The sequence below is a fragment of the Peribacillus sp. NPDC096540 genome (assembly GCF_050278525.1).
Taxonomy (GTDB): Bacteria; Bacillota; Bacilli; order Bacillales; family DSM-1321; genus Peribacillus.
The window spans coordinates 172,652-230,322 of sequence record NZ_JBNNTG010000003.1 but is presented as its reverse complement, the minus strand read 5'-3'; the positions used below and the strand labels follow the sequence as shown (position 1 = coordinate 230,322).

The 57,671-nt window shown below is 39.4% G+C and carries 52 protein-coding genes and 1 pseudogene (2 of these 53 running past the window's edge); 5 read left to right on the top strand and 48 right to left on the bottom strand.

All coding sequences use genetic code 11. The features are described 5' to 3' along the window. From ACQKMR_RS05005 to ACQKMR_RS04955, 11 genes are all read right to left on the bottom strand, one after another. Nucleotides 1-708, bottom strand: partial view of a transporter substrate-binding domain-containing protein gene (locus ACQKMR_RS05005; protein ID WP_427696351.1) — the 5' portion only. It extends 96 nt beyond the left edge of the window; the window shows 708 of its 804 coding nt (coding positions 1-708); it begins with the start codon at nt 706-708; its stop codon lies beyond the left edge, outside the window. A 336-nt stretch (nt 709-1,044) separates the two neighbouring features. After that, entirely contained in the window at nt 1,045-1,482 is a 438-nt protein-coding gene (locus ACQKMR_RS05000) for a BrxA/BrxB family bacilliredoxin (RefSeq protein ID WP_427696289.1), read from the bottom strand. Between the two features lie 209 nt (nt 1,483-1,691). Then, nucleotides 1,692-2,819 carry a methylmalonyl Co-A mutase-associated GTPase MeaB gene (gene meaB / locus ACQKMR_RS04995; protein ID WP_427696288.1) on the bottom strand — a complete coding sequence of 376 codons (1,128 nt, stop codon included), beginning with the start codon at nt 2,817-2,819 and terminating at the stop codon, nt 1,692-1,694. Further along, nucleotides 2,819-5,011, bottom strand: a complete 2,193-nt coding sequence (scpA, locus tag ACQKMR_RS04990; RefSeq protein WP_427696287.1) for a methylmalonyl-CoA mutase — start codon at nt 5,009-5,011, stop codon at nt 2,819-2,821. The genes meaB and scpA overlap by 1 nt, the downstream gene beginning before the upstream one ends. Before the next feature lies 1 nt (nt 5,012). Continuing rightward, nucleotides 5,013-6,890: a methylmalonyl-CoA mutase family protein gene (locus tag ACQKMR_RS04985; protein WP_427696286.1), complete on the bottom strand. Its 1,878-nt coding sequence runs from the start codon at nt 6,888-6,890 to the stop codon at nt 5,013-5,015. Nucleotides 6,891-7,269: 379 nt separating this feature from the next. Further along, a complete protein-coding gene (locus ACQKMR_RS04980; protein WP_427696285.1) occupies nt 7,270-8,550 on the bottom strand; it encodes a dihydrolipoamide acetyltransferase family protein in 1,281 nt (426 codons plus the stop codon). 25 nt (nt 8,551-8,575) lie between these two features. Beyond that, nucleotides 8,576-9,559 carry an alpha-ketoacid dehydrogenase subunit beta gene (locus ACQKMR_RS04975; RefSeq protein ID WP_427696284.1) on the bottom strand — a complete coding sequence of 328 codons (984 nt, stop codon included), beginning with the start codon at nt 9,557-9,559 and terminating at the stop codon, nt 8,576-8,578. A 12-nt stretch (nt 9,560-9,571) separates the two neighbouring features. Next, entirely contained in the window at nt 9,572-10,567 is a 996-nt protein-coding gene (locus ACQKMR_RS04970; protein WP_427696283.1) for a thiamine pyrophosphate-dependent dehydrogenase E1 component subunit alpha, read from the bottom strand. 24 nt (nt 10,568-10,591) lie between these two features. Next, nucleotides 10,592-12,013, bottom strand: coding sequence for a dihydrolipoyl dehydrogenase (gene lpdA / locus ACQKMR_RS04965; protein WP_427696282.1), 1,422 nt, complete (start codon nt 12,011-12,013; stop codon nt 10,592-10,594). Nucleotides 12,014-12,142: 129 nt separating this feature from the next. Further along, complete coding sequence (gene bcd / locus ACQKMR_RS04960; RefSeq protein ID WP_427696281.1) at nt 12,143-13,240, bottom strand: branched-chain amino acid dehydrogenase; 1,098 nt, start codon at nt 13,238-13,240, stop codon at nt 12,143-12,145. Between the two features lie 361 nt (nt 13,241-13,601). Next, nucleotides 13,602-15,725 (bottom strand): sigma 54-interacting transcriptional regulator, encoded by a 2,124-nt coding sequence (locus ACQKMR_RS04955; protein WP_427696280.1) that lies wholly within the window; start codon nt 15,723-15,725, stop codon nt 13,602-13,604. 144 nt (nt 15,726-15,869) lie between these two features. Here ACQKMR_RS04955 and ACQKMR_RS04950 point away from each other — a divergent pair, with 144 nt between their 5' ends. Beyond that, complete coding sequence (locus ACQKMR_RS04950; RefSeq protein ID WP_340451337.1) at nt 15,870-16,106, top strand: DUF2627 domain-containing protein; 237 nt, start codon at nt 15,870-15,872, stop codon at nt 16,104-16,106. Nucleotides 16,107-16,153: 47 nt separating this feature from the next. On the opposite strand, the gene ACQKMR_RS04945 is transcribed toward ACQKMR_RS04950, so the two are convergent. From ACQKMR_RS04945 to ACQKMR_RS04810, 28 genes are all read right to left on the bottom strand, one after another. Further along, a complete protein-coding gene (locus ACQKMR_RS04945) occupies nt 16,154-16,882 on the bottom strand; it encodes a glycerophosphodiester phosphodiesterase (RefSeq protein WP_427696279.1) in 729 nt (242 codons plus the stop codon). A gap of 98 nt (nt 16,883-16,980) precedes the next feature. Then, nucleotides 16,981-18,558, bottom strand: coding sequence for a DUF342 domain-containing protein (locus ACQKMR_RS04940; protein WP_427696278.1), 1,578 nt, complete (start codon nt 18,556-18,558; stop codon nt 16,981-16,983). A 401-nt stretch (nt 18,559-18,959) separates the two neighbouring features. Continuing rightward, complete coding sequence (spo0A, locus tag ACQKMR_RS04935) at nt 18,960-19,751, bottom strand: sporulation transcription factor Spo0A (RefSeq protein WP_427696277.1); 792 nt, start codon at nt 19,749-19,751, stop codon at nt 18,960-18,962. A gap of 350 nt (nt 19,752-20,101) precedes the next feature. Beyond that, nucleotides 20,102-21,394 carry a SpoIVB peptidase gene (gene spoIVB, locus ACQKMR_RS04930; protein ID WP_427696276.1) on the bottom strand — a complete coding sequence of 431 codons (1,293 nt, stop codon included), beginning with the start codon at nt 21,392-21,394 and terminating at the stop codon, nt 20,102-20,104. 162 nt (nt 21,395-21,556) lie between these two features. Then, nucleotides 21,557-23,272 (bottom strand): DNA repair protein RecN, encoded by a 1,716-nt coding sequence (recN, locus tag ACQKMR_RS04925; protein ID WP_427696275.1) that lies wholly within the window; start codon nt 23,270-23,272, stop codon nt 21,557-21,559. A 22-nt stretch (nt 23,273-23,294) separates the two neighbouring features. After that, nucleotides 23,295-23,744 carry a transcriptional regulator AhrC/ArgR gene (gene ahrC, locus ACQKMR_RS04920; protein WP_053346905.1) on the bottom strand — a complete coding sequence of 150 codons (450 nt, stop codon included), beginning with the start codon at nt 23,742-23,744 and terminating at the stop codon, nt 23,295-23,297. A 363-nt stretch (nt 23,745-24,107) separates the two neighbouring features. Further along, complete coding sequence (locus ACQKMR_RS04915; RefSeq protein ID WP_427696274.1) at nt 24,108-24,935, bottom strand: TlyA family RNA methyltransferase; 828 nt, start codon at nt 24,933-24,935, stop codon at nt 24,108-24,110. Nucleotides 24,936-24,939: 4 nt separating this feature from the next. Continuing rightward, on the bottom strand, nt 24,940-26,832 hold the full coding sequence (gene dxs / locus ACQKMR_RS04910) for a 1-deoxy-D-xylulose-5-phosphate synthase (protein ID WP_427696273.1): 1,893 nt from the start codon (nt 26,830-26,832) through the stop codon (nt 24,940-24,942). Nucleotides 26,833-27,083: 251 nt separating this feature from the next. Further along, a complete protein-coding gene (locus tag ACQKMR_RS04905) occupies nt 27,084-27,977 on the bottom strand; it encodes a polyprenyl synthetase family protein (protein ID WP_427696272.1) in 894 nt (297 codons plus the stop codon). Nucleotide 27,978: 1 nt separating this feature from the next. Then, the gene (locus ACQKMR_RS04900) at nt 27,979-28,212 is read right to left on the bottom strand and encodes an exodeoxyribonuclease VII small subunit (protein WP_427696271.1); all 234 of its coding nucleotides are present in this window, start codon (nt 28,210-28,212) and stop codon (nt 27,979-27,981) included. After that, a complete protein-coding gene (xseA, locus tag ACQKMR_RS04895) occupies nt 28,209-29,561 on the bottom strand; it encodes an exodeoxyribonuclease VII large subunit (RefSeq protein ID WP_427696270.1) in 1,353 nt (450 codons plus the stop codon). Before xseA ends, ACQKMR_RS04900 begins: the two co-directional genes overlap by 4 nt. Nucleotides 29,562-29,711: 150 nt before the next feature. After that, nucleotides 29,712-30,587, bottom strand: a complete 876-nt coding sequence (folD, locus tag ACQKMR_RS04890; protein ID WP_427696269.1) for a bifunctional methylenetetrahydrofolate dehydrogenase/methenyltetrahydrofolate cyclohydrolase FolD — start codon at nt 30,585-30,587, stop codon at nt 29,712-29,714. A gap of 79 nt (nt 30,588-30,666) precedes the next feature. Next, nucleotides 30,667-31,056, bottom strand: coding sequence for a transcription antitermination factor NusB (gene nusB, locus ACQKMR_RS04885; protein ID WP_053346912.1), 390 nt, complete (start codon nt 31,054-31,056; stop codon nt 30,667-30,669). Between the two features lie 476 nt (nt 31,057-31,532). Beyond that, a complete protein-coding gene (locus tag ACQKMR_RS04880; protein WP_427696350.1) occupies nt 31,533-31,937 on the bottom strand; it encodes an Asp23/Gls24 family envelope stress response protein in 405 nt (134 codons plus the stop codon). A gap of 36 nt (nt 31,938-31,973) precedes the next feature. After that, nucleotides 31,974-33,326, bottom strand: coding sequence for an acetyl-CoA carboxylase biotin carboxylase subunit (gene accC, locus ACQKMR_RS04875; RefSeq protein ID WP_427696268.1), 1,353 nt, complete (start codon nt 33,324-33,326; stop codon nt 31,974-31,976). 14 nt (nt 33,327-33,340) lie between these two features. After that, nucleotides 33,341-33,838 carry an acetyl-CoA carboxylase biotin carboxyl carrier protein gene (gene accB / locus ACQKMR_RS04870; RefSeq protein WP_427696267.1) on the bottom strand — a complete coding sequence of 166 codons (498 nt, stop codon included), beginning with the start codon at nt 33,836-33,838 and terminating at the stop codon, nt 33,341-33,343. A 628-nt stretch (nt 33,839-34,466) separates the two neighbouring features. Then, a complete protein-coding gene (locus ACQKMR_RS04865) occupies nt 34,467-35,090 on the bottom strand; it encodes a SpoIIIAH-like family protein (protein ID WP_427696266.1) in 624 nt (207 codons plus the stop codon). A 14-nt stretch (nt 35,091-35,104) separates the two neighbouring features. Continuing rightward, nucleotides 35,105-35,773, bottom strand: a complete 669-nt coding sequence (gene spoIIIAG, locus ACQKMR_RS04860; protein WP_427696265.1) for a stage III sporulation protein AG — start codon at nt 35,771-35,773, stop codon at nt 35,105-35,107. 7 nt (nt 35,774-35,780) lie between these two features. Beyond that, on the bottom strand, nt 35,781-36,389 hold the full coding sequence (spoIIIAF, locus tag ACQKMR_RS04855) for a stage III sporulation protein AF (RefSeq protein ID WP_427696264.1): 609 nt from the start codon (nt 36,387-36,389) through the stop codon (nt 35,781-35,783). Between the two features lie 16 nt (nt 36,390-36,405). After that, nucleotides 36,406-37,614, bottom strand: coding sequence for a stage III sporulation protein AE (gene spoIIIAE, locus ACQKMR_RS04850; RefSeq protein WP_427696263.1), 1,209 nt, complete (start codon nt 37,612-37,614; stop codon nt 36,406-36,408). 33 nt (nt 37,615-37,647) lie between these two features. Then, nucleotides 37,648-38,037, bottom strand: coding sequence for a stage III sporulation protein AD (gene spoIIIAD / locus ACQKMR_RS04845; RefSeq protein WP_098176754.1), 390 nt, complete (start codon nt 38,035-38,037; stop codon nt 37,648-37,650). Nucleotides 38,038-38,050: 13 nt separating this feature from the next. Continuing rightward, complete coding sequence (spoIIIAC, locus tag ACQKMR_RS04840) at nt 38,051-38,254, bottom strand: stage III sporulation protein AC (RefSeq protein WP_034308319.1); 204 nt, start codon at nt 38,252-38,254, stop codon at nt 38,051-38,053. A 21-nt stretch (nt 38,255-38,275) separates the two neighbouring features. Further along, entirely contained in the window at nt 38,276-38,791 is a 516-nt protein-coding gene (spoIIIAB, locus tag ACQKMR_RS04835) for a stage III sporulation protein SpoIIIAB (protein ID WP_427696262.1), read from the bottom strand. Further along, nucleotides 38,784-39,716, bottom strand: a complete 933-nt coding sequence (gene spoIIIAA / locus ACQKMR_RS04830) for a stage III sporulation protein AA (RefSeq protein WP_427696261.1) — start codon at nt 39,714-39,716, stop codon at nt 38,784-38,786. Before spoIIIAA ends, spoIIIAB begins: the two co-directional genes overlap by 8 nt. A 208-nt stretch (nt 39,717-39,924) precedes the next feature. Next, complete coding sequence (gene efp, locus ACQKMR_RS04825) at nt 39,925-40,482, bottom strand: elongation factor P (protein WP_034308328.1); 558 nt, start codon at nt 40,480-40,482, stop codon at nt 39,925-39,927. A 26-nt stretch (nt 40,483-40,508) separates the two neighbouring features. Beyond that, nucleotides 40,509-41,570, bottom strand: coding sequence for a M24 family metallopeptidase (locus ACQKMR_RS04820; protein WP_427696260.1), 1,062 nt, complete (start codon nt 41,568-41,570; stop codon nt 40,509-40,511). After that, a complete protein-coding gene (aroQ, locus tag ACQKMR_RS04815) occupies nt 41,571-42,017 on the bottom strand; it encodes a type II 3-dehydroquinate dehydratase (protein ID WP_427696259.1) in 447 nt (148 codons plus the stop codon). Between the two features lie 93 nt (nt 42,018-42,110). Continuing rightward, the gene (locus tag ACQKMR_RS04810) at nt 42,111-42,623 is read right to left on the bottom strand and encodes a YqhR family membrane protein (RefSeq protein WP_427696258.1); all 513 of its coding nucleotides are present in this window, start codon (nt 42,621-42,623) and stop codon (nt 42,111-42,113) included. A 355-nt stretch (nt 42,624-42,978) separates the two neighbouring features. Between ACQKMR_RS04810 and ACQKMR_RS04805 the strand changes: the two genes are divergently transcribed. Next, on the top strand, nt 42,979-43,929 hold the full coding sequence (locus ACQKMR_RS04805) for a DUF1385 domain-containing protein (protein ID WP_427696257.1): 951 nt from the start codon (nt 42,979-42,981) through the stop codon (nt 43,927-43,929). A gap of 137 nt (nt 43,930-44,066) precedes the next feature. After that, complete coding sequence (locus ACQKMR_RS04800) at nt 44,067-44,441, top strand: SA1362 family protein (RefSeq protein ID WP_427696256.1); 375 nt, start codon at nt 44,067-44,069, stop codon at nt 44,439-44,441. Between the two features lie 119 nt (nt 44,442-44,560). Here the strand turns inward: ACQKMR_RS04800 and ACQKMR_RS04795 are convergent. From ACQKMR_RS04795 to splB, 3 genes and pseudogenes are all read right to left on the bottom strand, one after another. Then, nucleotides 44,561-45,920: pseudogene (locus ACQKMR_RS04795) on the bottom strand (IS1182 family transposase). A gap of 315 nt (nt 45,921-46,235) precedes the next feature. Next, entirely contained in the window at nt 46,236-47,117 is an 882-nt protein-coding gene (locus ACQKMR_RS04790) for a patatin-like phospholipase family protein (protein ID WP_427696255.1), read from the bottom strand. 84 nt (nt 47,118-47,201) lie between these two features. After that, nucleotides 47,202-48,227 (bottom strand): spore photoproduct lyase, encoded by a 1,026-nt coding sequence (splB, locus tag ACQKMR_RS04785; RefSeq protein WP_427696254.1) that lies wholly within the window; start codon nt 48,225-48,227, stop codon nt 47,202-47,204. Between the two features lie 137 nt (nt 48,228-48,364). Between splB and ACQKMR_RS04780 the strand changes: the two genes are divergently transcribed. Next, nucleotides 48,365-48,550: a hypothetical protein gene (locus tag ACQKMR_RS04780; protein ID WP_427696253.1), complete on the top strand. Its 186-nt coding sequence runs from the start codon at nt 48,365-48,367 to the stop codon at nt 48,548-48,550. 31 nt (nt 48,551-48,581) lie between these two features. Here ACQKMR_RS04780 and ACQKMR_RS04775 read toward each other — a convergent pair whose 3' ends face one another. From ACQKMR_RS04775 to ACQKMR_RS04765, 3 genes are all read right to left on the bottom strand, one after another. Continuing rightward, the gene (locus tag ACQKMR_RS04775) at nt 48,582-49,832 is read right to left on the bottom strand and encodes an MFS transporter (protein ID WP_427696252.1); all 1,251 of its coding nucleotides are present in this window, start codon (nt 49,830-49,832) and stop codon (nt 48,582-48,584) included. Between the two features lie 213 nt (nt 49,833-50,045). Further along, a complete protein-coding gene (locus ACQKMR_RS04770) occupies nt 50,046-52,616 on the bottom strand; it encodes a vitamin B12-dependent ribonucleotide reductase (RefSeq protein ID WP_427696251.1) in 2,571 nt (856 codons plus the stop codon). Between the two features lie 385 nt (nt 52,617-53,001). Further along, on the bottom strand, nt 53,002-53,838 hold the full coding sequence (locus ACQKMR_RS04765; RefSeq protein ID WP_427696250.1) for a lipoate--protein ligase family protein: 837 nt from the start codon (nt 53,836-53,838) through the stop codon (nt 53,002-53,004). 217 nt (nt 53,839-54,055) lie between these two features. Here ACQKMR_RS04765 and ACQKMR_RS04760 point away from each other — a divergent pair, with 217 nt between their 5' ends. Beyond that, complete coding sequence (locus ACQKMR_RS04760; RefSeq protein ID WP_427696249.1) at nt 54,056-54,439, top strand: rhodanese-like domain-containing protein; 384 nt, start codon at nt 54,056-54,058, stop codon at nt 54,437-54,439. Between the two features lie 177 nt (nt 54,440-54,616). Here ACQKMR_RS04760 and gcvPB read toward each other — a convergent pair whose 3' ends face one another. The 3 genes in view from gcvPB to gcvT are tightly spaced (at most 18 nt apart) and all read right to left on the bottom strand, a layout consistent with a single transcriptional unit that may run on beyond the window. Next, nucleotides 54,617-56,074 (bottom strand): aminomethyl-transferring glycine dehydrogenase subunit GcvPB, encoded by a 1,458-nt coding sequence (gene gcvPB, locus ACQKMR_RS04755; protein ID WP_427696248.1) that lies wholly within the window; start codon nt 56,072-56,074, stop codon nt 54,617-54,619. Then, on the bottom strand, nt 56,067-57,413 hold the full coding sequence (gene gcvPA / locus ACQKMR_RS04750; RefSeq protein WP_427696247.1) for an aminomethyl-transferring glycine dehydrogenase subunit GcvPA: 1,347 nt from the start codon (nt 57,411-57,413) through the stop codon (nt 56,067-56,069). The genes gcvPB and gcvPA overlap by 8 nt, the downstream gene beginning before the upstream one ends. An 18-nt stretch (nt 57,414-57,431) precedes the next feature. Then, nucleotides 57,432-57,671: the 3' portion of a glycine cleavage system aminomethyltransferase GcvT gene (gcvT, locus tag ACQKMR_RS04745; RefSeq protein WP_427696246.1), read on the bottom strand. The gene runs 867 nt beyond the window's last position; the window shows 240 of its 1,107 coding nt (coding positions 868-1,107); its start codon lies off the right edge, out of view — the gene reads right to left on this strand; its stop codon occupies nt 57,432-57,434.

Here is a 57,671-nt window from a genome sequence, read left to right as displayed (position 1 = left end):
TAATTGGCTCCCTTTTTGGAAAGCAATTGCTGAACCGGCATCCTCTTCACCAGACTCAATCACATAGCCCACTAAATCCTTATTATCTTTTAAATAGCCCTTAGCCACAGTATCTTCCATTATTACTGCATCAAAACGTCCTGAAACCATTTCTTGAACAACTTCTGGAATCCTATTTCTTTTTTCAACTTTCATCCCGATATCTTTACTTTTATTCAGGTCAGTTGCCAATGTCTCTTGGATGGACGCAAGCTGTACGCCTACCGTTTTCCCTTTTAAATCTTCAACGGTTTTAATCTTACTGTCTTCTGTCGTTATAATCATGTTTTTAGCTGTATAGTAAATATCACTAAAATCGACTGATTGCTCACGTTTAGGTGTCGGAGTCATTCCAGAGATAACAAAGTCGACTGATTTATTTTCTAGTGCCGGTACAAGGCTATTAAAGTCAATATCCTTCACTTTAACCTCATAACCTAATTTTTTACCGATGGCCTTAGCGATATCAATGTCAAATCCTTTAATTTCATCGCTTTTCGATGTTTCAACATATTCAAAAGGTGGATAATCCGCAGAGGTTCCCATTACTAGAACTTTTTTGTCTTCATTGTCAGCTGTTTTAGTATCTTCTTTCTCTGATGTTCCGCATGCTGCTAAAATACCTACTAATAAAACAGAAGTAAGCAACAATGCTAACTGCTTTTTCAACTTCATTATTATTCCTCCAAAATGATATTTTCAATTCTCTTGGTATTAAATTTAGTTTTTGTTAAATTATTAAGTAATTTGAATAACTAATATTCATACACTATTATGTATTTTAACACACCCTAATAATTATTCAATAACGTTAATAATAGATTCATTTTTTAGAATATTCTAATAATAATCTTTATATTTCATACACTCCCTCCACGTGGAGTATATCGGTTTGCCTTATCTATCTTCTTTCCTAAATGCTCCTTAATTATGTAGAATCATGAATAAAAAAACCCGCCAAATTAGCGGGTTTCATTCTGGCAATTCAGCTTACTAAAAAGTAACTTAAACTTCTTCGCAATATTGATCAAAGTAATCTTGCAATTTTTCGACAACAGACATTGGATGATGACCTTCGATTTCATGACGTTCTATCATCGTAATGATTTTTCCATCCTTAAGTAGAGCAAATGATGGTGAAGACGGTGGATAACCTTCGAAATAATCACGGGCCTTTTCCGTTGCTTCTTTATCTTGACCAGCAAAAACAGTTACGAGCTGATCAGGGCGTTTATCATTATGAATGGCATGAGCTGCAGCCGGTCTAGCAATCCCTCCTGCACAACCACAAACAGAGTTGACCATAACAAGAGTCGTTCCTTTTTGTGCAAAAACTTCTTCTACTTCCTCAGGGGTAGTCAGTTCTCTATATCCAGCAGTCTTAATCTCATCGCGAGCTTGTTTGACTACGTCGTTCATTAAAAAATTGAAATCCATATTCATAGTATGTGCTCCTTCCAAGTTTTCTCTTCAATCCTATCATAACAATTGACTCGTCTTGATTCAATATATTTACCTGCTAAAACAACAGAAGCAAGAACTAACATGTTAAAAAAAGAAGCGGGACTCATATAGTTAACAATAAGATAATTTCTCTTTCTACAAAAGGATGGGGCATTATGCATTGCATTCATGCCCCATCCTTTTCTTTTTTAATTTGACTTAAAAGTATCCGTAAAAGATTGAAAAGCTTGCTGAACAGCAGTGGTAACCGTTTTATTCCCAGACATCACTTGGTTTTCGAGCACAGGAAGCAGACCTTTAACGGTTTCATTTTTATAGAACATCGTTTTGAGTTGGTGATCAATTAATGAATATAGCCATTCTTTAGCTTGCATCCTTCTCCGCTCTTGAAAAACACCTGACTCCTTCGTAGTATCAGAAAACTCTTGTAACACATCCCAAAGCTCGGGAATCCCTTTACCGGTTACAGCAGAACAAGTGTATGCTTTTCCTGCCCATCCTTTGGTTGCAGGCTGAAGAAAATGCAAGATTCGACTGTATTCCGACTTTGTCCTAATCGCAAGCGGAATGTTCTCACCATCCGCTTTATTGACCACAATTCCATCTACAAGTTCCATAATCCCTTTTTTCATGCCCTGTAATTCATCCCCGGCACCTGTAAGGACAAGCAACATGAAAAAGTCGACCATGCTTCGAACAATTGCTTCACTTTGACCAACACCTACTGTTTCTATCAATATGACATCAAATCCGGCCGCCTCACAAAGCAACATCGTTTCCCTCGTTTTGCGGTGAACCCCGCCCAAGGTTCCTTCCGATGGGGAAGGCCTGATGAAGGCACGAGGATTTCGTGCAAGCTCCTCCATCCTCGTCTTATCCCCAAGGATACTTCCTCCATTGATTGAGGAACTCGGATCGACAGCCAGGACTGCAACCATATAACCCCTATCACATAAATAGGTCCCAAACGTCTCAATAAATGTACTCTTTCCGGCACCCGGTACGCCAGATATCCCGATGCGAAGCGAGTTCCCTGTATGAGGCAAAATAGAATGCAATAATTCTTGTGCCAAATCAAAGTGGTGGGGGGCATTACTTTCTACCAGTGTAATCCCTTTAGCAAGCTTTGCTCTTTCGCCATTTATGATACCTTCTTTAAGTTCAGGAATCGAAATTTTTACATTGTGCTTTTTGACGAATTTATTTTTTGAAGCTTTATTATGGCTGGCTGCTAATTCTACACCTGGCTTTAATGAAGAAGCAAAACCTTCCTGATTGTTGAGATCGACCCATTCCGGCTTCTTGTCTTCACTCATTACTGGGCCACTTCCTCATATCCGAGGCGATGATATATTTCCTGAAGCACTTTTTTCGCTGCCTGAGGTATGACAGTACCAGGTCCAAAAATGGCAGTAGCACCATTTTGCATTAAATAATCATAATCCTGCGCAGGAATAACACCGCCGACGATGACAATAATATCTTCACGACCTAATTTTTTTAATTCTGACATCAGCTGTGGCAACAATGTTTTATGGCCGGCAGCAAGCGAACTCATACCGACTACATGAACATCATTTTCAACAGCTTGAAGCGCAGTTTCTTCTGGCGTTTGGAATAGCGGTCCAATATCGACATCATAGCCTAAATCAGCAAAACCTGTTCCGACTACTTTCGCTCCACGGTCATGTCCGTCCTGACCCATTTTAGCCATCAGCAACCGTGGTCGTCTTCCTTCATTTTCAAGAAATTCTTCTGTCATTTGGACGACTTCCTCAATCTCTGCTTCTTTGGAATAAGCAGAGCTATATACACCACTGATAGAACGGATTGTTGCTTTGTGACGTCCAGCCACGTCTTCGATAGCATCAGAAATTTCACCTAGCGAAGCCCGTACGCGGGTAGCCTGCACAGCTAATTCAAGCATGTTGCCTTCACCTGTTCTAGCAGCCAGAGTTAACGCTTGAAGAGCTTCATCGACCTTAGCCTGATCACGGTTCGCTTTTAACTCACTTAATCGCTTAAGCTGACTTTCGCGAACTGCCGTATTATCAATTTCCAGTATTTCAATCGGATCTTCTTTTTTCAGACGATATTTATTGACGCCAACGATAGTTTCATCTTGAGAGTCAATTTTAGCCTGACGTTTCGCTGCCGCTTCTTCGATTCTCATTTTTGGAAGACCAGTTTCAATTGCCTTTGCCATCCCTCCAAGTCCTTCGATTTCTTCAATGTGAGCCCAAGCCCGTTCAATTAATTCATTAGTGAGCGATTCAACGTAATATGAACCCGCCCATGGATCGATAACCTTTGTAATTCCTGTTTCCTCCTGCAGGTAAAGCTGTGTATTACGGGCAATACGAGCCGAGAAATCAGTTGGCAATGCAATCGCCTCATCTAATGCGTTCGTATGCAGGGATTGTGTATGACCTAGTGCGGCCGCATGTGCTTCAATCAAGGTCCGTGCTACATTGTTAAACGGATCCTGCTCAGAAAGGCTCCATCCTGAAGTTTGAGAATGGGTTCTCAATGCCATTGCTTTTTTATTTTTCGGTTCAAATTGTTTCATTAGTTTTGACCAAATAAAACGACCCGCCCTCATTTTCGCTACTTCCATGAAGTAGTTCATTCCTACAGCCCAGAAGAATGAAAGGCGTGGTGCAAATTTATCGATATCGATACCGGCTTTCATTCCTGTACGTGCATACTCAAGTCCATCAGCCAACGTATAGGCGAGCTCGATGTCCGCCGGCGCACCTGCTTCTTGCAAATGATAACCGGATATGGAGATAGAGTTGAATTTAGGCATATATTTGGATGTATACTCAAAAATATCAGCTATGATTTTCATCGACATCTCTGGTGGATAGATATACGTATTCCGAACCATATATTCCTTTAAAATGTCATTTTGAATCGTACCTGAAAGTTTATCCTGTGTAACCCCTTGCTCTTCAGCTGTCACAATATAAAAAGCCAGAATAGGTAATACCGCACCATTCATCGTCATCGATACTGACATTTGATCAAGCGGAATTCCGTCAAACAAGATTTTCATATCAAGAATGGAGTCAATTGCAACTCCCGCTTTTCCGACATCACCGACAACACGCGGATGGTCCGAGTCATAGCCGCGGTGAGTAGCTAAATCGAAGGCAACTGAGAGACCCTTTTGCCCCATCGCTAGATTACGTCGGTAAAACGCATTGGATTCCTCAGCAGTCGAAAAACCCGCATACTGCCGGACGGTCCAAGGGCGATTAACGTACATGGAAGGATATGGTCCTCTCGTGAACGGAGCAATACCTGGCACACTTTCCATATGCTCCAACTTGTAATTATCTTCTTTGACATAAAGCGGTTTAACCGTTATTTGTTCATTTGTTTCAAACAAAAGGTCGTCAATATTTTGTTCAACAGCTTTTTCGGCTTCTTTTCTCCATGCTTCAACCGTTCCTTTTATCTCAGCCTTAGCAGGATTTATGGTAGAAAAATTCGGTTTTTTCATTTTAGTTCACCCCTAGCGCTTGCAGTAATTCTATCAAAATTGCTACAGCATTCGTTTTAACATGGATAAATTCTTTAACTCCGGCTTCACTTAGTGCGATTTCCAATACTTCCGTCTGCTTACCGGCTATATAAAGATTAATTTCAGGGAACTGCTTTTTAATTTCTTGGATTGTGGATTTTGCTAATTCCGAGTAGTCATTATCACTGCCACAAACACAATATATGGGAAGATTTGTTGATGCTACGTAATCGACTGCATCTTGGATTGTTTGACAGCCTGCACTTTCTACAGTTTCAATGCCTCCTGCTGCAACCAGCCCCTTAACAAAATCAGCACGAGGTTTGTAGGATTTAAGTTCTTTTAAATTAATTAATCCGATTTTTGGAGCTTCTCCACTACTTTGTTTATAAGTTTCACTCCGTAATCTTAACTGTTCGAACTCGACAGAAATGCGCTCCAACGTAATTGGCGTAATATCTACTGGCTTCTCAACAACCATATATGACACCTGTTTTTCCTGTGTTGGAGTTTTGATCTTATCTGCGGGATTCGGATATACATTCGTTCCGATAATACTTTCTTTTCTTAACGCAGCATTTTGAACTCTTCCTTGGTAAACTTCAACTAAATCTGCCTGTAAGGTGCCGTGCTTAATCGCTTCAAAGATTCCACCAGCTGTATCGATTTCAAGGAACTTCACCCAAGCTTTTTCAGCCAATTCATCCGTCAATTGCTCTACATACCAAGAACCGCCTGCAGGATCAACCACTGTCGTAATATTCGTTTCTTCTTTTAATATCAGGTGTGTATTTCGTGCGATTCTTTCTGAAAAATCATCAGATTCCCCGGATGCATGATTAAATGGATGAATTTGCAAATATTGAATTCCTCCAATCGCAGCAGCAAAAGCTTGATTGGTGGTACGAAGAATGTTGACGTGCTGATCATAAAGGGTTTCTGTCAATTCAGACGTAACAGCGTGTATTACCATTTTAAAATGATCTGGAGCTGTATTAAAGGCTTCAGCAAGACCAGCCCAAAGTCTCCTAGCCGCTCGCAGCTTTGCAATTGACATAAAGTAATTGGAGTCCACTGCAAAGGAAAATACGATTTTTTCTGTAATCTCAGATAGAGAAAGCCCTTGTTTTTGACCTTCCAATACATATTGGACAGCTACAGCCAATCCGTAAGCAATCTCTTGAACAGCATTGGCCCCGCCGTTATGGAATACAGCCGTATTAACCAGAACTGTCTTTAAATTTGGTCCCACTTTTTGATAATCTTGAACTGTTTTTATCCAGTCTGCAAAATATTGGTCTGTATCTTCTGGAAGCTGACCACCAATAAGCCATTCTGCAATTGGATCCTCTGCCAGCACACCTTTCAACTGGGCTTTTTGCAGATCCGCAACAGCTTTGATTTGTGGAAATAATTCTTTTTGTTTCCCCTTAAGGTCAATGAATACTGGGAGGTCCTTTAACGGGATATTATTAAACAATTTTTCAATCCTTGCCCCCTCAGCAAGTAAACCAGCCGGGTATGCGACGACATTTTGACCGCGCTTAAATGCCGCTTGCATCTTTTCATTTGCCTCATCTGCTGTGATACCGCTTACAGGCTGAACGACAAGCCAAGGTTGTTCATTATAACCTGTCGGAGTAATTCCTCGAGTAAATGGAAAAAATCCCGGCAATTCTGCTGTTATTGCTGATAAATCCTCCTTTTCTGTATAGAGCGGATTTAAAGTAATACCCTCATATGTATGTGTTTTTAATTTTTCAACACTTCTACCTTTTAAACTGACTTCTGTAGCTTCTTTCCATTCTTCTAGCGAAGGTTTAGGAAAGGTTATGTTTTTTACATCTTTCAGTTCCATCTGTAATCGCTTTCTTATCGTTTACTAACCTAATCGTTCTATCCCTTAATAACGGAGACCGAACGCTCAGTCAGTCACATAAGAAAACCGCCCTCCCATCAATTAATCTGAATTATAATAACATTCTATCATAATTTTCTTGCAATTTAAGCTAATATAAATTAGCAAAGTCTGTTGTATAGAAAAGTCTGTACCATCTCTTTAAATTAAAGTACAGTTAGCTGTGTATTAGAACAGCTCTCTATAAAATAATAAGCAATAATAAAAATTTTGTCGATGTTTTTCTAAATTCAAATAAAATTTTATTAATAAACAGGTAATGAAGCACAGAAAAAAAGGAAGAAACCTTCTAGGCTCTCCTCCTTCTTTTCCCCTTATTCTAGTATATGGATGTATTGTCTTCGCTAATCTTTTCGATGATTTCTTTAACCCTTGCAAGGAATCGACCGCATACCAGTCCGTCCAATACACGATGGTCTAGTGACAAACAAAGATTCACCATGTCACGGACCGCAATCATGTCGTTAATAATCACCGGCCGTTTTACTATTGTTTCGACTTGAAGAATAGCTGCCTGTGGATAATTAATAATTCCCATGGATTGGACGGAACCGAATGAACCAGTGTTATTTACAGTGAACGTACCTCCTTGCATATCCTCCGATTTTAATTTACCTGCCTTCACTTTAGCTGCAAGTTCTTTTATCTCCCTAGCAATACCTTTAATTGATTTTTCATCTGCATTTTTTATGACAGGTACAAATAAGGCATCTTCTGTAGCAACGGCTATTGAAATATTGATTTCTTTCTTTTGAATAATTTTATCTCCTGCCCACATCGAGTTGATTTCCGGATATTCCGTAAGCGCTTGAGCAACCGCTTTTACAAAGAATGCAAAGTAAGTTAAGTTGTAGCCTTCTTTTTGTTTAAAATCAGTTTTAAGTGAATCACGTAGCTTTACCATGTTGCTTGCGTCAACTTCCACCATCGTCCAAGCATGAGGAATTTCATGCTTACTTTTTAACATATTGGAAGCAATCGCTTTCCTCACCCCAGTTACGGGTATTTCCCTGTCACCAGTCGCAGTCGGAATTATGCTTTCTGTATTAGCTCGATTAGTGACTGGAGAGCTAGTCTCTTCGGGAACGGAATCAGGAATTGCTGAAGGAGCATTCGCTTTAGGAAGAGTACCAGAATCAAGAAGTTTCAGTAAATCTTTACGGGTGATCCGTCCCTCACTCCCAGTACCTTTTACTTGGGAAAGGTCGATTCCATGTTCCTGAGAGAGTTTTAATACAGCTGGTGAAAAGCGGGTTTTCCCTGATACTTCACTAGATGTCTGAACATCCCTTGTTTCAGATGAATCATTTTTCTCACTAAATGACTCTGCTTGATCTTCCGTTTTTTCTGCATTTGCCGTTTCAACTTCTATCGAGCAAATAACTTCTCCAACTGCCAACGTTTGATTTTCGTCTGCTTTCAATTCCTTAATGATACCGGTAAAGGAAGAAGGAACCTCAGCATTTACTTTATCTGTCATCACTTCAGCAAGCGGGTCATATTTAGTGACACGATCCCCTGGCTTAACAAGCCATTTACTGATAGTTCCCTCTGTGACACTTTCACCTAGTTGAGGCATTTTCATTAGTTCCATAGCCATGATTTGTTCCTCCTTCTATCAGTCATTAAAACTCAGCCAGTTCTCTCATCGCTTTTTCCACTTTATCCGGATTCACCATAAAATGTTTTTCCATCGTAGGAGCATATGGCATGGCAGGGATATCAGGACCGGCTAACCGTTTAATCGGAGCATCCAAATCAAATAGGCAATGTTCGGCAATGATGGCTGCGACCTCACTCATAATGCTTCCTTCTTTATTATCCTCTGTAACCAGTAAGACTTTCCCCGTTCTAGAAGCCGCTTCAATGATAGCTTCCTTATCTAATGGGTACACGGTTCGCAAGTCCAGAATATGAGCAGAAATACCATCTGCAGCTAATTTTTCTGCTGCCTGGAGTGCAAAATGCACACAAAGACCATAGGATATGACCGTGATGTCTTCCCCTTCTCTTTTCACATCAGCCTTGCCGATTGGAAGTACATAATCTTCAGTTGGTACCTCACCTTTAATCAAGCGATAAGCGCGTTTATGTTCAAAGAAAAGCACTGGATCTTCATCTCGAATGGCTGCTTTAAGCAACCCTTTTACATCATAAGGTGTGGAGGGCATGACAATTTTCAAGCCCGGTTGATTTGCAAAGAGGGCTTCAACAGATTGCGAATGATAAAGGGCTCCATGAATACCTCCCCCATAAGGTGCACGTATGACCATAGGACAGCTCCAATCATTATTAGAACGGTATCTAATTTTGGCCGCTTCTGAGACAATTTGGTTTACAGCCGGCATGATAAAATCAGCAAATTGCATTTCAGCTATCGGGCGAAGACCATACATAGCGGCTCCAATTCCAACTCCTGCAATTGCTGATTCAGCTAGGGGAGTATCAATAACTCTGGCTTCACCAAATTGGTCGTATAATCCATTAGTAGCTTTGAAGACCCCACCTTTTTTCCCTACATCCTCTCCCAGTACAAACACACGAGAATCTCTTTCCATCTCTTCCCTCATTGCCATTGTAACGGCATCTATATAAGAAATCACTGGCATTCTATTACCCCCTTACTTTTGTGCATACACATGATTCATAGCACTTTCAGCCTTCGGATATGGAGCATTTTCGGCATAGTCAGTTGCTTCGTTGACTATTATCATTACTTCATCATTCATTTGTTTTTCAAGCGCATCATCCATAATTCCTGTTTCTTTTAAATACGCTCCAAAGGTCTTGATGGAATCCTTTGTCTTCGCTTCTGCCACTTCGTCCGCAGTTCGATAGCTTCTGTCATCATCATCACTTGAATGAGGGGTGAGCCTGTATGAAACGGTTTCTACAAGTGTAGGGCCTTCTCCCCTTCGTGCACGGTCAGCCGCTTCTTTCACCGCTGCATACACTTCCAATGGATCATTGCCATCCACCGTTATTCCAGGCATCCCATAGCCAATCGCCCTGTCGGAAACATTTTCACACGATAGCTGTTTCTCAATAGGAACTGAAATCGCATATTTATTATTTTCACACATGAAAATGACCGGTAGCTTGTGCACACCTGCAAAGTTGGCCCCTTCATGAAAATCGCCCTGATTGGATGAACCCTCTCCAAATGTGACGAATGTAACTAAATCCTTCCCTTCCATCTTCCCGGCAAGGGCAATTCCTACCGCATGGGGAACCTGTGTCGTTACAGGGGAAGACCCAGTGACAATCCGGTTTTTCTTTTGGCCAAAATGACCCGGCATTTGCCGTCCACCGGAATTTGGATCTTCCTCTTTTGCAAATCCTGAAAGCATCAAGTCCTTTGCGGTCATTCCAAATGTCAGAACCACTCCAACATCTCGGTAATAAGGTAATACATAGTCCCTTTGGCGATCCAGTGCAAACGCAGCCCCAACCTGAGCTGCTTCCTGTCCCTGACAAGAAATTACAAAGGGGATTTTCCCTGAACGGTTCAACAGCCACATCCGTTCATCAATCCTACGGGACAAAAGCATTGTCCGGTACATATCTAAAACTGTTTCCTCATTTAAGCCTAATTGTTCATGACGTTTTTCTACCATCATAAAACCTCCTGACCTTATTCTTTATGAATGAATGGCAAGTCCATCGACTGCTAGCGCTGCCTCGCCGATTGCTTCAGAAAGACTTGGATGTGGATGAATCGTTTTTGCTACTTCCCAAGGTGTCGCATCTAGTACTTTTGCAAGACCTGCTTCAGAAATCATATCGGTTACATGTGGTCCAATCATATGAACGCCTAAGATATCATTCGTTTTTTTGTCTGCAATGATTTTGACAAAACCATCTGCCTCCCCGAAAACGAGGGCCTTACCCACTGCCCTGAACGGAAACTTTCCGGTTTTAAGGTCATAGCCTTCCTTTTTTGCCTGTTCTTCTGTCAAACCAACACTTGCAGCTTCGGGACTTGAATATACACATTTTGAAATAAGCGAATAATCTATACGCTCAGGTTTATTGCCTGTCATATGTTCAACAGCTGTGACCCCTTCATGGGAAGCAACATGAGCCAGCTGCAAACCGCCGATACAATCACCGATAGCATAGATATGTGTTTCTTTCGTTTGATAAAAATCATTGGTTACAATAAAACCATTTTCTTTAACAATTTCTGTATTTTCAAGGCCGATTCCTTCAACATTTGCCGATCTGCCTACGGAAACCAGCATTTTTTCAGCTGTGAATTCCTCGATGGTTTCTTTTATTTCAGCAGAAATAGATACTGAATGCTCTATTTTCAGCGTTTCCGATAATACCTTAGCCCCTGTAACAAACTTGACGCCTTTTTTCGTTAGAAGACGAAGCATTTCATTTGAAATCTCATGGTCCTCAGTCGGGATGATTCTATCTGCATATTCCAGAACCGTTACTTCCACACCAAAATCATTCAGCATCGAGGCCCATTCAATACCGATCACACCCCCGCCTACAATAATAATTGATTTTGGCAAGCTCTCTAGCTTTAGTGCTTCATCAGACGTAAGTACAAATTCTCCATCAATAGGTAAACCGGGTAATGTCTTCGGGCGTGAACCGGTAGCAATGATGATATTCTGAGGGATAAGCATTTCATTTTCACTGCCATTATTCATTTCTACGGAAATCGTTCCGGGCATCGGTGAAAATATAGATGGACCAAGTATACGCCCTAAGCCTTCATAAACCGTTATCTTCCCTTGTTTCATTAAGTGTTGAACCCCTCTATAAAGTTGATCAACAATTTTATTTTTTCTGTCCTGCACCTTAAGGAAATCTACATTTACATCCCCGGTGACAATACCGAATTCCTCACTTTTTACTGCAGTCTGATACACTTCTGCACTTCTTAAAAGCGCTTTTGAAGGGATACAGCCTTTATGTAGACACGTCCCGCCGAGCTTGCCTTTCTCCACGACAGCCGTTTTCAAACCTAATTGAGCAGCCCTTATTGCTGCTACATACCCGCCTGTTCCTCCGCCTAGGATAACAAGGTCAAATTCTTCAGCCAAAACCACTCCTCCTCACTATTAAACAGTTGTTACCGTTTTTACTTGCCCTATGTTTATTACGTTATCAATGTTGAAAATTCCTGTGTTTATCAAAAAAAACACAGGAATCTATATCTTTTACAACTTAAATCATCTTCGTCCATTTAAGATATGCTTTTCATTTTGTAGGAATTGACTCCGTGAATTCCGCATACGTTCAATGCGCTCCTCTGCCATTCGATCAGCTGCTTTATAGGTTGGGATATTATCACGTTTTGCAATCTCAATGACTCGTTCAATAGTATCATAAACCGTTTCCACTTTCTTAAGGGCTCTTTCCCGGTTATACCCTAAAAGCTCATCAGCCACATTTATGACTCCACCTGCATTAATTACATAATCAGGAGCATATACAATTCCTTTTTCATGAATTTGGTCACCATGAACAGGTTCTTTTAACTGATTATTAGCTGCACCTGCAATGACCTTAGCTTTGATTTGATTAATCGTTTGATCGTTAATAACAGCACCTAATGCACATGGTGCATAAATATCACATTGAACACCATAAATTTCATCAGGATTTACGGCAGTTGCACCAAAGGATTGGACTGCTCGGGCTACACTCTCTTTATTAATATCCGTAACGATCAGCTTAGCGCCCTCCTCATGAAGGTGACGGCATAAGTTATAAGCTACATTCCCGACACCTTGGACTGCAACCACCTTGCCTTCTAGAGAATCAGTGCCAAAGGCTTCTTTTGCCGCAGCCTTCATACCACGGTATACTCCGTAAGCAGTAACAGGCGACGGGTTACCTGAGGAACCAAATGCAGGGGAAATACCTGTGACAAAATCTGTTTCCTCATGAATGAGATCCATATCTTCAACCGTTGTTCCAACATCTTCAGCTGTTATATAACGACCATTCAATCCTTGAATATACCTGCCAAATGCACGGAACATTTCTTCATTTTTATCCTTGCGTGGATCTCCAATGATGACCGTTTTTCCTCCGCCTAAATTTAAACCGGCGGCTGCGTTCTTGTAAGTCATCCCTTTTGAAAGCCTTAAAGCATCTTCTATGGCTTCTTCTTCTGAAGCATACGTCCACATCCGCGTGCCTCCAAGAGCAGGCCCTAAAGTCGTATCATGAATAGCAATAATCGCCTTTAAACCCGATTGTTTATCCTGACAGAAAAGAAGTTGTTCGTAATCATATTTTTCAAGATATTTAAAAATTTCCATAAAAGAATCCTCCCTAGATGTTTTTAATAAGTGACAGATAAGAGAGGCTGACAATTACTCCTCATTCTTACTGGGCTACTTCGTTCATGTAAATAATATCGCCTAATTTCATGATATTTTCCCCTTTGGAGAATGGTTCCCCGAAGGAAATCCATGTACTATTAAATATGCAAATTACATGCCAATAAAAGGTATCTTATTAACTAAAAAAGAATAATTCCGGTTAATAAGCGGCCAATAAACACCTTTATATAGTTAATAAATATTTCATGTTAGAAGTCGAACCCATTTACATTAGAATATTTTCTTAAACCATACGCAAATTATTTCACACAATGCAATTATTTGCACGCGAATAACTTCACAGTTCTAACTTTTCCATCTTGTAATATAAATTTCTTACTGAAATTCCAAGGGCCCTAGCTGTAAGTGTTTTATTTCCCTTGTTAGTAGATATCGCTTGCTGAATAATTTCGGCTTCATACTGATTTATTATTTCCGAGAGCGGTTTACCCGATACGTAGGCAGAAGGTTTTGTCACGACTTTATCCTGTTTAAATGGAATCGCCTCGATAAAATCCGGAATATGCTGTATATCTATGATTGTCTCATTCAATTTCATGAAGATAATCGCTCGCCCTAAAATATTTTCCAGCTCTCTTACGTTGCCTGGCCAATTATAGAGTTGCATTTTATTGATGGCTGCTTCGGTAATCCCTTCAATACTCCGTCCGTATTCTTGATTGATTTTATGAATTAAATGCTCCGCTAATTCTCGCATATCTTCTTTTCGCTTCCGTAACGGGGCAATGAAAATAGGCATGCGATTTAACCGGAAATATAGGTCTTCCCGGAATAATCCTTTACTAATGGCTTGTTCAAGGTTAATATTGGTAGCAGCTATTACCCGGACATTGATTGGAATAGGCTTTGTTCCACCAACTCTGATGATTTCTTGTTCCTGCAATACTCGAAGTAATTTTGCCTGAATGTTAGCTGGTAATTCACCAATTTCATCCAAAAATATACTTCCTTGATTTGCCTCTTCAAAATAACCGATTTTACCGCCTCTTATCGCACCGGTAAAGGCTCCTTCCTCATAACCAAACAGTTCACTTTCAAGTAATGATTCAGAAATTGCCGCACAGTTTACACGGACAAATTTATTAAATTTCCTATCGCTTGCATTATGGATAGCATGGGCAAACAACTCCTTGCCTGTCCCAGATTCCCCTCTCAACAAAACAGTCGCCGGGGTTCTTGCAGATAATTTTGCCTGTTCAACCGGAAGCTTCATTTCTTCAGAAGTTCCAATTATATCATCAAATGAGTATTTGGCCTGCAAAGTCCTAATAATTTGACGCGCTCGATTCAATTCGTGAGTTAAAGCTTGAATTTCTGAAACATCATGTATAACCCCAACGCTCCCTTTTAGATGTCCGTCTACAATAATCGGAGCAACATTAACAATTACTTCCTTATGCTTTGGACCAACACGCATGTTGACACCACGAACCGGCTTTTTTGTTTGAAGCACCTTCATATGCATACTTTCACCTTCATAAATATCAATAGAAGCCGGCTTTCCAAGCACCTGATTCTTTGTTAAGCCAGTAATTCTTGTATAAGCCGGATTGATCAAAAGCCCCCTTCCTTGATCATCAACGACTGTTATAGCTTCGTCACTTGAGTGAATAATCGCTTCAAGCATCGTCTGAATCTCTTTTAAATCAGTAATCTGTTCAGCTAATTGTACCGCTTCCGTTTTATCCTTAAACAAAGAAAATGCCCCTATAATTTCTTTCTCTGCATTCATTAAAGGGATTCTTGTCGTAATGAAATCCATCCCATTCTCGAGGGTGATCCGTCGATTTTCTTCCCTCTGTTTAGTTTCCATCACCCTCAGTAATCCACTTGTAGGGATGATATCTTTAATATGCTTACCAATCACTGATTCACGCTTTGTATTCGATACACGTTCCGCGCTATCGTTAAACATAATGACATATCCATTGTGATCGATCACTATCATTCCATCACTGGTTGTATTAAGTATTAAGTCCATTTTTGCTGAAGCATGCTCCAATTTATTTATTAGACGATTTTTCTCTTCGAATAGGTTGGTAAGTATATGGGCGACAATTCCTGGGATGAGTATCGTTTGATCATCCATATCTTTTTTTATCTTATTAAAGACAGACGGATTTCCAGTTGTATCGATAATAATGTCTAAGCCTTTATCTAGCGCACTGCTCCAATTTGATACCGTAGAAATCCCTCGTTCTTTTGCCGCAAGTATTCCTTCAGCAGCTTCGTTCGTATCTGCCATACAAACAATTGAGAATTCTTCGATTTCCGAAAGGAGCTTCAACACCGTTGTCCCCCCTACTCCTCCTCCTACTATCATGACTTTTTGCATTTTCATTCCCCCTTTTTGTTTTGCTATTTTTTTCTCAATTTTTATTATCTCTGCAATTTTTTTCATACTCTATACCGCATTTTACCATATTAGTATCAACTATAAATAGTCCTCACCTTCCAGGCTTTTTCTAAGTTCCCGAAACTTGACAAATTTCTTATATCCTTTATCATTTTTTAAAGACGGAATTTTCGGAAGGGATTTGACTGCATGAAACGTTTAATCGCTTTTTTAATTCTTTTTATTCCTGGTGCCTTTGCTGCCTATGGTATAAAAATAATGCGGGACATGGTCTTTGGTATTTTACAGCCCCCTTACCCAGTCCTTTGGCTACAATTTTTAATTGGGTTGATTATCACAATTGGTGGGATAGCATTTATAGCAGGATTTGTTCTTCATCGGGATCGGAAACAAAATAAGGTCCAAAGCAGGTTTAATAAATTCTAAAACGTAAAAGAAGGTGCCATGAATCATGGACACCTTCTTTCTTACTTCTATTCACATTCCTCTCTGACTCGGTACGCTATCTCCGGAAAATCGGTAATGATGGCACTGCATCTCAAGCAGTATAATCGTTTCATATCTGATTCTTTATTAATGGTATATGGTCGTACAGGAACACCCGCCCTCAACGACGATGTAATGATGGTATCAGGGGCAACTCTGATATTTGGATGAATTCCGCTTCCTCCTATTGCCTGGGCATAAATCCACGGCATAAACAGACCATCTCGGTAAAGGGGTGCCGTTTCTATTTCAGGTGCCAGTTGATGACAATTAACTAAACTATAATGATTAAAAGAAGAAATGATTATCCTCTCTTCCATTTCGTAGCAACGAATGAGTCTAATGACTTTCTCTTCTAACCCTGGATATAGAAAGAGGGTATTTTTCAATTCAATAATGCAATAAAGCAGATTATTCTTTAGCCATACCAATAATTCTTCAAGCGTAGGAATTCTCTCATTACCCATTTTCCCTTTATAATTTTTGGACGCATTAAAAGTTTTTAACTCCATTAAAGTCCGGTCCTTCACAAACCCAGAGCCATTCGTTGTTCGATTAAGCTTTTCATCGTGAATAATGACTACTTCACCATCTTTCGAGAGTTGAACATCCGTTTCAATACCGTCCGCCCCAACACGGGCAGCTTCTTTGAAAGCCAACATCGTATTTTCCGGATGGGTTCCTGCTGATCCTCGATGAGCAAAGATTAAGGTCATAATGAAATCTGCCCCTCTCCATAAAATTGTTATCCCTACCAATTTTATGAAAAGAAACGGAAAATTATTTTATTTTCACTGCGGTTATTTAATAGAAACTAATCGAGATGCAGATAATTATTTTCTGCATAAAAGGTTCCTTTTGTAAGATCATTTAATTTTTTTTCCAAACTTTTAATTTGTAAGCAAGTATCAGGGAAGGCCATTTGACCAATGGTAATTTCCCCGTCTCCTTTTGATTCGAGTGTATCCATTAATGACTTTCGTTTTTCATCTAATTGAAAAATCTCGGCCGTCAAGTTTTCAAATTGGCTTCTTATTTGTTCATATTGATAATTTTGTGCTAAATTCAATTGACCTACAAACATATCATATACTTCCAGCTTTTCCTTTACTAATTCGAGGTTTTGAATTTTGGATTTATATAGAAGTAGCGTTTTATTCAATTCCTCTTTTAAGATTTCGCGGTTAAATCCCTGTACATTAATTATCGTTTTACGTTCCATTCGATTACCAATGACAGCCGCTCTCACTTTTCCATGTGCTTCAATTACCCCGCCGATTAACTTTCCTTTTTTTTCATCTGTGAAGATATTTTTTGCTTTCAGGAAACTTCCCAATGAATAAGAACCAATATGTATATTTTCACCCGCATTTAAATGACATTCATTGGCATGCTTTACAAAGATGTTTCTTCCAGCAGAAATTTTCGACACACCCTTACCAAAAATTCCGCCTTTAATGAAAACATCACCCTCTTTTGACTTGATTTCTTTAACTTTACTTACCCCAAGCTCACTTAGTATAGAAATATCCTTCGTTGCTATTACCGAAAAATTATCAATAATCGTCCCTTTTACAGTCACATTTCCATCAAATTCGATATTCCCTGTTTCAATACCTACATCACCCTCAATGACTAGGTGATCACCAACAGCAATCTTTCCCCCTCTAAATTCCACTACTCCATTAATTAATGCTCTCAGAATTATTTTTCCATTTTCTTCAATAGCAGCAACTGTTTTTCGATCATATAGTAGTTTCTTATTCTTTCCTTTATCAGCCAGTACAAATTCTCCAGTTATGTTCCTTCCCATCTTACCAGGTGTTGGCGGGACTATTTCCCCTAACCAATCACCACTTTTTACTTCATCGAGAAAACTCATATCATAATAATCGACTTTTCCATCTTCTCGAACGGCAGGTTTTCTTTCCGATCGTTCGTAATAGGTAACCACTGCATCCTTGCCATGGACTGGTTCAGTTCCCTTAGCGATAACTATTGAATCTTTAATTCTAAGCCCATTTTGCATTAGATGCATTAAAATCCCTTCTGAAATATTTTCCGTTTGAAGCTCCTTTAAAATATTGCTCATAATAACAGAATAATTCTCTTTCAGATACTCTTTAGAACAATTAATTTTGACACTAGCTAACATTTTATCTTCAGCTATATCCAACTCTATGGTCGGTTTTTGTTTTCCAATTTGAATTTTCGCTCCGCTTGCTTGTGTAAGGGCAACCTTTAAGTCCTTAAAATTCTCCAGTTGGATTTGTGGGAATTTCATTAAAATAGGATTTAAAAGCAGAATGGAAAAACCCTTTTGAAAAACAGTCATATAAATCATTCCATTTTCCATTCCTAATACAAAATACTCATTTTCTTCATAAATCATATAATTCCCCCTTATAAATATAATTATATATACCTATAATTATAATCTAAAAATTGAGAGAAAAAATAAAAACATACATATTTCACTAACTAATAATTTAGATAGTAATTGAAATAACAAAATGCTACTGTCTCTAATCACTTCCGATAACAAACCCAAACAAAAACGCCTTTTATTTATTGGATTCTTCCTGTAAAATCCAATAAATAAAAGGCGCTTAATTTTTGTAATCGGCAGCGTTAAAAATAATGAAGTTGCTGATTAGAAAAAATCACAAAGCAACTTCTTCATGTCTGCTTATCATCCAGACGGGGAATTCCTATATATATTTAGCGGCTCTAGCCTTTACATTGTCAATTGTTAAATAAAAATCTCAACAATCGGTTCTCCCCCTACCCCTGTCAAGAAGCTTTATGTTCAAGACGAAGCTTATCAGCAACCATTGCAATGAACTCGGAATTCGTAGGTTTTGCCTTAGTCATGCTGACGGTATAACCGAATAAAGATGAAATTGATTCAATATTCCCCCGGCTCCAGGCCACTTCAATCGCATGTCGGATGGCACGTTCAACACGGCTGGCGGTTGTATTGTATTTTTTTGCAATGTCCGGATATAGAACCTTTGTAATCGATCCTAATAGTTCAATATCGTTATACACCATTGAAATGGCTTCCCTTAAATATAAATAGCCCTTAATATGCGCAGGTACACCAATTTCGTGAATAATGCTAGTGATGCTAGCATCCAGGTTTTTCGGCTTTGATTCACTTTGAGGACGATAACTAAACTGACTATGATTTTTCAATACAGCCTGTCCTTTGCCGCTCACCTGACGAATATGATTGGCCAGATTCTCCATATCAAATGGCTTTAGAATAAAATAAGACGCTCCCAAATCAACAGCTTTTTTCGTAACATCTTCTTGACCAAATGCAGTAAGCATAATTACATTAGGCATTGAACCCCGTTTTACTTCACGAAGTTTTTCAAGCACACCTAACCCATCTAAATGAGGCATGATAATATCGAGAATCAAAATATCCGGATCTACGTTTTCTAACATACCCAGACAATCTTGACCGTTATGTGCAACCCCAATTACTTCCATGTCTTCCTGTGCTGAAATGTATTCTTCCAGAAGGCCAACAAGTTCTCTATTATCGTCTACAACGCACACCTTAATTTTTTTCACGCTTGATTTCCTCCTCAACTACAATTGGTCTTTTTTTCTATATGACTAAATTCTATTGTAATTGAACTTTTCGACAATGGAAACTAAATTCCTTTTATTTTTGAAAAAATATAAGGAATTCAATATTATTCTCCGGATATCTCTTGTTTTCGACTTCGTTTGCTATTCGAATAAACAGATTGTCGAAAAATCTTCATTTTGTTATCATTTTATCACATCAACTCAAAAAAACCTCAATTTTTGAAGAAATCATTTTAAGTCATGATTATTTTCCTTATAAAATGAAGATAGAATGGTCCAATATGGCCCATTTAATTAAAAAGGGGCATCCAAAAGGATACCCAGACTCTTCAGCTTGCCTTTTCATAATTATCTTTGTCGTATATATTGATACCGGCTTCGTTTAACATCCATTCGATATGGACTCCATACCCACTTGTAGGATCATTAACGAATACATGGGTAACTGCACCGATTAATTTCCCATTTTGTATGATAGGACTGCCGCTCATACCTTGAACGATCCCACCCGTTTTTTGAAGCAATTCTTTATCTGTCACTTTTAAAACCATTCCTTTAATTGCAGGGAACTTTTGTGGAATGGAACTGACTATTTCCACATCAAATTCCTCTACTTTAGAACCATCCACTACAGTAAGGATTTTTGCTGGTCCTTCCTTTACTTCGTGGGAAAGGGTTATTGGGAGAGCCTTGTCCCTAATTCCATTTTTGAAATCTTGATTTAACTTCCCGAAAATCCCAAAGGGACTATTGCGATTAATATTTCCTATTTTTTCTTTGTTAGAAGAAAACCGTGCTAATTTTTCTCCCGGGTCACCATTGCTTCCTTTTTCGATGGACGTAACCGTCGATTGAACAATCTGCCCATTCTCTACAACAATCGGCTTTTTTGTATCCATATCCGAGATGACATGCCCCAGTGCTCCATATTTTTTCGAATCTGGGTGATAAAAAGTCATCGTCCCAATTCCAGCCGCTGAATCGCGAATATATAGGCCCAATTTGTAAGTTCCTTCATTCTTATCCTTTAGAGGCAAGAGTATACTATGAAGCACTTTATTATCGCGGTTGATAACAAGATTTAACGCTTCTCCCTTTTCACCTGCCTGCTGAACAAAAGGGGTTACATCCCCCATCTTCTTTATCGTCTGACCATTGATTTCTGTTATAATATCACCGATTTCAATTTTCGCTTTTTCTCCTGGTGATTTCTTTCCCTGCTCAGTATCAATTAGATGATGACCTACAACGAGCACCCCGAGAGTATTAAGCTTTACTCCAATAGATTGGCCTCCGGGCATAACTTTAAAGTCTTTTAACACCCTAATATCGACCTTTTTAGCAGGCAAACCTGCTACATCAAGTAATACCTCATTCGTACCTGGTTTCTCAGCACCAAGCGTGATTGAAGCTTGCTCATCATGAAGCGAAATCCCATCACTGGATTCCAAAGCTTTTGCAGAAACGGGTAATGATTTGGAAATACTATATTGACTTCCTTCAAATAGTACAAGATGATTTGGAATTAAAAAATATTCACGAGATGGCTGGTATAACCCTAATGTTAATAGCGAAACAAGGAGAATTCCACCGATGATTCTGTTAATCCATACAAATTTCAATCCATTCACTCTCCTCGCTCTCTGACACTTTATGGCTACACCTTTAATTTAGCCCTCATGACAGTCATTTATAACAGAGACACAAAATAAAAGCTATCCGTTTTTGGATAGCTTTACAATGAATGCTTATGATAAGTTGCAAGTACTCTTATGAAGCCCATATCAAGACGTAATTTTCAACCTTTTGGCAAGCTGAATTAATTCATTGGCATGTTGCTTTGTTAAATCCGTAATCTCGACACCAGAGATCATCCTGCCAATTTCTTTTACTTTTTCGCTTTCTATAAGAGGCTTCACCGAAGTATTCGTTCGTCCTGCTCTAACATTTTTTGCAATAAATAAATGGGTATCTGCCATTGCCGCGACCTGTGGTAAATGTGAAATACAAAGTACCTGGGAGCCCGCTGCCACTTTATAGATTTTTTCGGCAATAGATTGTGCAACCCTGCCGCTTACACCTGTATCCACCTCATCGAATATAATGGAAGTAATTCCTTGATGTTTGGAGAAAATGCTTTTCAAAGCCAACATAATCCTAGATAACTCTCCGCCTGAAGCAATTTTAGAAAGAGGTTTTAACGGCTCTCCAGGATTGGTGGATATATAAAACTCCATGGAATCCAGGCCCGACTGAGTAATTCCCCTATCTGATAACTCATCGAAAGTATAGGCTGTTTGAAGAAAATGCGGTTCGAAAATTGTTTTTTCCATGTATAAATCTTTTAATTCCTGATGAATTTTCTTCGTTAACTGCTGTGCGAATGTTTGCCGAAGTTCAGACAGGTTTTTTGCTTCAACAATTAAATCAGCTTTAATCGATTTTATTTCCTTCTCAAGCTTTGCTATATGGGTTTCCCGATTTTGAAGCTTTTCGACTTCTTCCTCAATCCCAGCACCATACTCCATTATTTCCTCGATGGTCCGTCCGTATTTACGTTTTAATTGATTTATTTCATTAAGGCGACTTTCAATGAATTCCACTCGTTCTGTATCATAATCCAAAGAGTCTAACTGATCTCGGATAGTCGAGACCGCTTCTTCGAGAAGAAAGTAGCTATTTGACACAGTTTCCGAGCTATGCTTTAAGCCATCATCGAGACCCGCTGCTTCTTCCAGGTTATTCATGGCCACGGAAAGCCAATCAATCGCATGTTGCTCTCCATTTAAAGCATTATAGCTGGTTTGCAGCGCTTCATGGATTTTTTCGAAATTATTAATTTTTTTCCGTTCTTCCATTAATTCTTCATCTTCACGTAATTTCAAATCCGCTTTCTGAATTTCATCGAATTGAAACTGGATTAAATCGAGACGATGGACCATTTGCTGTTCATTTTGACTTAAACTATTCAGTTGTTTGGAAGCTGTTTCATACCGTTTATATAACTTTTGATATTCGGCAAGAGCTGAAGCAACTTTTTCGCCGCCGAACTGGTCAAGCAAAGGAAGGTGGAGTCGTTCATCCATTAATTCCTGATGTTCATGCTGACCATGTATATCTATCAATGTCCGTCCTATCTCACGTAAAATTGCAATCGTTACGAGCTTTCCATTTACCCGGCAGACGCTCTTGCCGCTGAGTGAGATATCTCTTCGGAGGATAGCCATCCCATCATTCATATCCAAGCCAAATTCTTCAGCCTTGGCAAAGACCGGATGTTTCTCATCTTCAATTTGAAATAGCCCTTCTATTTCGGCCTTCGACTCACCATGTCGAATAAACTCTGCCGATCCACGGCCTCCAACCAATAAATGAACGGCATCTATGATAATGGATTTCCCTGCCCCTGTTTCGCCGGTCAATACAGTCAGGCCTTTTTCAAATGAAATAGACAAGCTGTCAATGATCGCAAAATTCCTAATCGAAAGTTCTGTTAACAAACTAGGTCACCTCACATAAATATTAGAGCATGTCCAAGAATTTGCCGGAAATGATCTTCGCGTCTTCCTCAGAACGGCAGATAATTAAACATGTGTCATCGCCGCCGATTGTTCCGAGTATTTCTTGCCAATTTAAATTATCGATTAATGCACAGATTGCCTGGGCATTACCGGGGAGCATTTTCATAACAAGCAAATTATTTGCCGCATCAATGCGAACAAAAGCATCAATCAGCATTCTCTTTAATTTTTGAAGCGGATTGAAACGTTGGTCGGCTGGTAAGCTGTATTTATACCTCCCGTCCGTTAACGGAACCTTAACAAGGTGGAGCTCTTTAATATCCCTTGATACAGTAGCCTGAGTAACATTGTATCCAGCAATTTTCAGTTCTTCAACAAGCTCATCCTGAGTTTCAATATCATTATTCGTAATAATTTCCCTGATTTTTATATGTCGTTGCCCTTTATTCATAAGTAAAAGCACCTCTTCTCGACTGTTGCTTATTTAATATTAGTAAGTAACCGTTATATAAGCGTTTAAGCAGCTACCTAGCAGGCGTTGCTTCCCGCATTATGAACACATTTATCTTGCCTCTAACAACGTCCCTTGCGTACAAATAGATGCCATAGGATGTTGCTAATATTAATGTTATCGGATTTTTATGCAATTGTACAACTTTTTCTCTAAAATACATAACATGTCTATATTCTGTTCTTAAATTTTTCAATGTCACTCCCACTATAATTTGAGGGCCTTTTTGCCTCTCACTTCCTAAAGTGAAAAAACTCCTTCAGCCAACCATTCAGCTAAAGGAGCTATACATAGTTCTATTTTTTATGCTTTTTTAAACTGGGCATGGGCTTCTCCAACTATGTCGTCAACCGTTTTTGAGAGCAATAGGTCTCCATCTTCTTTCGACCCTTCCCAATATAAATGAAGCAAAAATTCAATATTTCCATCGCCACCTGTAATAGGAGAAAAGGAGGCATCCTTAATATCGTAGCCTTCTTTTTTTGCAAAAGAAATTATTTTATTTAACACTTCTTTATGGATTTTGGGTTCACGAACAATTCCCTTTTTGCCAACTTGATCTTTCCCAGCCTCGAATTGCGGTTTTACTAGGGCTACAACGTCGCTTTTGGGTACAAGCAAGGTCTTTAGAACAGGTAAAATTAACGTGAGCGAGATAAAAGAAACATCAATACTTGCAAAGTCTGGCATCTTCCCATCAAGATCGGCTGGCGTGACGTACCGGAAATTGGTCCGTTCCATTACTTTAACCCTCTCATCCTGTCTAAGCTTCCAGGCAAGTTGATTATACCCTACATCAAGCGCATAAGACATGACAGCACCATTTTGTAGAGCACAATCAGTAAAGCCTCCAGTAGATGACCCGATATCAAGGAGAACTTTTCCATTCACATGTAAATCGAATTCTTTTAATGCCTTCTCAAGTTTAAGGCCACCTCTTGAAACGTAAGGCATCACTTTCCCTTTAATCGTTAATTCTAGATCAACCGGTACTTTTTCCCCCGGCTTTTCGTATCTCTCTTCATTTGCGTAGACAAGACCTGCCATAACCATACGCTTAGCTTTTTCACGCGTTTCAGCTAAGCCTTGTTCTACTAGTAATACATCTAATCTTTCTTTCATTACTTTCATATTTTCAGGCCCTTTTTTCTTTTTTGGGTGTAATCATTTTAATCTTTTTCATAGCTGTCTCAGTCGTTAAACCGATTTCTTCAAGTAGCTCATCAACACTCCCATGTTCAATGAAATAGTCAGGAATTCCCATCCGATCAATAATCGCACCATAAAACCCTTGATCATGAGCATATTCGAGTACAGAACTACCAAAGCCACCTTGAAGGACTGCTTCTTCTATTGTTAAGATAGGCATTTTCTCACCCAGAAGGCGACTTAGCATTTTTTCATCCAGTGGCTTAATGAATCGAGCATTAATCACCTTTACGGAATAATCCTCTTTCTCCAGAAGTGCTGCAGCTTCAAGTGCCATAGGAATTGTTGTACCGAACGTTAAAATGGCGGCATCCGTTCCTTCTTTCAGGACTTCCCATGAGCCGATAGGAATCTGCTGTAATTCTGAATCCATTACAACTCCCCAACCATTTCCACGTGGGAAACGCATAGCAATTGGACCATCATCATAGTTTAAAGCCGTATTTACCATATGTTGGCCTTCATTTTCATCTTTGGGCATCATCAAAACCATATTCGGAATATGGCGTAAGAACGCAATATCGAAAACGCCTTGATGAGTTTCACCATCAGAACCAACAAGGCCAGCCCTATCAATTCCAATAAAGACATTCAAATTCTGACGGCAGATATCATGTACCACCTGGTCATATGCTCTTTGTAAGAAGGTTGAGTAAATCGCCAAAAATGGCTTCATTTTCTGCGTTGCCAATCCAGCCGCAAAAGTTGCCGCATGCTGCTCGGCAATCCCTACATCATAAAAACGTTCCGGGAATTCCTCAGAAAACCCTACCAATTTCGAGCCTACAGGCATAGCAGGTGTAATGGCTACAATCCGTTCATCTTCGCGTGCAAGTCTGCTTACAGTATCACTTACAAGGGCACTCCAAGCAGGACCTTTACTAGGGGATTTAACGAAATCACCTGTTTCAATCTTGTATGGGCCTGTCCCATGCCAATTCCCTGTTGTATCCAACTCAGCGGGAGAATAGCCCTTACCTTTTTTCGTGATGACATGTAACAGGACTGGTCCTTTTGTTTTCTTGGCATACCTTAAATTCTCTAACAGTTCTTCATAATTATGACCATCCACTGGTCCAAGATATGTGAAACCTAGTTCTTCAAAAAAGATCCCTGAGACCAATAAATACTTCATACTGTCCTTCAAGCGTTCAGCAGTAGCTGCAAGTTTCCCACCAACTGCAGGAATTTTTTTCAAAAGCAGTTCCAACTCGTCTTTTGCCCAATTATATTTACCTGCTGTCCGTAATCTTCCCAATATCGTGTGTAAGGCACCGACATTAGGTGCAATTGACATTTCATTATCATTTAAGATAACAATCATGTCCTTTTTCTCATCACCGATGTGATTCAAGGCTTCAAGTGCCATTCCCCCTGTAAGCGCTCCATCACCAATTACAGGTAAAATAAAACTTTTCTCTCCCTTAATATCACGAGCAGCTGCCATTCCCATAGCAGCTGAAAGGGAAGTAGAACTGTGTCCGGTTTCCCATACATCATGAGGACTTTCAATCATTTTAGGAAACCCGCAAAGACCTTTATACTTCTTTAAAGTATCAAACTCTCCTGCTCTTCCTGTCAGGATTTTATGAACATATGATTGATGTCCTACATCCCATAATATTTTATCCTTCGGGCTATCAAATTCTTTGTGCAACGCTATTGTCAATTCGACTACGCCTAAATTCGGCCCAATATGCCCGCCGGTTACCGATAATTTTTCTACAAGAAACTTCCGAATTTCGACACTTAATTCGACAAGTTCTTCATTATTCATATTCTTCAAAAAAGAAGGGTCTTTTATAGATAGAAGATCCAAACTGGACCACTCACTTTCTGTCATTTTCGGTTGAAAGCATAAACAAAGCCTCATAAAAGAGTGCTATATAGAAGACTTGACCGAAAAATTCGTTATAAGGTAAAAATAGCCGCCAACACCCAGGTGATTTCGGCGGCTTATTTTTACCTATTTTATCATGTATCGCAACTAAAAAATTCATCTTTATCTTCACGTATTTTTGCACAATGAGTATACCATAAAACCTCATTTGATAACAAATTTAGCCACACTCAATGGTCTCGGGTCGCAATTAAATCGGTTAGTTCGTTTAATAAACTTGTTTGTAAATTTGTTTTTCCTAAAGCCGTATGGGCAAGTTTAATATGATAATCCAACTTCTCCTTAGCACCATCAAGTGTAAGTAAAGAAGGATATGTGCTTTTATGATTGCCTTCATCGCTGCCAACTGGCTTACCAATTAACTCTACTGATCCTTCAATATCCAGAATATCATCCCGAATTTGAAAAGCAAGTCCTAGATGGTAGGCAAAATCACGTAAATGCTGATGCTGTTCGTTATTTGCTCCAGCTAATATGGCACCTGAAATGATACTAGCAGTCAGTAGCTTCCCCGTTTTATGCTCATGAATATATTCTAATTCATTAAGGGTCAATTGTTTACCTTCACCTTCCATATCGGCGACTTGACCTCCAACCATCCCTTCAGCGCCAGCAGATTTAGCAATTTCACTAATTAAGTTCAACTTCATTTCCGCAGTCACTTCAGGGTCAATCATATCCGTCACCAATTGAAAACTGTATGTAAGCAATGCATCCCCTGCCAGGACAGCTACCGCCTCACCGAAGACTTTATGATTCGTAGGTTTTCCACGTCGAAGATCATCGTCATCCATCGCTGGAAGGTCATCATGAATCAATGAATATGTATGAATCATTTCAATGGCTGCAGCCGCAGGTATCCCTGTTTGTAAATTTTTTCCAAACGCATCTAAAACCGCAAAAACCAACAAGGGACGAATCCTTTTTCCTCCTGCTTCCAATGAATAAGTCATCGCTTCTTTGACAACAGCTGGAGCTTCAAGCTTATTTACATATTCAACGATTTCTCTCTCTATTACAGCTTTATATTCTTTTGAAAACGTTTCAAATGACGCCGTACTCATATTATTCTTCCTCCTGTACAGCGAAGGTTTCAAGTTCCCCATCTTCGCGTAAAATTTGAGTCAATTGATCTTCAACAGTCTTCAACTTCGAATGACAAAGTCGGGATAAATCCATCCCTTGTTTATATATGGAAATCGCTTTTTCGAGAGGCACGTCCCCTTCTTCCAACTGCTCTACAATTTTTTCGAGATTCTCCATTGCTTCTTCAAATGTAACTTCTTGTTTCTTTGTCATGGTTCAATTCGCTCCTTTATTTCTTTAATTTCACATTCAAGGGTTCCATCTTTTATTGAAACAGCTATCTTATCCCCTTTGGATACTTGCTGTGTACTTTTTATTAATGTTTCATCCTCAGCAAAGACTAGCCCATAGCCCCGTTCCATAATCTTTAGTGGACTGAGGGCAGACAAGGTTGCAGTGATATGAACAAACTGCTGTGACTTTTGACGATAGATGGCTTCCATGGCCCGACGTAATTCTTTTTCTTGCTGATGCAACTCATCTTTTGAATTTTTCACAGCCTGTTCAGGGTGCAGCTTTTTCAGAATATCGGTCACCTTATTTAGCTCATCTCTCTTTTTCATGAAATACCGGGTGCTTGTCTTCCCTAACCTGTCCAAAGTCTTGTCAAGCTGTTCAAGTTTCTGCTCATACATTTTGTGTGGATAGCGGAAAGCATAAGATCTTTCCATCCTAGTCAAGCGGGTACGTTCAAAATTCACCGTTTCCTGGATGGAACGCGTCAAACGATTCTTACGGTTCATCAGCCGTTCAAGTATTTCATTCAGATGAGGTACCGCAAGCTCCGCTGCCCCTGTAGGAGTCGGTGCCCGCATATCTGCTACAAAATCCGCAATTGTAAAATCTGTTTCGTGTCCAACAGCTGAAATAATTGGTATATCCGAATCATAAATTGATTCAGCTACTATCTCCTCATTAAAGGCCCAGAGCTCCTCGATGGAACCGCCGCCCCTTCCGACAATCAGTACATCGCTTTCAGCCCTCGAGTTAGCCACCGAGATCGCCTGGGCAACCGATTTAGCGGCATTATTCCCTTGAACAAGAGCTGGATAAATGATGATTTTTGCAATTGGATAACGGCGCTTAATGGTTGTTAAAATATCCCTCAGTGCAGCACCTGTTGGAGATGTTATGACTCCCACTGACTTAGGGTATAGTGGAATCGTCTTCTTATGTTCTGCCGAAAACAAGCCTGCTGCTTCTAGCTTTTTCTTTAACTGTTCATATGCAAGGTACAGGTCCCCAACACCATCAGGAGCCATGCTCTTCACATAAAGCTGATACTGTCCACTCGCTTCATATAATGAAATGTCGCCCTTAACAAGTACCTTCATCCCATTTTCGGGAAGGAATTTCATCCCTTTGTTATTAGCAGCAAACATAACGGAAAGCAAGCGAGCCTTCTCGTCTTTCAAAGTAAAGTACATATGGCCACTTGTATGTTGTTTGAAATTAGAAATTTCACCTTTTATGTATACATTTTGCAAATGAGGATCGGCATCAAACTTCCTTTTAATGTACTTTGTTAAAGCCGATACACTCAAATATTGTTGGTTGCTCATATAATATCTCCTTCCGACAATAATCGGATATAAGAAAGCTCACCTATAGGTTACACTTAAAACTTTCGTAAATCTATGAATAGAAAAAAAGCGGTCTCTCGTTATTATAAAACAAGAGGTCCGCTTCTTTAAAATAATTTAGCGTTTTTTTTAACTTTTTAGTACTTGTTTGTTCAAGTTAAGTGTTTTTTGAGCAGATTTGACTGTATTCTTCATTAGCATTGTGATCGTCATGGGACCAACCCCTTTAGGTACAGGAGTAATGTATGCAGCTTTATTTTTCACTTCTTCATACGCAACATCGCCGCAAAGCTTCCCTTCATCATTCCTGTTCATTCCGACATCAATGACGACTGCACCTTCTTTAATATGGTCGCTCGTAATTGTGTTTCTTCTTCCGACAGCTGCAACAACCACATCAGCCTGCTTCGTATAATAAGCAAGGTCCTTTGTTTTTGAATGACAGTATGTAACAGTTGCATCCGCATTTAAGAACAATTGACCGGCCGGTTTACCAACGATATTGCTTCTCCCTACTATGACCACATGCTTACCTTCAAGTTCATAGCCAATATACTCAAGCATTACCATGACCCCATAAGGCGTACATGGTAAAAATGCATCCTGCCCCGTCATCATTCGCCCAATATTAATAGGGTGGAATCCATCAACATCCTTTTCAGGGGAAATCGCTTCAATGATCGCTTTTTCCTGAATATGTCCAGGCAATGGTAGCTGCACCAAGATACCGTGAATGCTATCATCCTGGTTTAATTCATCAATGTTCTGAATTAATTCCTCCTGAGTTAAATCTGCAGGCTTTTTAATCAATACAGAATGCATTCCTAAGTCCTCACAGGCTTTTTGCTTATTGCGCACATAGGTTTGTGAAGCCTGATTGTCACCGACTAAAATAACTGCCAAACCTGGTACGATATTTTTTTCACGTAATTGTTGTACTTCCTTACTGATTTCCTGTCTGACTGCCTCTGCAATTTCTTTACCATTAATGTTTTGAGCTGACATGTGTAGTATTTCCTCCCAAGTTAATTAATTTTGCTAAAGAAATTGCTGAGATTACCCTTTTTTCGGGGTAGCTGCTTTATTACCCGATTTTCACCTTAACCTTGGATAAAACGGCATTCACAAAGCTGCTCGATTGATCATCACCGAATTTCTTAGCAATTTCAATAGCTTCATTCATAGCAACACTTACAGGAACATCTTCACTGTGAACCATTTCATAAACCGCGATACGCAGTAAATTCCGATCAATGTTCGCTAATCTTTCTAACGTCCAGTTCTCTAAATTGTCCCTGATCATTCCATCAAGTTGTTCACGATTTTCCGTAATCCCAGTAACTAATTTTTTGAAATATTCATCAGTAGGAGCGCCATTCAGAACGCTTTCCATTGCTTCTTCTGCATCTGACTTGGCGATATCTATCTGATATAGTGCTTGAAGGGATTTTTCACGGGCTACTCTTCTTTTCATAATCTTACTCCTTTAACATCTACTATTATATATGAAAATGCTAGAACAAACGAACATTAAATAACTTTTTTTCGAAAATATTAAGATTTTTGCTGTATTTTTTACAGATTAAGCTGAATTTCACTAATATTAAGGTCAAAAGACCTTCACTCACCTATTATTCATTACATTTCTTCCAAAGTGCTTTTTAGTTAAATTGAAAACCTTATATATGTTTAATTTACAACAGAGATGTATACATTTCGAAAGTGTCAAAAAGCTCTTGTCTAGCTTTCATGCTCATATTTCATCTTTTACACTCTAACAGAAATCACCCTTGAATTAAAGGGAAACTTCCAGACACCGCCTTATTATGTTCATTTAACGTAATATTATAAGCAGGCTTTTTATACGAACGTAATCGATGGGGTAAAAATAAAAAAAACAAAAACCCGGCCTTTGCCGGGTTTTTGCAGGTGTAAGTTGAATGATGCTAATTACATTTCTTGTTCGTAATCCGCTTCCTGTTTTGCGTTTTCAAATGCTATACCTACAACATGAATGTTCACTTCGCCCGCGTCGATAGCGGTCATATTTAATAAAGCTTCACGAATGTTGTCTTGTACTTCCTGCGCAACTTTCGGAATAGACACACCAAATTTCATGACACAATAAAGCTCGACTTTAATTGTTTCTCCAGTTAAGTCAACTTTAACACCTTTACCGTGGTTCTTTTTGCCAAGCTTTTCAACTACGCCTGTAGCAAAATTCCCGCGCATATGTGCGACACCTTCAACTTCCGATGCAGCTATACCCGCGATTACCTCTATCACCTCAGGCGCAATCTCCACTCTGCCTAGTCCACTATTGTAATCATTCATTTCGAGTAATTGGCCTTCCATTTCACTCATTCAAAGCACCTCCTGTCTTCCTTTACATTATGAGTTCATTACATCATATATTTCAAGGAATTTGGTATTAAATTCTCCAGAAACAAATTGGTCATGCTGAAGTAACTTAATATGGAAAGGAATTGTAGTATTGATCCCTTCAATGACAAACTCACCTAAAGCACGTTTCATTTTTTCAATTGCCTCTTCCCTTGTCGGTGCATGGACAATTAATTTAGCAATCATAGAATCGTAATATGGCGGTATCGAATACCCAGGATATGCTGCAGAATCAACACGTACTCCGTAGCCACCTGGCGGTAAATACATTTGAATTTTACCGGCAGAAGGCATAAAGTTTTTCTCCGGATTTTCCGCATTGATCCGGCATTCGATTGACCAACCGTTAAATGTAACATCTTCTTGTGAAAGAGAAAGTTTGTCACCTGAAGCAACTTTGATTTGTTCTTTAATCAAATCTACACCTGTGACCATTTCTGTAACTGGATGCTCAACCTGGATACGTGTATTCATTTCCATAAAATAGTATTTTCTATTCACATAGTCATAAATAAATTCAACTGTACCAGCACCAGAGTAGTTAACAGCAAGGGCAGCCGTAACTGCAGCCTGCCCCATTTCCGCACGAGTTTCACCGTCAAGTGCAGGAGAAGGAGTTTCTTCAACCAGTTTTTGCAAACGTCGTTGTACCGTACAATCACGCTCTCCTAAATGGATTGCATTCCCATGATTATCAGCCATGACTTGGATTTCAACGTGACGGAAGTCTTCAATGAATTTTTCAATATACACGCCTGGATTTCCAAAAGCTGTAGCAGCTTCTTGTTGCGTGATGTTAATGCCTTTAATAAGATCTTCTTCCGTTCTAGCGACCCGGATACCTTTACCGCCGCCACCGGCTGTAGCTTTTATGATGACGGGATAGCCCATTTTATTAGCAAGGGCTACACCCTCATCTGTATCTTTAATAATTCCTTTAGAGCCAGGAACAATCGGTACACCGGCTATGCGCATGGTTTCCCTTGCTACGTCCTTTGTCCCCATTTTATTGATTGCTTCGGGGCTAGGACCGATGAATATGATATTACATTCTCGGCAAAGCTCTGCAAAGTCAGCATTTTCGGCAAGGAATCCATAACCAGGGTGAATGGCATCTGATCCTGTTTTCTTGGCTGTGCTGATAATGTTCGTTGTATTTAAATAACTGTCTTTTGATAATTTAGGACCGATGCAATAAGCTTCGTCGGCAATTTGAACATGTAATGCTTCTTTGTCGGCTTCTGAATAGACCGCTACAGTTTCAATACCTAACTCCTTGCATGCCCGGATAATTCGGACTGCAATTTCCCCACGATTGGCAATTAATACCTTTTTGATCATTTAGAAACAGCTCCTCATTCAGGCTTTACTAAAAATAATGGTTGACCATATTCTACAAGTTGGCCTTCTTTTACAAGAACTTCTACAATTTCACCGCTTACTTCGGCTTCAATCTCATTGAAAAGTTTCATAGCTTCTACGATACAAACAATAGAATCTGCTGTTACTTTATCCCCTGCTTTCACGTATGCAGCAGCATCCGGAGATGGAGCTTGGTAGAAAGTTCCCACCATTGGAGAAGTGATTTTATGTAAGTTTTCTTGATCAGTGACAGCAGCAGTTGGCTTAACTGCTTCAACAGCTATTGGCGCTGCAGGGGCAGGAGCTGCTGCAGGCTTAACTTCAACTGCTGCTTTAGCTTGAACAACTTCTGGAGCTGCTGCTGGGTGTCCTACTGATTCTGTTTCAGGTTTCTTTAGTTTAATTTTTGTTCCTTCATTTTCATAAACGAATTCACTAATATTAGATTGATCGACTAGCTTAATAATTTCACGAATTTCTTGCACTTTCATTTGTGGCACCCCTTGTCTAATTTGATATAAATTTTTTGAGGCAATATTTTATGTACCTTTTCACTTTAGCTTGTCCATACCTTGTCCAATTCTTCACAATGAAGCCGCTTTCTAAACCAGAAAGCGAATGACCGAATAAATACCTCATCTGTATTATAACAGAAATTTCACTTTCTTAAAATATTGTTTTCTTTAGAAGACTGAAAAGTTTATGACCAGCTTCTAACATCATACAATATTAGCTTATAAAAATTCAATGATAGATTAGTTGCAAAGTTGCAACTTGATATCGATACTCCTATATTACACCTTTAAAATAAAATTGTGAATATTATTTATTTTAAAATTGTAAGCGTTTTCTAGTCTATTTTACCAAATCCCCTAAGAAAATCAGCTAAAAATTTACACTAATTACTTTTCTAGAATATTACGAATGTTCAATATCACTATTTCTATTTGAATTACTGGTATCTATTGAAACAAAAAACCTTTTCCCCCAAAGTTTTCCTATAATTTTACACCTGGAAAAAAGCAAAAAAAAAAGTCCTTTTCTACTAAAAAAAGAGGACCTTCTAATTTTTTTCATTAATAAACTGTTGTGTATCAGCTTTTTTTGTAGAATGTGTGATTACTTTTCTGGTTGGAAATCCACAACTACATTTTGAGCATCATTCACTTCTTTACGTACGAGGCGTATAATGTTATTTGCCTCTGTTTTCGTTTGTTTATCAGCTTTGACACTCACTTTTACATCCGTTCCATCGACTCGCACGAGTGCGGCATTATAATCCATGGCCACAATTAGGTTTTCGATGATATTTTCCTTTACTTTCGTCTCGCTTAATTGTTCGATTTTCGCATATGCCTCTTCTCTTTCCTCAGCGGATAGTTCTGTATTGCCCATCTTCACAGTCAATTCTTCATTCAACTTCGCCCGTTCATCTTCAATCTGCATCCTTAATGATTCGAACTCGTCGCCTGATGCTATAGTTACAGAAGAACCAGCAGCATTCTTAGAAGAGGTTTCTTTACCACTTTTATTTTCTCCCTTGCTTTCTGTTTTACTTTCTGTTTTACTTTCCATTTTACCCTCTGTTTTGCTTTCCATTTTACCCTCTGTTTTACTTTCTGTCTGTTCAGTTGCCGTCATATCAGCAGCATTCTCTTCAGGAGCTGTTAAATAATAGACAGACAGTACCACTACCAGACTTAGCATAGTCAATAACCAAACGGTTTGTTTTTTTAATAGCATGTAGATTTTCCCCCTTATTTTTTAGGCATAACAGATACCCGGTGACTTGGTACATCAAGTGAACGAGTGACGGCTTCGATAATCCACTTCTTTATTTGAATATTATCGGCCCCTTTTGCGACCACTAGGACCCCTCGTACACTAGGTTTTTTTGTTTCTGAAATGATTGGTCCTTCTTTTTCACCGCTTTTGACCAAAACGAGCTGTTCATCAACAGACGAGTCTTCAACCGTTCTTTTACCGCCTTCCTTGTCTGTTTCTTCAGTTACTTGTTTTTGAGTGACTTTATTTCTTTCATATACTTTTTTCTCGGATGCATCCACATAGATTACGACTTTTACATCCTGGACGCCTGCGATGGATTCAAGCGCTTCCTTCATTTCATTCTGAAGATATATTTCATAATCTTTTGTCGTCTTGAATTCGGATTTCTTCTGGCCGAATGTTTCAACATCCCCTTCATCGTCCTGTTTATCATTATTGAATACAGTCTTCACTTCAGGTGTTTGTCCCGTCTGGTTGGTGGTTAACAAATTCCCGGCCATCATAATTCCCGCTCCCAAAAGGACAACTATTAGAGCATAGACATACATGGAAGGTTTTTTTTCCTTAGGCTCTTTTTGGTCAGGGTCTTTATTTAATAGTTTTTGCAGCCAGGATAATGGACCTTTGTCTTTGTTCAATACTCAGTCACTTCCTTTCCCCGGCGATTTCAATGATCTCTTCATCAACGGACCAACTTGTTGCCAGAAACCTTTTTACAGCATCCAGATTGGCATCATTCGAAGAGGATGGTTTCTCTGCATTGATATCAACCTTCGCTACTGCCTCTATCCCCGATTCTTCTTTCCCTTCTGCCTTTTCCAATGATATGGTTATGTTTTGCAAATCATCAGGGCTCGGTTCTTCCTCATTCTTGACTCCTACATCAATTGAACTAATCTTCATGTTATAATCCACCATCAGCTCCTCTTCTACTTCTGCCTGTAAGTCAACAGCCATTTGTTTTAAAATATATGCACCCTGGGTAGCTTGTATTTCTTTTTTCTTCATTTCTGTCAAATTTCCTAAATCTTTTTTTTTCTGATTTTCAAATTCACTTGTAGCCGCAGACAGAATTTCGTCGAAATCCTTATTGAATAATCCCAATATAGGAGTAATGATAATCGCAATCAGTAAAAGGCCGATTACCATTTTGGCATATTTCTGTAAAGCTGAAGTGGGAAGAAGCATATCGATTACAGTAGCCAGCAATACAAATATGATAATATTGGATACCCAGCCAGCTAAAAAACTCACCAAGCCCTCCTCCTTTCTAACGAACCATCAGTGTAATGTTTCCAGAGGCTATAATTACTGTGATACTTAAAAAGAACATAAGTGAAACAATGGCCAATGCTGCGAAAATATAAATCATGCTTTTACTTATAACGTCAAGACATTTTATTACAGGCCCTCCACCAAGAGGCTGCAAAAGACTCGCCGCTAGTTTATAAACAAAGGAGATCATTAAGATTTTTATAGCTGGGAATGTAGTAATAAGCAGGAGGATAATGACTCCTGACAACCCCACTGTATTTTTTAAAAGAACGGATGCACTGATGACAGTATCGGTAGCATCAGTAAACATGCGCCCTATTACGGGTATAAAGTTGCCTGTCACAAATTTCGCCGTCCTGATTGTCACTCCGTCTGCAACAGCGGACGATGCTCCTTGAACGGATATAACACCAAGAAAAATTGTCATAAAAGCACCCAGAATTCCGATTGCAAAGTTACGGAGCAATTGAGCAAGCTGAGTCACTTTGTAATGATCGGTCAGAGTGCTGACTATACTTAAAATTGCTGCAAAGAATAATAAGGGTAAGACGATATATTGTATCAAGATGCCACTGGTATTCATTAAAAACATTAAGACAGGATGAAAAAACGCTGCAGATACAAGTCCTCCAGAAGCTGCTATTAAAGCTAATAGCAAAGGGACGAGCGCCATTAAAAAGGAAATCATCAAATCTATCGTATCTTTTGTATATTCAATTGCCACATGAAAGCTGTTCAACGCTAAAATGATTAATACCATATAAACGATTGCATAAGCGACCTTACTCACCGAGCTTTGCTCGAACGCATTCTGCAGAGTTTGCAGAAACATGCTGAACACGGTCAATAAAATGAGTGATCCTAGGAGCTTTCCATTCACTAGCAGTTCATGAAAAACGAACTTTGTAATCCCTTTTACCCATTGATCAAATGAAAATTTCTTATCTCCGCTTACAAAATCCATGAAACTTCCTTTCTGACTTTCAGGTAAGAACCCTCCATATTCCGTGACAATGTCATCCCAATATTTCTTGAGCTCATCAACGCCGAGCCTCTCTATTTGACCTTGTACCAATTCAGACTGCATAATTGGCTCTTGTTCGATTTCTCCACTTTCACCATTTTCGGCAGCTTGTCCAACAGATGTATGCAAAAAAAAGAGTAAAACGAATAGAATGGATAAGTAAGGCATCCGCTGCTTCATACTTTCACCTCATTGACTAGTAGGAATAGTCCATCAACTTGGGAGCATCTGTATAATCGTTTCAATAATGACGGTTAAAATCGGTATTGCCATCGCCAGAATCAAGATTTTTCCGCTCAATTCTATTTTGGAAGCGAGTGATCCCTGCCCTGCATCCTTTGTAATTTGGGAGGCAAATTCAGCGATATAGGCGATTCCGATTATTTTCAAGATAGTCTCCAAATATACGGTATTTACATTTGCATTTACCGCAATTTTTTCTAACATTAAGATGATTTCGTATATTTTATCTGCTAAAAAAAGAAAAATCGAGCAACCTACAAAAACAACAAGCAGGAAAGCGAAATTAGGTTTTTGCTCCTTGACGATTAGAGCCAAAAAAGTGGCAACTAGGGCAATGCCCACGATTTTTATGATTTCAATCGCGAATCCCCCCTTACTGAAATAGGAATACTGATTTAATTTTTTGGAATAAATCCTCTACAACAGAAGCTACCATGAATAAAATATAAATAAATCCAAAAAGCGTTACCCACTGGGCATATTCTTTCTTTCCAACTTGATCGAGTATCGTGTGAAGAAATGCCACTACCAGTCCAACACCAGCTATTTTAAATATGATGTCCACATCAATGCCCATTTTCATTCCCCCCACTTATTCCTACATCAGCAAAATGATTAGTAATAATCCCGATAAAAAACCAAGGCTTTTCATCATCTTTTCATATTTCCCCTGCCTGTCTAGTGCATCGCTCTCTTCCCGTTCCAAGTGTGCCATCGTTAGCATAATTTGTTTTTGCTGATGATATTTATCACTTTTTCCTAGCGTCTCACCAAACTGTGAAAGAATTTCGAACTCTCCCTGCTTTAAGGAAAGGGACTGCCATATTTTCTTCAAACTTTCATCCCATGCATCTTTTACAGTGGTTTCACCTGATTCAAGTCGATTCGCAAATATATCAAAAAATAAGGATAAAGGTTTGGGCATCTGCTTGGATAGTTTCTGGGCCGCTTCTTTCAACGGTGTATGACCATACATTATTTCAGCCTCTAGAGATTGCATGGCGACTTTTAACTGTCTCAGTTGACGAGGCCGCATACTTAATTTTTTTGCAGCTTCAAAGCCTGCCCATGTTGTGGCTAAGATTATAATTGCTGCTCCTATTAACTTAAACATGAGGATTCACACTTTCACCCATATATAAAGGGAGGCCCGCTGAGTCGAGAACATTGTAGCTCCGCTTACCAGATTTACTTCTTTGCAATTCTATAAACCGTTCAAAAATGTTTTGTCTTAAGATTTCGGCGAAAAAGGGCCGTTTTTTAATTTCATCCAAAGTATGACCATGTGTAGTTATCACAAGTTTAATACCGGCGTTTACGGCCTCTAGTACTGCTTGTGTATCCTCTGCGCGACCAATTTCATCTACGACTAACACATCCGGAGACATAGAACGGATCATCATCATCATTCCTTCCGCTTTAGGACATCCATCAAGCACATCCACCCTTGTTCCAAATTCGAGCTGTGGTACTCCATGAACACTTCCCGCAATTTCTGATCGCTCGTCCACAATTCCCACCTTTTGAGGGGCAATACCTCTTTTTTCATTTCCACTAGATATCATCCTTGCAATATCACGTAATATCGTCGTTTTTCCTGTTTGTGGAGCACCGATTAACAAAGTATGCTGCCATTCGCCATTATATAAATAAGAAGTGAGCGGTTCCGCTGCACCTATTTTTTCGCGTGCTATCCGAATATTGAAGGAGGAAATATCCCTTATCGCTTTGACCGCCCCATTTTCAAGAATTACCTTTCCTGCAAGACCAACACGATGTCCACCTGCTATAGTTATATATCCTCGCTTTAATTCTTCCTCAAGGGTATATAATGAAAATTGACCAATCTGATTCAATAATTGCTCGGCATCCGAATGGGTCACTTCGTATGAAAAGAAGAAAGGGTCCCCCCCTACAATGACCTCTAGAGGCCTTCCAATCCGAATTCTCAACTCTTCCATTTTTTCAATCATCATCGGTGTCATACCCCGGAGCTGCTCATATAATTTTTTCGGTAAAAAAGAAAGAATCGTTTCCATTTTGACAATCCTCCTGTATACACCACTTTCAATAAAATATATGCCGATCATCCTGTAATGATGACAAGCTAATAAAGAAACTGGCCTTTTAGTGATCCCTTTTAAGAACTTCTTAACTTTCAATCCCTCACTATAGAAAAAGTCATACCTAAAAGAGAATGAAAAAAGACAAAAAAAAGCCCGAGATATAATCTCGGACTTCTTCTAATTATGCACGTGATACGTATGAACCTTCGTTTGTATTGATCAATAATTTGTCACCTTGGTTGATGAAGAATGGAACTTGAACTGAAAGTCCTGTTTCAAGTACAGCTGATTTTGTTCCACCTGAAGATGTATCGCCTTTAATACCCGGCTCTGTTTCTGCAACTTCAAGTTCAACTGTATTAGGAAGCTCGACACCAAGTGTTTCGGCTTGGAAAGTCATAATATGTACTTCCATATTTTCTTTCAAGAATTTTAATTCGCGTTCAATACTTGAAGCTGGTAGCTCGATTTGGTCGTAAGTTTCGTTATCCATAAAGACATGACTATCTCCGCTTGCATAAAGGTACTGCATTTTGCGGTTTTCAATATGTGCTTTCGCCACTTTTTCACCCGCACGGAATGTTTTCTCTTGGATGGACCCTGTACGAAGATTACGAAGCTTAGAACGTACAAAGGCAGCGCCTTTACCTGGTTTAACATGTTGGAACTCGATAACTTGCCAAATTCCATTATCTACTTCAATTGTAACACCTGTGCGAAAATCGTTTACAGAAATCATAAAATTGTCCTCCTACATGTACATGTTTACAGAATGATTAACTCTTTTGATGAATGTGTAAGTGCTTCGTTACCTTCTATTGTAACGATTGTATCATCTTCAATCCGTACTCCGCCAACTCCCGGTAAATAAATACCCGGCTCAACGGTAACAGCCATACCTGGTTCTAGAATGATATCAGACCTCAAGGATAATGCAGGACCTTCATGAACTTCAAGACCAATTCCATGTCCTGTTGAATGTCCAAAATACTGTCCAAATCCTTTTTCTTCAATTAAATTACGAGTTAGCGCATCCGCTTCCCTGCCTGTCATCCCAGGTTTTATCCCGGCCATGCCACGCAGTTGGGCTTCTAAAACAATGTCATAAATATTAATAAGTTCTTCACTTGGCTGACCAACTGCTAATGTCCGAGTTATATCAGACACATATCCGTTATAGTACGCCCCATAATCTAATGTGACAAAATCGCCTTTTTCAATGATTTTATTCGTAGCCACTCCGTGCGGAAGAGCAGATCTTTTACCAGAAGCAACAATAATATCAAAGGAAGAAGAGGTGGCCCCTTGTTTCCTCATAAAGAATTCAAGCTCATTGGACACATCCAGCTCTGAAATTCCTGGGCGCATATAATCCAGAATATGTGTAAAGGCAGCATCAGCAATAGCAGCCGCTTCCTTTAATATCTTAATCTCTGATGAGGTCTTTATCAAGCGTAAATTCTCAATTGCTCCTGACACCGGCAAAAGTTGTCCTTCAACCACCGTTTCATATGCCTTATATGTCGCAAAAGTCAGATGATCTTGCTCAAAGCCGAGTATGCTAATATTCATCTCTTTAGCCTGTTTACCGACTTCTTCAATAATTGTCCCCTTGTGTTGAACAATTTCAAAGTCTGCTGCCTGTTTGCCCGCTTGTTCTACGTATCTGAAATCAGTGATGAATTTAGCTTCTTTTTGGGAAATTAAAACAACACCGGCACTTCCAGTAAAATTGGTCATGTATCGGCGGTTATATGTACTGGTAATCAAAAAACCATCAATGCCCGCCTTTTCCATTGAGGCTCTTAAACGTTTCAGTTTATTCATTTAATTTCTCCCCTTTGCAATCTTTGTAATCGCCTGCAAAGCCAATTCATATCCGTGTGTCCCCAAGCCGACAATCTGTCCCGCCGACACCGGTGCGGTAACTGATTCATGCCGAAAGCTTTCACGGGCATGGATGTTCGAAATATGTACTTCTACAACTGGAACATCGATTCCGGCAATTGCATCGCGAATCGCATAGCTATAATGAGTAAATGCACCTGGATTAATAATAATTCCGTCTATCCCATGATCTTCTGACCAATGGAGCTTATCGATAATCGCTCCTTCATGGTTAGATTGAAAACAAGCAATTTCTACATTTAACCCTTGAGCCTGCTGTTGTAATAGAGTTTCCACATCCAAAAGCGTCGAAGACCCGTAATGCGCAGGCTCACGTTTCCCTAAGCGATTTAAATTCGGACCGTTAATTAATAGGATTTTTGTCATTATCAAACACCTGCTCATAATTAAAAGAATGCTTTCCATGATCATTCTATCATAATTACAAATTGTCTTACTACTTTTTTACAACTCAGGCGTTCAGCTTCTTGACTGATTTTCAGCACCTCTTTTTTGGCGAATATACTCCTGATGGTCGTAAGAAATAGAATATCCGATAAAAAGACCGTATAAAATAGAAATACAGATACTAGTCAAAATGGAATTTGAAGACATTTTTGAAAAGGTTGGCAAATCAGAGAACATAGGTTTTAAGACAAATATCAGCATAACCCAGCAAACAGCACCAAAAAAAACGCCTGTAAGAGTACTTTTCATTTTTCTAAAAAGTCCATAGTATATTAAAGCAATCCCCACTGACAGAATTCCGAAGACGAGCATGGTCATCATCGTACCAAGCCAGCGATCAATCCATGCCATATTTGACCAAGAAGTAAGTATAAATTTAGGGCTAAACTCCATAAAATTAACATAATGTGCTATTATTCCGGCAAAACTGGCAATGAGCCCTCCAACAAAACCGATAGCTAATACATTGTTGATTAACAAGATTTCATTTTCCGGTTGATTTTGTCCTTTTTCATTAGAAGACATATCAAACACCTCCGTTACGTAGTATGTCCGTTGTTAAATAGAACTATTTTATTTTATCTGTAGTGAGGAGATTTACTAGAGGTTTTTGGATTTATTCTGTATGATAAAAACATAAATAATGTACTTTTTTCAGAGGATTATATCCATCCTCTGTTGAAGTTTATATGTATACAGGATACTTCCTTCCTGCGATTCATCATTCATAAAGTATCTGCAAGGAATAGGCCTCCATTTATTCCTCAATTGATCTTTGAGAGGACGGTCCTATAGGGTCTTATACCTTGTGCATACTTGATAATAAACATGATAGCACCCATGAGAGAGCTACGTGAATAACTATTAGGTTGGTGTAGAAATGTCTGAGGTTCAAAAACCTGTTTATGGAGGGCAGGCTGTTGTGGAAGGCGTCATGTTTGGCGGCAGACACCACACAGTCACTGCTGTCCGCCGCAAAGATTCAACGATTGTGTATTACCATTTACCACGTGAATCAAAGCCTGCTGTCAATCGCTTAAAAAAAATACCGTTTTTACGGGGAATTGTCTCACTGATTCAGTCGAGCGCAACCGGCTCAAAACATCTAAACTTTTCCACAGAGCAGTATGAAGAAGAAGGGGAAAAGAAAGAAGAAAAGAAAACAGAATCAAGGGAATCTTCAAAACTAAGTGTATGGCTTGGAGTTGCCGTTATCGGGGTCCTTTCCTTCTTATTTGGTAAATTGCTGTTTACCCTGATTCCAGTCTTTCTTGCCGAATTGACAAGACCTATTTTTCCTGGTCATATGGCGCAGGTTCTAATGGAAAGCTTATTTAAGCTGATATTACTGCTCATTTACATTTACGTAGTATCCATGACGCCATTAATCAAGCGAGTCTTTCAATATCACGGCGCAGAGCATAAAGTGATTAATTGTTTTGAAAGCGGGAAAGAATTGACCGTCGCTAATGTGCAGGCAAGTTCACGGCTTCATTATCGTTGTGGCAGTAGCTTTATTTTATTTACTGTCATCGTTGGTATGTTTGTCTATATGCTCGTCCCAACCGACCCTTTATGGTTACGTGTCGTGGATCGGGTGTTACTTATTCCCGTCGTACTCGGCATTTCCTTCGAGGTATTGCAGTTGACTAACAAAGTGAGAGATATTCCTGTTCTGCGTTACCTTGGTTATCCTGGTCTTTGGCTTCAATTATTGACTACAAAAGCTCCTTCAGACGATCAGGTCGAAGTGGCATTGGCTTCCTTCAATGAACTGTTAAAGTTGGAAAAAAGGACAGAACAAGGTTTAGAAACGGATGTTATTGTGTAAAACATCTATCACAATATGATTATAAAAAATCATATACTGAATAAAGAGAATAATCTTCATTTTTTTCAATTATTTTACATGAATAATGTTTAAAATAAGCTAAAAATGCTTATGATGCTCTTAAGGAGGTGTCTTTGTTGAAACGTTTCATATCATTCATGATATACGGAATCATCGCCCTCGGAGTCCTCGGACTAATGAGCCGACTGTTTAATGACCCGATTGGCTTTTTTAGAAACATTCTTATAATTGCCATTGTCGCAGGGATTATTTATATGATTTATACCGGATTAACAAAGGGAAAACCAGTAAAAAAAGAGCAACAGGCATTTCGAAAGGCTGCACGCCAATCGAAAAAAAGGCTAAAGAACCGAACTTCGAAAAAGGATAATGTGGCTAGCTTCTCTGCAGCAAAATCGTCTAAAAGAATAAAAGTGAGAAAGAAATCAGATAGTCACTTAACCGTCATCGAAGGGAAAAAGAATAAAAAGAAAAATCGGGCTTCTTTTTAAGAGCCCGATTCAGATTGTAGACAAAAAGGTTTCGGAATGGTCTCATTTCGAAACCTTTTTGATTTTTTATTGGATTTGAAGCAGTTATAGAGAATAGTTGACCTCTCCGAGGTCATTATTTAGGCCATTTCTGGCCCTCGCCAAGTCCAGTTGGCCATCTTCTTTAAATTCATGGCAGCGAAAGTAAGCATCGCCTGCATCGACAATTTTTTAAGTCCCCTTAACGTTGTCCAACGCATGCCATGCTTTTCTTTTGCATCTGCGAATACTCGTTCAATTGTTTCTTTGCGTTTCGCATAAATTGGTTTTATATCTTCGTGATGGCGAAGATGATCTGCTTCTTCCACATATTCTTGCCAAATGTGACGTGTCACTACTTTTTGATGATCTTTACTTTCGGTACATTGTGCTAAAAAAGGACACGTTGCACAAATGTGTTTCGGTGATTTGTACTCACGATAGCCCTGTTTAGTGGTTGTAGAATACTTTAAGGATTCACCTGCCGGGCAAAGGTAACAGTCAAAGAATTCATCGTAAACATATTCATGTTTACGATAGAATCCTTCTTTTGTGCGTGGTCGTGTATATGGTAAGGCAGGTGTAATCTCCTTTTCAAATAAGTATCTCGTAATCGCAGGTGTTTTATAAGCTGCATCTGCGGCAAACAGCTTCAGGTTTTCCAACTCTTCTAATCACGTTTTCCACTAGTGGCTCTAGGATATTACTATCATGTGTGTTACCTGGTGTTACAATCGTGCCGACTACAAAACCGTTTCGATCTGAGGCAGCATGGAATGAATAGGCAAACTGTTTTGTACGTTCGTCTTTGACGTAGTATCCACTCTCTGGATCGGTTGTACTTTCTTTAATTTCTTTCTCTTCTTCCTTATCAAACTTTTCTGGAGGGATTGGCTTTTTTTCGTGGTCTTCGCGGTCTTGGTTAATCTCACTTTGAAGACGTTCCCGATAAGCACGTGTTTCTTTCCTAACGATTTTCTTTTCAAATTTGCGCTTATTCGCATTCGCCTTCACATGTGTGGAATCAACGAAAACGTGTTCTGCACTGATTAACTTTTTCTCCGTAGCAGCCTTTAATATACGGTAGAAAATCTGTTCAAACAGGTCTGTATCTTTAAAGCGACGCTCGTAGTTTTTTCCAAAGGTAGAGAAGTGAGGTACTTTATCATGAAAGCCGTAACCTAAGAACCAACGATAGGCCATGTTCGTCTCTATCTCTTCAATGGTCTTACGCATCGAGCGAATACCGAAGGTATATTGAATGAATGTCAGTTTAACTAAAATAACTGGATCAATACTTGGGCGTCCTACCTCTGAATACATATCCTTCACCAAGTCATAAATGAAAGAGAAGTCAATGGCGGCTTCAATTTTTCGAACCAAATGGTTCGCTGGCACCAGTTGATCTAAAGTAATCATTTCAAGTTGATCTCGCTGAATAGAATCATGTTTAGAAAGCATCCTCATCACCTCAAGTTTTAATACTTCCATTTTAAAACAAAAAAGACTGTAGACAAAAGATGTTCTATCTAAATTTTATAACAAAGTTGATTGGAGCGGAAGGTGCGAGACTCCTGCGGGAAAAGCGCGTCTAGGGGAGACCCCACAGGCGCAAGCCGAGGAGGCTCCCGGACCGCCCGCGGAAAGCGAGTGCCTGGAGTGGAAATCAACGTTCAAATTGTACAAGCCATAAAAAAACTGTAGGCAAACTCGATTTTCATCGAGTTTGTCTACAGTCTGAATCGGGCTTCTTTTTAAGAGCCCGATTTTTTCCTTTTAATATGTCCAATGCTTTAAGAATTCTCTAGTAACCTGACGACCACGATTCATTAACTCTCCTTTTTTTTCATCATTCAAGTTGAAATCCATCGCGGAGATCCCCTTCATCGGGATAAATACAATATTCTGAACATGTTTCTTGGAAATATAACGAGCATCATGGGCATCTTTCATCGTCTTGAATAGTGCAGAGAACAATTCAACCGCATTATCCACTTCGTGCGGCTTCCATATCTCATCTGCACTAAGACGCAAACCTATGACAGGCCGTTCCTTTCTTACATGGTCTGAATTAAATAACCACATTGGAAAATTGCTTAACACGCCTCCATCAACAAATACAAACGTACTTTTCCCAACATTCAGCTTTACTGGTTCGAAAAAATATGGAATGCTACAACTCATTCTTACTGCCTTGGCCACTGGAAAAGTGATTGGATCGATTCCATAGTTCGGTAAATCATCAGGGAGCACTACCAATTTCCCATTTGTAATGTCAGAGGTAATAATACGGAGAGAATTTGGTGGAACATCATTAAAGGTGACTACATTCCTTTCTGCTAGTTTACCGGCAACCCATTTTTCTAAGGCATCCCCTTTATATAAACCTAACTTCCAATAAACAAGTAGCCACTTGGCAAGTGGGATAGGCAATAGGGCCCGCCTCTTATCCAGCAGGCTACTTAATTCTATATCAAGAAAAACCTCTTCCATTTCTTTTCCTGTATAACCAGCAGCTATAAAAGCTGCTATAATGGAGCCTGCACTTGTTCCAGCTGTCCTTTGAAATATAAATCCACGCTCCTCCAATTCCTGCAGGGCTCCTACTAAACCATATGCCTTAATCCCGCCTCCGGAAAAAACGCCGTCAATAATCATTGCTGCCCTCCTCTAATCCGGTCTTTACATTTTTAAGCAGGATTAGAGCGATTTATGACTGATTTATATAGAAACAACCTTTCATCAGGTAAAATACTGAATTTCCGATTTAGGAAAAAATTTTGCTATATACCCACGAATGGTCGTTTCCAGTTCTGCGGCTTCTTCGGTTTGGTAAACATATTTGCCAATTCCATATCGGCCCCATTTATACTTGCGCTTCGTTTCGTCCAGTTCCAATTTTGTTTTCGGATAGTTTTTTTGAATTACTTTTTTAGCAGGACCAGTAAATCGATGCTGGATTAGTTCAAAAGTCAAGTCCGGGATATCCACCCCTTTTAACGCCTCACTTAACCGTTCGAATAATTCATGGTAGCCCTCTTTCCATGCTTCATGACGATATATTGGAGCTACGATAAAACCTAGGGGATATCCGGCACCTGCTACTTTACATGCCGCTTCCATTCTTTCCTCGAAACTCGAAGTTCCGGGCTCGAAATTCTTTATTACGTAACGTGAATTTATACTGAACCGAAATCTCGTTTTTCCATTATGTTCAGCATCCAACAGGTGGTCGACATGATGAAATTTAGTTACGAACCTTAAAACCCCATATTCACTTTTCCCAAAATATTCTATAGCCCTTTTTAACGAATGTGTCAAATGATCAATTCCGACGATATCTGAAGTACAGGCCGCCTCAAAACGAGTAATTTCAGGCTTTCTCTCATTGATATATTTTTCGGCTGAATCTAAAATTTCCTCGAGATTCACATATGTCCTAATGTATGGCTTTGTTCCGAGTGTCGTCTGTAAATAACAATAATGACAATGCCCCATACACCCGGTAGCAAGAGGGATGGCATATTCAGCAGATGGCTTTGAAGAATCGAATTTCAATGTTTTTCTGATGCCCACCACAAGCGTCGACTTGGCGACACGATATTTTTGCAGATCATTTTCTCCAGGAAGATCCCTAATTTGGTTATGTGATGTGGTCTCACGGATTTCAATGTTCAAATCCTCGAATTTCTTTTTCAATTCCCGGCCAAGCGGGTATTCCAATGCCCTGGGCTCGATATATACTAACTGTGGCATAAATGGTTTCATTTCGTTCTCCATTCTTTTATGGATTTGTTCATACTTTTATTCAAACTAGACAATCTAACCTATAAGGATAGTTTTTCTTAATTTAGTTATCCTCATGATTGATTCTAATTGGTAAATTCAAAGATTGGAGATGCGATATGGCTAAAAAGCAAAACTTCTTAACAAATGGCATGGGTAAACAAGTAATTACCGTACAAACAGATAATAAATATCCCAATTCCCGGAATATCCCTGGTGACTCTGTCGATCAATTCTCGGTGTTAAAGGATGGAAACCAATACTTGGCCGAAAAGGAAATTGCCCAGCAAAATGAAAATGGCTGACAAATGCCAATACAGCAGAGAAGACCGAATCCTAAGACTCGGTCTTCTCTGCTGTATTCATTTTCATTGTATTTTCTTTAAGGAGTTTAAAAGAAAGGAAAAGCAAGATTATACCCAATATCCCGGCAATAATATAACTCATATTTAAATGGTTTTTCATTAAAACTGACATGAGTGGTGGTCCTGCTGCAACACCGATAAACCGTGCAGAACTATAAAAAGAGGAAATTGTTCCCCGCTGTGTCTTTTCAATATTTTCAGTAATAAGCGCATCCAAAGTCGGCAGCATAGCGCCAATCGCGATTCCTAATAAACTTGTAATAATAAGCAGCAACATCATTTTTTCCTTCGTATAGCCGACAAAAACTACACTTCCTGACATTAATATTAAGCTAATCAATATAATCTTTCTCATCAACGGTATGCTTCCTTTAATTTTCCTTCCTGCCACATAAGAGGAAATACATAAGAAGAACAAAGGGATGGCCAAGACAAAGCCTTTTTTAACGCCTTTTAAATCATGTAATTTTTCTAGACTTTCCGATAAAAAAAATAGCACTGCAAAAAGAACAAGCATGACAAACACGCCCAATAAGAATACAACGGAAAGCCACTTCCCTCCCTCCTCAAACGTTACTTTCGTTTTATTTAAAAATTCTTTGAACTTTACTGGTGCATGATTATTCTTTGGTACTTTTATAAAGAAAAAAACGAGAACAATTGAAATTAAACTAAAAAAAGAAATAGAAAAGAACGGTAAAAACCAAATAAGTGAAGCGAATAAGGATCCTAAAATCGGACTTAACACTTTCCCGAAGGTATTCGATGTTTCAATTATGCCTAAACAGGAACTTGTTTTCTCATCATCCGCTTTATAAAGGTCACCTACTAATGGCAAGACGATTGGAGTTGCCCCAGCCGCACCAATCCCTTGAAGAACACGGCCCATGATAATCCAGGTATACGGATTGTCCATCTTCCAAGAAACAAAACCAGCAATCAAACCACCTATCAAAGCTAAAATTAGGCTTGGTAGAATAACTTTTTTCCTTCCAATGCGATCAGACAAGTAACCTGCTACTGGAATTAGAAAAATGGAAGCGATTGAATAACTGGTGATTATCATACTCGACTGAAAAGATGTTATATTCACTTTTTCTTCAAAAACCGGCAACACGGGAATAAGCATAGAATTTCCTAGTGTCATGACGAGCGGAATCGAAGCCATGCTTACAATACACCAAGCACTTACCTTCGTATTATCGCATTTCTGATTTTCCATTCATACACCCCATCATAGTTAATACTTTGTAGTTTAACCATATATCAAGGAAAGCCTTCATGAGAACTAATAACAATTACTTGTTTATAAACCAATAAAAGGTAATCTTAAATTTAAAAGCTCAAAATATTGAATAAACACTCAAAGATCTGCAAAAAAAAGGCGTTAAGATCAGCTTTTCAGCTGTACCTTAACGCCTTTCTTAAATTAAGCTTATAGGCCGCATTTTAATTGTGCGCCACAATTCGTGCATGTATTACATCCACCCATTTCCTGAACTTCACCTTTACGGCAAACTGGGCAGGTGTTACCTACTTCCGACCCAATCGTAACATTCGTCGAACGCAGTTCATTTATCGTATCAACTAATACGACTTTTTTCTTTTCTTCCACATCTGTTAATTCATCCATTTCAAGTTGCTCATCCATTTGGTTTTCTTCTGCTTTAAGCGTAAGTACCTGACTGTCACGGCTTCCATCTACATAGACCGTACCGCCTTTTGCTCCGCCTTTGTATAGACGTTCATATACTTTTTCAACTTGTTCAACGGTATATCCTTTAGGAGCGTTAACCGTTTTACTAATCGAGCTGTCAATCCAGCGTTGAATAATGCATTGAACATCAGCATGAGCTTCAGGAGCCAATTCCATTGCAGAAATGAACCATTTCGGAAGCTTTTCTGGATCCGCTTTTGGATGACGTTCCAAGTATTCCTGTACGATGTCAGCCTTAACCTCAATGAATTTACCAAGACGACCGCTGCGGAAATAAGTGAAAGAGAAATATGGTTCAAGACCAGTTGATACCCCAACCATCGTACCTGTGCTGCCTGTAGGAGCAACTGTCAATAAGTGAGAGTTACGGATACCATGTTCAGCAACACTGTCTCTGATATCTTCTGGCATTTTTTCCATAAATCCTGTTTGAGTGAAACGCGTTCTAAGCTCATTGGTTTCTTCATCAGTTGACCCGATTAGGAACGGGAAACTGCCCTTTTCTTTAGCGAGGTCTACTGAAGTCCTGTATGCTGTAGTTGCAATCGTTTCAAACACCTTGTCTACCAGGATATTTCCTTCTTCAGATCCGTACTCCGTTTCACAATAGATTAACAAATCATGTAGACCCATTACACCAAGACCAACCCGTCTCTCGCCGAGTGCTTGTTTCTTGTTTTCATCTAAGAAGTAAGGGGTTGCGTCAATGACGTTATCCTGCATACGCACACCCACTTCTACGGTCTTCTTAAGTTTCTCAAAGTTTACGGTTTTGTTTTCTTTATCAGCCATTTCTGCTAAATTGACTGCTGCTAGGTTACATACTGAGTATGGAGCCAGTGGCTGTTCACCACATGGGTTCGTTGCTACAACTTGTTGTCCGTATGCTTTTGCATTTGTTTTCTCGTTAGCATTATCAATAAAGAAAATACCCGGCTCTGCAGAATAAGTAGCACAAATATTAATTAAGTTCCAAAGCTCTTTAGCTCGGATTTTACGGTAAACACGAACTTTCCGGCCCATTTTTTCCCACTGGCGTACATCACCGACATTGTGCCATTCTTCATTATAAATCGCCATTTCTTCAGCATTATAGCTTTCAACATCCGGGAAACGCAATTCATATTCCCCATCTTTTTCGGCAGCTTCCATAAATTCCTTAGTCAAGCAAATCGAGATATTGGCGCCTGTTAGAAAATCAGCATTATGGACACTGTACGTTCCGCCTGTACGAACCTTTTCCTCGGCCTCTCTAATGATTTTCTCGCTAAATCCGCCTAAACCCGGAATCTCTTTATAGTTGATAATACCTTGGTACATAGCCGTTTCTTGTTCGGTATGCGGTGTGAATTTTAATTTATCCGTAGCATATTTTTTGATGGCTTCATCTTTTGTGTTTTCCACTAAGTAGCGAAGAATCCGTGGATTTTGCATTTTCGAAATAATGAACTCAGCAATATCTGGATGCCAATCCGCAAGCATAATCATTTGTGCACCGCGTCTGCTTCCGCCCTGTTCAACAAGATGGGTCAATTTCGCAATATCATCAAGCCATGAAACTGAACCGGAGGATTTTCCATTTACCCCTTTTGCCAACGTGTTTCTTGGACGAAGTGTCGATCCGTTCGTACCTACACCGCCTCCGCGGCTCATGATTTCCATGACTTGCTTTCGATGTTCGGAAATTCCTTCGCGTGAATCCGGAACAAATGGCATTACATAGCAATTAAAATAAGTAACATCCGTGTTAGAACCAGCTCCATATAATACACGTCCTGCAGGGACAAAATTAAGGTTCTTTAATTCTTCATAGAACTTATTGAACCATTCCGTTCTTTTTTCTTCAGTCGTTTCCACTGAAGCCAATCCCGTAGCATTACGTTTTGCAATTTGTTCATAGTATATTTCAAGCGGCTTTTCAATGATATCAAGCGGCCGATTTACAATCCCAGTTTCCACTTCTTCCGGGTTATCTAATGCTCCGCGGAATTCATCATCCACTAATACCTTAGCTTTTTTCGTTTCCCAATCTATTTCAACGATGTAACCAAGACCCCGTGCAGGAAATTTCGGATCTTCCTTAATCGTCAATACTACAAAATCGCCAGTCGATAGCGTAATTTTTTCAGTATCCTTAAAAGAATAGCGGTCAAGCATAACTAGACGGGACACGCCTTTATGCGTCATTTTCATATCAGCTGTTACAGGATGGACCTGGGGAAATAAAGAAATATCCTTATTCAACCTTTCTAGATCAACCTTTAAAGCTTCTTTTATTACAACCGACATAATTCCCTCTCCTTTATATGTTTCAAGATCCGTTCTTGCTGCAAAAATCTATATGTAGTCTTACATGTCCGTTTCGCTTAACAAGTTACCCTAAATTTATCATAGTGAAACTCAAAAATCAATATATAGTGTCGCAATAAATATTTCGACTACTATATATTGTGTTTACGTTGATTAACTTTTAATTTTGTCAAACGATAAATCAATTAATATAGTTAGTAATAGGGAGGAAAATGTCGATTTATAATAATTTTTCATCAGATTTCAATTAATTTGAACCTTGCTTTTTCCCTATCCTTGTTAGTGCTTATAGTTGCAAGGAAAAGCTTATTTGTTTACACAAATCTGAACATTTTTATTATCTATTCTAATCATCCTGCTTCCTCTATCTCAAAAAATTCCATTCATCACTTTCATATTTACTTTCAGCAAGGGTCTTTACCTCTAGCAACTGTTTTTCATTGAGGACGTATGGCTCTAAATCAATGGACAGCCCTTCTGCAAAACCTTTTTCAAAAGCAACTTTTGCTTCAGGGATGGTAATCTTTCTTCCAGCAATATCATTAATGGCCACAGCTTTGTTTTTTAAATTTTTTTGCATTCTTTCTTTAACCCTATCATTGGAGAATTTAAATACACTAAAAAGCTTGTCCTCATCAAGCTCAAGTAAAATTGCCCCATGCTGAAGGATTACACCTTTTTGCCTTGTTTGTGCACTGCCAGCTACCTTCCGGCCCTCAACAACCAATTCATACCAGCTTGGCGCATCAAAGCAAACCGAAGATCTTGGTGTTTTTAATGCCGCTTTTTCCTCTTCGGTTCGAGGTACGGAAAAGGAAGCATCTAGTCCAAGATTTCTAAATCCCATTAATATGCCTTCAGAAATGACCCGATATGCTTCTGTAACGGTATTAGGCATTCCCGGATAGGATTCTGGAACAATTACACTATAGGTTAATTCATGTTCATGCAGTACCGCACGTCCTCCTGTTGGTCTGCGAACAAAACCAAGGCCCTGCCTTTTAACTTCTGCTATATCAATTTCAGATTCTGCCTTTTGAAAATAACCAATCGACAATGTAGCTGGGTCCCAACCGTAAAAGCGTATAATCGGTGGTATTTCCCCTTTACTCTGCCAGTTTAAAAGAGCTTCGTCCATCGCCATATTAAAAGCCGGTGAACAATATCCTGAATCTATAAATCCCCATTTTTCTTTTGTCATCCTTACCCCTCATTTCATGTAGACTGCTTTAAAGTAGGTCAGTAATTCCGTCATAAAAAAAACTCACATGTAGTAGTTTAACAGACTTTAACACTCTAAAAAAGAAAGTACTATTAAGTCGATAAAGAATTTTACGAAAATATTTTTTGATTATTAGTTAAAGCAATTATATAATAAAGATTGTCTGTATTCGTTAGGTAGAAGGGAGTTTTTATGTTTGGAATTATTATATACACTGCTCATCATCATAGGAGCGGTTATTGCGTATTCACTTTTTAATTGGTACCGCCAGCGTAAAATCGTTAAAACGTTAACACAGGATGAATTTATTGCTAACTACAGAAAAGTACAACTAATCGATGTGCGGGAACCAAATGAATTTGATAATGGTCATATCTTAGGCGCAAGAAACATCCCTATGACACAAATGAAAACTCGCCTGGTTGAAATTAGACCGGACAAGCCTGTATACTTGTACGCTCAAAGCGAAATCATCAGCGGAAGAGCTGCAGCCATGCTATACAAAAAAGGCTACAAAGAACTGTTTCATCTAAAAGGCGGTTTCAAAATGTGGACCGGTAAAATTAAAGCAAAGAAATAAGAACCCATCTCCGCATGGGCTCTTTTTAATTAAAAAGCTATCATTCTAAAAATTGAAATGAAATGCCGTCTTATTGCTTATTATGTCTTATGGTATATTCATTTCCAGCCGGTCATTCTCTATACATATAAAAAATAAAAATCCCCGCTCTGATGGCGGGGATTTTTATTTAGGCTATTAAGCTTGATAACGGAGGACTGGTTTTCTTGCAGCAAGTGTTTCATCCAGCCTTTTAATAACTGTTGTATGTGGCGCTTCCTGTACGATTTCCGGAGTTTCTTCCGCTTCCTTAGCTATTTGAATCATCGCATCAATGAACGCGTCGAGAGTTTCCTTTGACTCCGTTTCAGTCGGTTCTATCATCATTCCTTCTTCCACGTTCAACGGGAAGTAAATAGTAGGTGGATGATAGCCGAAGTCTAGTAATCTTTTGGCAATATCGAGTGTTCGGACGCCCAACTTCTTTTGCCGGCGGCCACTAAGCACAAATTCATGCTTACAATGACGATTATATGGTAAATCAAAATATGGTTCCAACCTACGCATCATATAATTCGCATTGATGACCGCATTCTCCGTGACAGCCTTAAGACCATCAGGACCCATTGAACGAATGTACGTATAAGCCCTCACATTTATTCCGAAGTTTCCGTAATAAGGTTTAACTCTTCCGATGGATTGCGGGCGATCATAATCCAGCATAAATTGCTCATCTCGTTTGACCACGAGTGGTTTAGGCAAGTAGGGAATCAAATCCGATTTTACTCCGACAGGACCAGAACCCGGACCACCGCCGCCATGTGGACCTGTAAATGTTTTATGGAGATTTAAATGGACCACATCAAAGCCCATATCACCTGGGCGGGCTTTAGATAAGACTGCATTAAGATTGGCCCCGTCATAATAAAGCTTCCCACCAGCATCGTGGACAAGTTTTGCCATTTCCAAAATATTCTCTTCAAACAATCCTAGCGTATTGGGATTCGTCAGCATTAAAGCCGCCGTATCCGAACCTACCACGCGCTTTAAATCTTCAAGGTCAACTAAGCCATTTTCATCAGATTTTACCGTAATCGTTTCCAGTCCCGCAACAGTGGCGGAAGCTGGATTCGTACCGTGTGCCGAATCAGGAACAATCACTTTCGTCCGTGCTGTATCACCGTTCGCTTCATGGAAGGCGCGAATCATCATTAACCCTGTCCATTCACCATGTGCACCTGCTGCTGGCTGTAAAGTCACTTGATCCATCCCTGTGATTTCTGTTAAATGTTCTTGCAAGTCAAATAATAGTTCCAAGGCTCCCTGCACAGTCGCCGGATCTTGATATGGATGGATATGGGCGAAACCGTTAAAACGCGCCACATTTTCATTTATTTTCGGGTTATACTTCATCGTACAAGAACCGAGTGGATAAAAGCCCGAATCCACCCCGTGATTCCGTTTGGATAAAGCCGTATAATGACGCATGATATCTAATTCCGATACTTCTGGAAGCTCAGCCTCTTCTTGACGGATGTACTCGGCAGGAAAAATCTCTTCAAGCGAAATTTTTTCAACATCCATTTCCGGTAGACTGTACCCGATTCGACCGGACGTACTGATTTCAAAAATGAGTGATTGATCTTGATTATTCATGTTGATCCCCCAATTCCTGCGCAAGTGCATCAATTTCTTCTTTTGTTCTAAGTTCTGTTACAGCCACAAGCATATGGTCTTTCAACTGTGGATAAACAGTCCCTAAGTCGAAGCCGCCGATCATTTCTTTATCAAAAAGACTTTGATTAATTTCTTGGTAAGGAGCCGGCAATTTAATGACAAATTCATTAAACGAAGGTCCTTCAAACACCACTTCTATTCCTTTTTCCTTTAAAGCTTTTTTCGCATAATAGGCTTTTTGAATATTATTAACAGCCATTTCTTTGACACCCTTTTTCCCAAGTGCGGTCATCGCAACAGAAGCTGCTAAAGCATTCAACGCCTGATTGGAACAGATATTGGATGTTGCCTTGTCACGACGAATGTGTTGCTCACGAGCTTGAAGTGTCAGTACAAATCCCCGTTTACCATCTTCATCCACTGTTTGCCCGACGAGACGACCTGGCACTTTTCGAACAAGTTTGTTCGTGACCGCAAAGTATCCGCAATGAGGTCCGCCAAAAGCTGCTGGAATACCGAATGGCTGAGCATCGCCTGTTACGATATCAGCTCCAAGGGCACCTGGGGGTGTCAATGCACCTAGTGCAAGAGGGTTACTCGAAACGATAAACATGGATTTCACATCATGAATGATTTCTTCCATTTCTTTCAACGGTTCAATACGTCCAAAGAAGTTTGGATATTGGACAATGACTCCCGCAATATCATCTTTTGCCAATTCCTTTAAGGCGGCTAGATCTGTCACACCATCTTTAAATGGAATTTCAATGACTTCTACTCGCTGACCTTTCGCATACGTCTTAACGACTTCCCTTGATTCAGGATGTACTGCAGCTGAAATGAGAATTTTCTTACGTCGTGTATGACCGGATGCAAGCATCGCTGCTTCCGCTAATGCCGTCCCTCCGTCATACATGGAGGAGTTAGCTACATCCATTCCGGTCATTTCACAAATCATCGTTTGATATTCAAAAATGGCCTGAAGCTCCCCCTGTGAAATTTCCGGCTGATAAGGAGTGTAGGCTGTATAAAACTCCGAACGGGATAGAACGTGATCGACGATGACCGGTGAATAATGGTCATACACGCCCGCACCAAGAAAGGAAGCATAGTTTTTAAGATCAGCATTCTTGGCCGCAAGTTTTGATAATTCTTTCATTAAGGCTGGCTCTGATTTAGCTGGTTTAATGTCATATTCGCCTTGAAAACGGACACTTTCAGGAATATCGTTGAAAAGGTTCTCAACAGAAGGGACCCCTATTACCTCCAGCATTTGTTGTTTATCCTGCTCTGTCATGGGTAAGTAACGATGTTTCATCTTAATGACCATTCCTCTCTATTTACGTGGTTTTTTATAAAAAGGTGTTTGTATAATAACGGCTTTCAATCGTTTTGAACGAATTTCCACTTCGACTTCCAAATCCATCACCGAATAGTCTTTATCGATAAGTACCAATCCTACATTTTTCTTCAAGGTTGGTGATTGAGTGCCAGTCGTAACTTCACCAATGACTTTATCCCCACTGTATACCTTATAACCATGACGAGGAATGCCTCGGTCAATCATTTCAATTCC

Excerpts from the sequence above, each read along its gene's own strand:
- ACQKMR_RS04905 (WP_427696272.1), bottom strand. The coding sequence starts at position 27,977 with ATGAGTACGGCGTCATTTGAAACGTTTTCAAAAGAATATAAAGCTGTA.
- bcd (WP_427696281.1), bottom strand. The coding sequence starts at position 13,240 with ATGGAAATTTTTAAATATCTTGAAAAATATGATTACGAACAACTTCTT.
- ACQKMR_RS04940 (WP_427696278.1), bottom strand. The coding sequence starts at position 18,558 with ATGATTTATGAAGAAAATGAGTATTTTGTATTAGGAATGGAAAATGGA.
- aroQ (WP_427696259.1), bottom strand. The coding sequence starts at position 42,017 with ATGACAAAAATCCTATTAATTAACGGTCCGAATTTAAATCGCTTAGGG.
- ACQKMR_RS04955 (WP_427696280.1), bottom strand. The coding sequence starts at position 15,725 with ATGAAAAAAATTGCAGAGATAATAAAAATTGAGAAAAAAATAGCAAAA.
- ACQKMR_RS05000 (WP_427696289.1), bottom strand. The coding sequence starts at position 1,482 with ATGAATATGGATTTCAATTTTTTAATGAACGACGTAGTCAAACAAGCT.
- efp (WP_034308328.1), bottom strand. The coding sequence starts at position 40,482 with ATGATTTCTGTAAACGATTTTCGCACAGGTGTTACAATTGAAGTAGAT.
- ACQKMR_RS04780 (WP_427696253.1), top strand. The coding sequence starts at position 48,365 with ATGGCTAAAAAGCAAAACTTCTTAACAAATGGCATGGGTAAACAAGTA.
- ACQKMR_RS04980 (WP_427696285.1), bottom strand. The coding sequence starts at position 8,550 with ATGGCTATGGAACTAATGAAAATGCCTCAACTAGGTGAAAGTGTCACA.
- ACQKMR_RS04790 (WP_427696255.1), bottom strand. The coding sequence starts at position 47,117 with ATGATTATTGACGGCGTTTTTTCCGGAGGCGGGATTAAGGCATATGGT.
- ACQKMR_RS04810 (WP_427696258.1), bottom strand. The coding sequence starts at position 42,623 with ATGTCTTCTAATGAAAAAGGACAAAATCAACCGGAAAATGAAATCTTG.
- ACQKMR_RS04770 (WP_427696251.1), bottom strand. The coding sequence starts at position 52,616 with ATGTCGGTTGTAATAAAAGAAGCTTTAAAGGTTGATCTAGAAAGGTTG.
- ACQKMR_RS04865 (WP_427696266.1), bottom strand. The coding sequence starts at position 35,090 with ATGCTATTAAAAAAACAAACCGTTTGGTTATTGACTATGCTAAGTCTG.
- splB (WP_427696254.1), bottom strand. The coding sequence starts at position 48,227 with ATGAAACCATTTATGCCACAGTTAGTATATATCGAGCCCAGGGCATTG.
- spoIIIAB (WP_427696262.1), bottom strand. The coding sequence starts at position 38,791 with ATGTTTAAGTTAATAGGAGCAGCAATTATAATCTTAGCCACAACATGG.
- ACQKMR_RS04915 (WP_427696274.1), bottom strand. The coding sequence starts at position 24,935 with ATGAAAGTAATGAAAGAAAGATTAGATGTATTACTAGTAGAACAAGGC.
- accC (WP_427696268.1), bottom strand. The coding sequence starts at position 33,326 with ATGATCAAAAAGGTATTAATTGCCAATCGTGGGGAAATTGCAGTCCGA.
- ACQKMR_RS04985 (WP_427696286.1), bottom strand. The coding sequence starts at position 6,890 with ATGGAACTGAAAGATGTAAAAAACATAACCTTTCCTAAACCTTCGCTA.
- ACQKMR_RS04970 (WP_427696283.1), bottom strand. The coding sequence starts at position 10,567 with ATGGTAGAAAAACGTCATGAACAATTAGGCTTAAATGAGGAAACAGTT.
- gcvPB (WP_427696248.1), bottom strand. The coding sequence starts at position 56,074 with ATGAATAATCAAGATCAATCACTCATTTTTGAAATCAGTACGTCCGGT.
- xseA (WP_427696270.1), bottom strand. The coding sequence starts at position 29,561 with ATGAGCAACCAACAATATTTGAGTGTATCGGCTTTAACAAAGTACATT.
- ACQKMR_RS04880 (WP_427696350.1), bottom strand. The coding sequence starts at position 31,937 with ATGGAAGGCCAATTACTCGAAATGAATGATTACAATAGTGGACTAGGC.
- ACQKMR_RS04945 (WP_427696279.1), bottom strand. The coding sequence starts at position 16,882 with ATGACCTTAATCTTTGCTCATCGAGGATCAGCAGGAACCCATCCGGAA.
- ACQKMR_RS04775 (WP_427696252.1), bottom strand. The coding sequence starts at position 49,832 with ATGGAAAATCAGAAATGCGATAATACGAAGGTAAGTGCTTGGTGTATT.
- nusB (WP_053346912.1), bottom strand. The coding sequence starts at position 31,056 with ATGAAAAGAAGAGTAGCCCGTGAAAAATCCCTTCAAGCACTATATCAG.
- ACQKMR_RS04820 (WP_427696260.1), bottom strand. The coding sequence starts at position 41,570 with ATGAATAAACTGAAACGTTTAAGAGCCTCAATGGAAAAGGCGGGCATT.
- spoIIIAC (WP_034308319.1), bottom strand. The coding sequence starts at position 38,254 with ATGGGCATTGATGTGGACATCATATTTAAAATAGCTGGTGTTGGACTG.
- ACQKMR_RS04950 (WP_340451337.1), top strand. The coding sequence starts at position 15,870 with ATGAAACGTTTAATCGCTTTTTTAATTCTTTTTATTCCTGGTGCCTTT.
- scpA (WP_427696287.1), bottom strand. The coding sequence starts at position 5,011 with ATGAAAAAACCGAATTTTTCTACCATAAATCCTGCTAAGGCTGAGATA.
- gcvPA (WP_427696247.1), bottom strand. The coding sequence starts at position 57,413 with ATGAAACATCGTTACTTACCCATGACAGAGCAGGATAAACAACAAATG.
- ACQKMR_RS04805 (WP_427696257.1), top strand. The coding sequence starts at position 42,979 with ATGTCTGAGGTTCAAAAACCTGTTTATGGAGGGCAGGCTGTTGTGGAA.
- ACQKMR_RS04765 (WP_427696250.1), bottom strand. The coding sequence starts at position 53,838 with ATGACAAAAGAAAAATGGGGATTTATAGATTCAGGATATTGTTCACCG.
- meaB (WP_427696288.1), bottom strand. The coding sequence starts at position 2,819 with ATGAGTGAAGACAAGAAGCCGGAATGGGTCGATCTCAACAATCAGGAA.
- accB (WP_427696267.1), bottom strand. The coding sequence starts at position 33,838 with ATGAAAGTGCAAGAAATTCGTGAAATTATTAAGCTAGTCGATCAATCT.
- ACQKMR_RS04975 (WP_427696284.1), bottom strand. The coding sequence starts at position 9,559 with ATGCCAGTGATTTCTTATATAGATGCCGTTACAATGGCAATGAGGGAA.
- ahrC (WP_053346905.1), bottom strand. The coding sequence starts at position 23,744 with ATGAATAAAGGGCAACGACATATAAAAATCAGGGAAATTATTACGAAT.
- spoIIIAA (WP_427696261.1), bottom strand. The coding sequence starts at position 39,716 with ATGGAAACGATTCTTTCTTTTTTACCGAAAAAATTATATGAGCAGCTC.
- spoIIIAE (WP_427696263.1), bottom strand. The coding sequence starts at position 37,614 with ATGAAGCAGCGGATGCCTTACTTATCCATTCTATTCGTTTTACTCTTT.
- ACQKMR_RS04900 (WP_427696271.1), bottom strand. The coding sequence starts at position 28,212 with ATGACAAAGAAACAAGAAGTTACATTTGAAGAAGCAATGGAGAATCTC.
- folD (WP_427696269.1), bottom strand. The coding sequence starts at position 30,587 with ATGTCAGCTCAAAACATTAATGGTAAAGAAATTGCAGAGGCAGTCAGA.